The organism is Mycolicibacterium hodleri, assembly GCF_025822245.1.
In the GTDB taxonomy this organism is placed as follows: domain Bacteria; phylum Actinomycetota; class Actinomycetes; order Mycobacteriales; family Mycobacteriaceae; genus Mycobacterium; species Mycobacterium hodleri.
Window position 1 is genome coordinate 1 of the sequence record NZ_JACKTL010000041.1, and the last position, 55,676, is coordinate 55,676.

General features: G+C 65.9%; 55 protein-coding genes and 5 tRNA genes (1 of these 60 running past the window's edge). 35 read left to right on the forward strand and 25 right to left on the reverse strand.

Annotation, left to right across the window (positions count from 1 at the left end; translation table 11 throughout):
- Positions 1 to 185: 185 nt before the first annotated feature.
- Genes H7J06_RS17495 through H7J06_RS17510 form a run of 4 tightly spaced genes read right to left on the reverse strand, consistent with a single transcriptional unit; the run spans position 186 to position 1,766 of the window.
- The gene (locus H7J06_RS17495) at positions 186 to 614 is read right to left on the reverse strand and encodes a molybdenum cofactor biosynthesis protein MoaE (protein ID WP_264040280.1); all 429 of its coding nucleotides are present in this window, start codon (positions 612 to 614) and stop codon (positions 186 to 188) included.
- Complete coding sequence (locus H7J06_RS17500; RefSeq protein WP_264040281.1) at positions 611 to 1,093, reverse strand: MogA/MoaB family molybdenum cofactor biosynthesis protein; 483 nt, start codon at positions 1,091 to 1,093, stop codon at positions 611 to 613. The genes H7J06_RS17495 and H7J06_RS17500 overlap by 4 nt, the downstream gene beginning before the upstream one ends.
- Positions 1,090 to 1,572 carry a cyclic pyranopterin monophosphate synthase MoaC gene (gene moaC / locus H7J06_RS17505; protein WP_264040282.1) on the reverse strand — a complete coding sequence of 161 codons (483 nt, stop codon included), beginning with the start codon at positions 1,570 to 1,572 and terminating at the stop codon, positions 1,090 to 1,092. Before moaC ends, H7J06_RS17500 begins: the two co-directional genes overlap by 4 nt.
- Before the next feature lie 2 nt (positions 1,573 to 1,574).
- Positions 1,575 to 1,766: a hypothetical protein gene (locus H7J06_RS17510; RefSeq protein ID WP_264040283.1), complete on the reverse strand. Its 192-nt coding sequence runs from the start codon at positions 1,764 to 1,766 to the stop codon at positions 1,575 to 1,577.
- Positions 1,767 to 1,828: 62 nt separating this feature from the next.
- On the opposite strand from H7J06_RS17510, the gene H7J06_RS17515 reads away from it, so the two are divergent.
- Genes H7J06_RS17515 through H7J06_RS17525 form a run of 3 tightly spaced genes read left to right on the forward strand, consistent with a single transcriptional unit; the run spans position 1,829 to position 6,109 of the window.
- Positions 1,829 to 4,084 (forward strand): helicase-associated domain-containing protein, encoded by a 2,256-nt coding sequence (locus H7J06_RS17515; RefSeq protein ID WP_264040284.1) that lies wholly within the window; start codon positions 1,829 to 1,831, stop codon positions 4,082 to 4,084.
- A 34-nt stretch (positions 4,085 to 4,118) separates the two neighbouring features.
- Positions 4,119 to 5,768 (forward strand): DNA repair helicase XPB, encoded by a 1,650-nt coding sequence (locus tag H7J06_RS17520; RefSeq protein WP_264040285.1) that lies wholly within the window; start codon positions 4,119 to 4,121, stop codon positions 5,766 to 5,768.
- Positions 5,765 to 6,109, forward strand: coding sequence for a VOC family protein (locus tag H7J06_RS17525; protein WP_264040287.1), 345 nt, complete (start codon positions 5,765 to 5,767; stop codon positions 6,107 to 6,109). Before H7J06_RS17520 ends, H7J06_RS17525 begins: the two co-directional genes overlap by 4 nt.
- Here H7J06_RS17525 and H7J06_RS17530 read toward each other — a convergent pair.
- A complete protein-coding gene (locus H7J06_RS17530) occupies positions 6,106 to 7,095 on the reverse strand; it encodes an LLM class F420-dependent oxidoreductase (protein WP_264040288.1) in 990 nt (329 codons plus the stop codon). The two genes, H7J06_RS17525 and H7J06_RS17530, sit on opposite strands and share 4 nt — an antisense overlap.
- Before the next feature lie 83 nt (positions 7,096 to 7,178).
- On the opposite strand from H7J06_RS17530, the gene H7J06_RS17535 reads away from it, so the two are divergent.
- Positions 7,179 to 7,907, forward strand: coding sequence for a GAF and ANTAR domain-containing protein (locus tag H7J06_RS17535; protein ID WP_264040289.1), 729 nt, complete (start codon positions 7,179 to 7,181; stop codon positions 7,905 to 7,907).
- A gap of 50 nt (positions 7,908 to 7,957) precedes the next feature.
- A complete protein-coding gene (locus H7J06_RS17540) occupies positions 7,958 to 8,383 on the forward strand; it encodes a pyridoxamine 5'-phosphate oxidase family protein (RefSeq protein WP_264040290.1) in 426 nt (141 codons plus the stop codon).
- 60 nt (positions 8,384 to 8,443) lie between these two features.
- Here H7J06_RS17540 and H7J06_RS17545 read toward each other — a convergent pair whose 3' ends face one another.
- The 3 genes from H7J06_RS17545 to H7J06_RS17555 form a co-directional block, all read right to left on the reverse strand.
- A complete protein-coding gene (locus tag H7J06_RS17545; protein ID WP_264040291.1) occupies positions 8,444 to 10,591 on the reverse strand; it encodes a 3-hydroxyacyl-CoA dehydrogenase NAD-binding domain-containing protein in 2,148 nt (715 codons plus the stop codon).
- Between the two features lie 3 nt (positions 10,592 to 10,594).
- The gene (locus tag H7J06_RS17550; RefSeq protein ID WP_264040292.1) at positions 10,595 to 11,806 is read right to left on the reverse strand and encodes an acetyl-CoA C-acetyltransferase; all 1,212 of its coding nucleotides are present in this window, start codon (positions 11,804 to 11,806) and stop codon (positions 10,595 to 10,597) included.
- 150 nt (positions 11,807 to 11,956) lie between these two features.
- Positions 11,957 to 13,063, reverse strand: coding sequence for an alkene reductase (locus H7J06_RS17555; RefSeq protein WP_264040294.1), 1,107 nt, complete (start codon positions 13,061 to 13,063; stop codon positions 11,957 to 11,959).
- A 63-nt stretch (positions 13,064 to 13,126) separates the two neighbouring features.
- Here H7J06_RS17555 and H7J06_RS17560 point away from each other — a divergent pair, with 63 nt between their 5' ends.
- The gene (locus H7J06_RS17560; protein WP_264040295.1) at positions 13,127 to 14,326 is read left to right on the forward strand and encodes a pyridoxal phosphate-dependent aminotransferase; all 1,200 of its coding nucleotides are present in this window, start codon (positions 13,127 to 13,129) and stop codon (positions 14,324 to 14,326) included.
- Here the strand turns inward: H7J06_RS17560 and H7J06_RS17565 are convergent, their stop codons facing one another.
- Genes H7J06_RS17565 through H7J06_RS17585 form a run of 5 tightly spaced genes read right to left on the reverse strand, consistent with a single transcriptional unit; the run spans position 14,327 to position 19,537 of the window.
- Positions 14,327 to 16,333, reverse strand: a complete 2,007-nt coding sequence (locus H7J06_RS17565; protein ID WP_264040296.1) for a YhgE/Pip domain-containing protein — start codon at positions 16,331 to 16,333, stop codon at positions 14,327 to 14,329.
- A gap of 2 nt (positions 16,334 to 16,335) precedes the next feature.
- On the reverse strand, positions 16,336 to 17,034 hold the full coding sequence (locus H7J06_RS17570; RefSeq protein ID WP_264040297.1) for an ATP-binding cassette domain-containing protein: 699 nt from the start codon (positions 17,032 to 17,034) through the stop codon (positions 16,336 to 16,338).
- Between the two features lie 23 nt (positions 17,035 to 17,057).
- Positions 17,058 to 17,972, reverse strand: a complete 915-nt coding sequence (locus H7J06_RS17575) for an LLM class F420-dependent oxidoreductase (protein WP_264040298.1) — start codon at positions 17,970 to 17,972, stop codon at positions 17,058 to 17,060.
- Between the two features lie 48 nt (positions 17,973 to 18,020).
- Complete coding sequence (locus H7J06_RS17580) at positions 18,021 to 19,100, reverse strand: CaiB/BaiF CoA transferase family protein (protein ID WP_264040299.1); 1,080 nt, start codon at positions 19,098 to 19,100, stop codon at positions 18,021 to 18,023.
- Positions 19,097 to 19,537: an SRPBCC family protein gene (locus H7J06_RS17585; RefSeq protein ID WP_264040300.1), complete on the reverse strand. Its 441-nt coding sequence runs from the start codon at positions 19,535 to 19,537 to the stop codon at positions 19,097 to 19,099. Before H7J06_RS17585 ends, H7J06_RS17580 begins: the two co-directional genes overlap by 4 nt.
- A 61-nt stretch (positions 19,538 to 19,598) precedes the next feature.
- Here H7J06_RS17585 and zwf point away from each other — a divergent pair, with 61 nt between their 5' ends.
- Genes zwf through H7J06_RS17605 form a run of 4 tightly spaced genes read left to right on the forward strand, consistent with a single transcriptional unit; the run spans position 19,599 to position 22,561 of the window.
- A complete protein-coding gene (gene zwf / locus H7J06_RS17590) occupies positions 19,599 to 21,104 on the forward strand; it encodes a glucose-6-phosphate dehydrogenase (RefSeq protein WP_264040302.1) in 1,506 nt (501 codons plus the stop codon).
- 9 nt (positions 21,105 to 21,113) lie between these two features.
- On the forward strand, positions 21,114 to 21,467 hold the full coding sequence (locus tag H7J06_RS17595; protein ID WP_264040303.1) for a UBP-type zinc finger domain-containing protein: 354 nt from the start codon (positions 21,114 to 21,116) through the stop codon (positions 21,465 to 21,467).
- Between the two features lie 6 nt (positions 21,468 to 21,473).
- Positions 21,474 to 22,418, forward strand: a complete 945-nt coding sequence (locus tag H7J06_RS17600) for a cation diffusion facilitator family transporter (RefSeq protein ID WP_264040304.1) — start codon at positions 21,474 to 21,476, stop codon at positions 22,416 to 22,418.
- The gene (locus H7J06_RS17605; RefSeq protein ID WP_264040305.1) at positions 22,415 to 22,561 is read left to right on the forward strand and encodes a hypothetical protein; all 147 of its coding nucleotides are present in this window, start codon (positions 22,415 to 22,417) and stop codon (positions 22,559 to 22,561) included. Before H7J06_RS17600 ends, H7J06_RS17605 begins: the two co-directional genes overlap by 4 nt.
- On the opposite strand, the gene H7J06_RS17610 is transcribed toward H7J06_RS17605, so the two are convergent.
- Together H7J06_RS17610 and H7J06_RS17615 are read right to left on the reverse strand one after the other, a co-directional pair.
- On the reverse strand, positions 22,558 to 24,120 hold the full coding sequence (locus tag H7J06_RS17610) for a phytoene desaturase family protein (RefSeq protein ID WP_264040306.1): 1,563 nt from the start codon (positions 24,118 to 24,120) through the stop codon (positions 22,558 to 22,560). The two genes, H7J06_RS17605 and H7J06_RS17610, sit on opposite strands and share 4 nt — an antisense overlap.
- Before the next feature lie 54 nt (positions 24,121 to 24,174).
- A complete protein-coding gene (locus H7J06_RS17615; RefSeq protein ID WP_264040307.1) occupies positions 24,175 to 24,777 on the reverse strand; it encodes a TetR/AcrR family transcriptional regulator in 603 nt (200 codons plus the stop codon).
- 125 nt (positions 24,778 to 24,902) lie between these two features.
- On the opposite strand from H7J06_RS17615, the gene H7J06_RS17620 reads away from it, so the two are divergent.
- Together H7J06_RS17620 and H7J06_RS17625 are read left to right on the forward strand one after the other, a co-directional pair.
- A complete protein-coding gene (locus tag H7J06_RS17620) occupies positions 24,903 to 25,541 on the forward strand; it encodes a GAF domain-containing protein (protein WP_264040308.1) in 639 nt (212 codons plus the stop codon).
- Positions 25,542 to 25,715: 174 nt separating this feature from the next.
- Complete coding sequence (locus H7J06_RS17625) at positions 25,716 to 27,083, forward strand: sugar transferase (protein ID WP_264040310.1); 1,368 nt, start codon at positions 25,716 to 25,718, stop codon at positions 27,081 to 27,083.
- 30 nt (positions 27,084 to 27,113) lie between these two features.
- Here H7J06_RS17625 and H7J06_RS17630 read toward each other — a convergent pair whose 3' ends face one another.
- Positions 27,114 to 28,184, reverse strand: coding sequence for a sensor domain-containing diguanylate cyclase (locus tag H7J06_RS17630; protein WP_264040311.1), 1,071 nt, complete (start codon positions 28,182 to 28,184; stop codon positions 27,114 to 27,116).
- Positions 28,185 to 28,339: 155 nt separating this feature from the next.
- Positions 28,340 to 28,404: transfer RNA gene (locus H7J06_RS17635), tRNA-Phe, on the reverse strand.
- 423 nt (positions 28,405 to 28,827) lie between these two features.
- Between H7J06_RS17635 and H7J06_RS17640 the strand changes: the two genes are divergently transcribed.
- Positions 28,828 to 30,117 carry a rolling circle replication-associated protein gene (locus tag H7J06_RS17640; RefSeq protein WP_264040312.1) on the forward strand — a complete coding sequence of 430 codons (1,290 nt, stop codon included), beginning with the start codon at positions 28,828 to 28,830 and terminating at the stop codon, positions 30,115 to 30,117.
- Between the two features lie 66 nt (positions 30,118 to 30,183).
- Here H7J06_RS17640 and H7J06_RS17645 read toward each other — a convergent pair whose 3' ends face one another.
- On the reverse strand, positions 30,184 to 31,443 hold the full coding sequence (locus H7J06_RS17645) for a hypothetical protein (RefSeq protein WP_264040313.1): 1,260 nt from the start codon (positions 31,441 to 31,443) through the stop codon (positions 30,184 to 30,186).
- A gap of 218 nt (positions 31,444 to 31,661) precedes the next feature.
- On the opposite strand from H7J06_RS17645, the gene H7J06_RS17650 reads away from it, so the two are divergent.
- From H7J06_RS17650 to H7J06_RS17695, 10 genes are all read left to right on the forward strand, one after another.
- Positions 31,662 to 32,030, forward strand: a complete 369-nt coding sequence (locus H7J06_RS17650) for a hypothetical protein (protein ID WP_264040314.1) — start codon at positions 31,662 to 31,664, stop codon at positions 32,028 to 32,030.
- 225 nt (positions 32,031 to 32,255) lie between these two features.
- Complete coding sequence (locus H7J06_RS17655) at positions 32,256 to 32,759, forward strand: excisionase family DNA-binding protein (RefSeq protein WP_264040315.1); 504 nt, start codon at positions 32,256 to 32,258, stop codon at positions 32,757 to 32,759.
- Between the two features lie 367 nt (positions 32,760 to 33,126).
- A complete protein-coding gene (locus H7J06_RS17660) occupies positions 33,127 to 34,215 on the forward strand; it encodes a hypothetical protein (protein WP_264040316.1) in 1,089 nt (362 codons plus the stop codon).
- Positions 34,208 to 35,047, forward strand: a complete 840-nt coding sequence (locus H7J06_RS17665; RefSeq protein ID WP_308205805.1) for a hypothetical protein — start codon at positions 34,208 to 34,210, stop codon at positions 35,045 to 35,047. The genes H7J06_RS17660 and H7J06_RS17665 overlap by 8 nt, the downstream gene beginning before the upstream one ends.
- A gap of 51 nt (positions 35,048 to 35,098) precedes the next feature.
- Positions 35,099 to 35,767: a hypothetical protein gene (locus tag H7J06_RS17670; RefSeq protein WP_264040319.1), complete on the forward strand. Its 669-nt coding sequence runs from the start codon at positions 35,099 to 35,101 to the stop codon at positions 35,765 to 35,767.
- Positions 35,768 to 35,914: 147 nt separating this feature from the next.
- A complete protein-coding gene (locus tag H7J06_RS17675; RefSeq protein WP_264040320.1) occupies positions 35,915 to 36,295 on the forward strand; it encodes a TIR domain-containing protein in 381 nt (126 codons plus the stop codon).
- Entirely contained in the window at positions 36,292 to 36,771 is a 480-nt protein-coding gene (locus H7J06_RS17680; protein ID WP_264040321.1) for a RipA family octameric membrane protein, read from the forward strand. The genes H7J06_RS17675 and H7J06_RS17680 overlap by 4 nt, the downstream gene beginning before the upstream one ends.
- On the forward strand, positions 36,768 to 37,064 hold the full coding sequence (locus tag H7J06_RS17685) for a DUF7701 domain-containing protein (RefSeq protein ID WP_264040322.1): 297 nt from the start codon (positions 36,768 to 36,770) through the stop codon (positions 37,062 to 37,064). Before H7J06_RS17680 ends, H7J06_RS17685 begins: the two co-directional genes overlap by 4 nt.
- Positions 37,065 to 37,425: 361 nt before the next feature.
- Positions 37,426 to 39,339, forward strand: a complete 1,914-nt coding sequence (locus H7J06_RS17690) for a DNA methyltransferase (protein ID WP_264040323.1) — start codon at positions 37,426 to 37,428, stop codon at positions 39,337 to 39,339.
- Complete coding sequence (locus H7J06_RS17695; RefSeq protein WP_264040324.1) at positions 39,336 to 42,266, forward strand: DEAD/DEAH box helicase family protein; 2,931 nt, start codon at positions 39,336 to 39,338, stop codon at positions 42,264 to 42,266. Before H7J06_RS17690 ends, H7J06_RS17695 begins: the two co-directional genes overlap by 4 nt.
- Before the next feature lie 313 nt (positions 42,267 to 42,579).
- Here the strand turns inward: H7J06_RS17695 and H7J06_RS17700 are convergent, their stop codons facing one another.
- Complete coding sequence (locus tag H7J06_RS17700; RefSeq protein ID WP_264040325.1) at positions 42,580 to 43,008, reverse strand: NUDIX hydrolase; 429 nt, start codon at positions 43,006 to 43,008, stop codon at positions 42,580 to 42,582.
- Between the two features lie 93 nt (positions 43,009 to 43,101).
- On the opposite strand from H7J06_RS17700, the gene H7J06_RS17705 reads away from it, so the two are divergent.
- The 6 genes from H7J06_RS17705 (at position 43,102) to H7J06_RS17730 (ending at position 47,446) form a co-directional block, all read left to right on the forward strand.
- Complete coding sequence (locus H7J06_RS17705) at positions 43,102 to 43,881, forward strand: GntR family transcriptional regulator (protein WP_264040326.1); 780 nt, start codon at positions 43,102 to 43,104, stop codon at positions 43,879 to 43,881.
- 100 nt (positions 43,882 to 43,981) lie between these two features.
- Positions 43,982 to 44,404 carry a plasmid replication, integration and excision activator gene (locus tag H7J06_RS17710; protein ID WP_264040327.1) on the forward strand — a complete coding sequence of 141 codons (423 nt, stop codon included), beginning with the start codon at positions 43,982 to 43,984 and terminating at the stop codon, positions 44,402 to 44,404.
- Complete coding sequence (locus tag H7J06_RS17715) at positions 44,401 to 45,723, forward strand: FtsK/SpoIIIE domain-containing protein (protein ID WP_264040328.1); 1,323 nt, start codon at positions 44,401 to 44,403, stop codon at positions 45,721 to 45,723. Before H7J06_RS17710 ends, H7J06_RS17715 begins: the two co-directional genes overlap by 4 nt.
- Positions 45,716 to 46,051: a hypothetical protein gene (locus tag H7J06_RS17720; protein ID WP_264040329.1), complete on the forward strand. Its 336-nt coding sequence runs from the start codon at positions 45,716 to 45,718 to the stop codon at positions 46,049 to 46,051. The genes H7J06_RS17715 and H7J06_RS17720 overlap by 8 nt, the downstream gene beginning before the upstream one ends.
- 4 nt (positions 46,052 to 46,055) lie before the next feature.
- The gene (locus H7J06_RS17725) at positions 46,056 to 46,292 is read left to right on the forward strand and encodes a helix-turn-helix transcriptional regulator (protein ID WP_264040330.1); all 237 of its coding nucleotides are present in this window, start codon (positions 46,056 to 46,058) and stop codon (positions 46,290 to 46,292) included.
- The gene (locus H7J06_RS17730; RefSeq protein WP_264040331.1) at positions 46,292 to 47,446 is read left to right on the forward strand and encodes a tyrosine-type recombinase/integrase; all 1,155 of its coding nucleotides are present in this window, start codon (positions 46,292 to 46,294) and stop codon (positions 47,444 to 47,446) included. The genes H7J06_RS17725 and H7J06_RS17730 overlap by 1 nt, the downstream gene beginning before the upstream one ends.
- A gap of 38 nt (positions 47,447 to 47,484) precedes the next feature.
- Here the strand turns inward: H7J06_RS17730 and H7J06_RS17735 are convergent.
- The 3 genes from H7J06_RS17735 to H7J06_RS17745 form a co-directional block, all read right to left on the reverse strand.
- A tRNA-Phe gene (locus H7J06_RS17735) sits at positions 47,485 to 47,561 on the reverse strand.
- Between the two features lie 31 nt (positions 47,562 to 47,592).
- Positions 47,593 to 47,669, reverse strand: a tRNA-Asp gene (locus tag H7J06_RS17740).
- 40 nt (positions 47,670 to 47,709) lie between these two features.
- Positions 47,710 to 47,782: transfer RNA gene (locus tag H7J06_RS17745), tRNA-Glu, on the reverse strand.
- A 145-nt stretch (positions 47,783 to 47,927) separates the two neighbouring features.
- Between H7J06_RS17745 and H7J06_RS17750 the strand changes: the two genes are divergently transcribed.
- Positions 47,928 to 48,003, forward strand: a tRNA-Lys gene (locus tag H7J06_RS17750).
- Positions 48,004 to 48,075: 72 nt separating this feature from the next.
- Positions 48,076 to 48,582: a hypothetical protein gene (locus tag H7J06_RS17755; RefSeq protein WP_264040333.1), complete on the forward strand. Its 507-nt coding sequence runs from the start codon at positions 48,076 to 48,078 to the stop codon at positions 48,580 to 48,582.
- A gap of 24 nt (positions 48,583 to 48,606) precedes the next feature.
- Here the strand turns inward: H7J06_RS17755 and H7J06_RS17760 are convergent, their stop codons facing one another.
- Positions 48,607 to 49,605, reverse strand: a complete 999-nt coding sequence (locus H7J06_RS17760; protein ID WP_264040334.1) for an oxygenase MpaB family protein — start codon at positions 49,603 to 49,605, stop codon at positions 48,607 to 48,609.
- A gap of 67 nt (positions 49,606 to 49,672) precedes the next feature.
- On the opposite strand from H7J06_RS17760, the gene H7J06_RS17765 reads away from it, so the two are divergent.
- On the forward strand, positions 49,673 to 50,257 hold the full coding sequence (locus tag H7J06_RS17765) for a TetR/AcrR family transcriptional regulator (RefSeq protein ID WP_264040335.1): 585 nt from the start codon (positions 49,673 to 49,675) through the stop codon (positions 50,255 to 50,257).
- Here H7J06_RS17765 and H7J06_RS17770 read toward each other — a convergent pair whose 3' ends face one another.
- Together H7J06_RS17770 and H7J06_RS17775 are read right to left on the reverse strand one after the other, a co-directional pair.
- Positions 50,258 to 50,719 (reverse strand): hypothetical protein, encoded by a 462-nt coding sequence (locus H7J06_RS17770; RefSeq protein ID WP_264040336.1) that lies wholly within the window; start codon positions 50,717 to 50,719, stop codon positions 50,258 to 50,260.
- A gap of 124 nt (positions 50,720 to 50,843) precedes the next feature.
- Entirely contained in the window at positions 50,844 to 51,293 is a 450-nt protein-coding gene (locus H7J06_RS17775) for a hypothetical protein (protein WP_264040337.1), read from the reverse strand.
- Between the two features lie 223 nt (positions 51,294 to 51,516).
- Here H7J06_RS17775 and H7J06_RS17780 point away from each other — a divergent pair, with 223 nt between their 5' ends.
- From H7J06_RS17780 to H7J06_RS17790, 3 genes are all read left to right on the forward strand, one after another.
- On the forward strand, positions 51,517 to 52,524 hold the full coding sequence (locus H7J06_RS17780) for an acyl-ACP desaturase (protein WP_264040338.1): 1,008 nt from the start codon (positions 51,517 to 51,519) through the stop codon (positions 52,522 to 52,524).
- 29 nt (positions 52,525 to 52,553) lie between these two features.
- Entirely contained in the window at positions 52,554 to 53,687 is a 1,134-nt protein-coding gene (gene dusB, locus H7J06_RS17785; RefSeq protein WP_275079568.1) for a tRNA dihydrouridine synthase DusB, read from the forward strand.
- Positions 53,688 to 53,904: 217 nt separating this feature from the next.
- Positions 53,905 to 55,676: the 5' portion of an LCP family protein gene (locus H7J06_RS17790; RefSeq protein WP_264040339.1), read on the forward strand. It continues 262 nt past the right edge of the window; 1,772 of the gene's 2,034 nt are visible here — the first part of the coding sequence; the start codon lies at positions 53,905 to 53,907; the stop codon falls past the right edge of the window.

Below are 55,676 nucleotides of genomic sequence, written 5' to 3' on the forward strand. Positions count from 1 at the left end.
GGGGCTGTCTCGGCGCGGAAAAAACCCGCCGATCCCCGCCCGGGCCCGGGGACCGAACGTCCCGCCCGCCCCCGCGCCGGCGCCCGCCGATCCGGCCGTGCCCGCCCCCGCGCCTGCGCCCGGCGACCCGGCGTTGCTCGTGTCGGCACCCGCACCCGCCAACTAGGAACGGGAGGGGCTCGGTCCTAAGCCGAGCCCACCCATTCGTCGGATCCGTCGACGAAGAGTTGGTGCTTCCACACCGGTAGACGCTCCTTGACCGTGTCCACCAGCAGCGCGCAGGTCTCGAACGCGGCCTTGCGGTGATCGGCGGCGACGGCCGCGACCAGAGCCGCATCACCGATGTCGAGCGTGCCCACGCGATGGCTGACGGCGATCGCCCGCACCCCCTGGCAGTTCTCGGCGATCTCGGCGGCCACCTCGGCCAAGACCCGCTGCGCCGTCGGGTGGGCGGAGTATTCGAGTCGGGTAACCGACCGGCCGCCGTCGTGGTCGCGCACCGCGCCCACGAAGCCGACCACCGCCCCGGCCGCGCGATGCACCACCAGCGCCTCGTGCTCGGCGAGGTCGATCGTCTGCTCGCTCAGGTCGGCCCGCAGCACGATCGCGCTCATGGGGTGTGGTCTCCTCCGCCGAGTTGGTCCAGTGCGTGCTCGAGCACGTCGGCGAGTACGCCGAGGCCGTCCTTCACGCCGCCGGGCGATCCCGGCAGGTTCACGATGAGCGTGCCGTCGCGCACGCCGCAGACTCCGCGAGACAGCACCGAGGTGGGTACGTGCGGCAGGCCCGATCGTCGAATCGCGTCGGCCAGCCCGGGAATCTGGAAGTCCACGACGGCGGCCGTCGCGTCGGCGGTGCCGTCGGTCGGCGAGATGCCGGTCCCGCCGGAGGTCAGGATCAGGTCGACCTTCTCGTCGAGCGCGGTCGTCAGCCCGAGGCTCACCGCCACTCCGTCGGCCACCACGTCGGGCGGCGGGACGTCGTACCCGCGGGCGCTCAGCCACTCCACGATCACCGGCCCGGTGCGGTCGTCGTAGACCCCGTTGGCCGCGCGCGTCGACGCGATGATCACGCGTGCCGACCGTGTCCTCACGTTCGCTCCCAGGTACCCGTCTTGCCGCCGTCCTTGCGCACCACCGCGATGGCGTCGATGGTCGCCGCGGGGTCGACGGCCTTGAGCATGTCGTACAGCGTGAGTGCCGCGACGCTGACGGCGGTCAACGCCTCCATCTCCACGCCGGTGCGGTCGGTGGTTCGGACCGTCGCGGTGATCGCGACTTCCGTTGGGCCGACCTCGAATTCGACGTCGACGCCCGTCAGCGCCAACTGGTGGCACAGGGGGATCAGATCGCTGGTGCGCTTGGCGGCGAGGATCCCGGCGATCCGGGCGGTCGCCAGGGCGTCGCCCTTGGGCAGCCCGCCGGTGGCGATGAGGTCGACGACGTCGGCGCGCGTCCGCAGGACTCCGGTGGCGACGGCCGTGCGCTTGGTGGCGTCCTTGGCGGTCACGTCGACCATGTGCGCCGCGCCCGAGTCGTCCAGGTGCGACAGTCGACCGTGGCGGGCCGTCACGTCTACTTGTTGATGACGGTGACCGGGTGCGTGTACGGCAGATCCTCGACCGGCAACGGGAACGTGAGTTCGCCGAAGGGCGACAGTGCGCCGGTGCGGTCGGCGGCGAGCTCGCTGACCGGGTGATCGCCGTCTTCGCTCACAGGCCAGCCGTTGTCGACGTAGTGGTTCTTCTGCGGTTTCTTGTCAGCCACGCCTCACATTGTGGCAGGCGTGGAGTGCGGTGGCGAGACCGGCGGGCCTACGCTGGTAAGCAATGTCCGAATCAGCTCCCGTCGTGCCGTTGGGCGCGTGGCTGGCCGAGCTGACCGACGATCAGCTCGTCCGCCTGTTCGAGCTGCGTCCCGATCTCGCCCAACCCCCACCGGGGTCCATTTCCGCACTCGCCGCCAGAGCACAGGCCCGGCAGTCGGTGAAGGCTGCGACCGACGGCCTCGACTTCTTGGCGCTGGCGACGCTCGACGCGCTGCTCGTCCTGCACGCCGATGCCGGCGGGGTGCCCTTGGCCGCGCTGTCGGAGTTGCTCGGCGGCCGGGTCGACAGCGACGATCTGGCCACCGCGCTGGACGCGCTGCGAGCCCGCGCCCTGGCGTGGGGCGACGACGCGCTGCGGGTCGCCCAGGAGTCCGCGGCGGGTCTGCCGTGGCATCCGGGCCAGGTCACCCTCGAGGCCGACGGCCCCGATGCCGCACACGTCGCCGAATTGGTCGCTCGCGTGGACGGGCCGCAGCGCGAACTGTTGGAGCGACTGGTCGACGGGTCGCCGATCGGCCGCACGCGGGACGCGGCGACGGGCACCCCCGCCGACCGACCGGTCCAGCGTCTGCTGGCGGCCGGTCTGCTGCGACGGGTCGACGAGGACACCGTGATCCTGCCGCGCCTCGTCGGGCAGGTGATGCGCGGCGAGGCGCCGGGGCCCCTCGGGCTGGCCCCACCCGACCCGACGACGACGGCGACGTCGGTGGCCGACGTCGACGCGGCCGCGGCCGGCTCCGCGATGGATCTGCTCCGCGAGGTCGACGTGGTGCTCGACGCGCTGTCCAGTGCGCCGATCCCCGAGCTGCGAAGCGGCGGCCTCGGGGTTCGCGAACTGAAGCGCCTCAGCAAGGGCACCGGCATCGACGACGACCGTCTCGGCCTCATTCTCGAGGTGGCCTCGGCGGCGGGGCTGATCGCGGCGGGCATCCCCGAGCCGGATCCGCTCGACGGCGCCGGGCCGTACTGGGCGCCGACGCTGGCCGCCGATCGGTTCGTCGAATCCCCCAATGCGGTGCGGTGGCACCAGATCGCGTCTGCCTGGCTGGACCTCCCGGCCCGGCCAGGCCTCGTCGGCGAGCGCGGACCCGACGGCAAACCCTATGCGGTGCTGTCAGATTCGCTGTATTCGACCGCCGCGCCGCTGGACCGCCGACTGCTGCTGGCCACGCTCGCGGACCTGCCTCCCGGTACGGGAGTCGACGCCGCGGGGGCCTCGGCCGCGATGACGTGGCGGCGACCACGCTGGGCGGCCCGCCTTCAGGTCTCGCCGGTCGCCGACCTCCTTGCCGAAGCCCACGCCGTGGGTGCGATCGGACGGGGCGCGATCGCCACCCCCAGTCGCGGCATGCTCTCCTCCGAGCCGGAGGACGTCGTCGTCGCCGCGATGAACAAGGTACTGCCCGCGCCCATCGACCACTTCTTGCTACAGGCCGACCTGACCGTGGTGGTCCCCGGACCGCTGGATCGTGGCTTGGCCGAACAACTCTCGATGGTGGCCACCGTCGAGTCGGCCGGCGCGGCGATGGTGTACCGGATCAGCGAGCAGTCCGTTCGACGGGCCCTCGACACCGGACTCAGCGCCAGCGAGTTGCACGGGTTGTTCGCCAGGCACTCGAAAACCCCTGTGCCACAAGGGTTGACGTACCTGATCGACGACGTGGCGCGCCGCCACGGCCAGTTGAGGGTCGGCATGGCGGCGTCGTTCGTCCGGTGCGAGGATCCCGCGCTGCTGACGCAGGCCATCTCGGCGCCTGCGCTCGAGAAGCTGGACGTCCGGGCCCTGGCGCCGACCGTCGCCGTGTCGATGTCGCCCATCAACGAACTGCTCGCCGCGCTGCGCAGCGCCGGCTTCGCACCGGCCGCCGAGGACTCGTCAGGGACGATCGTCGACGTCAAGTCGCGTGGAGCGCGGGTGCCGACGCCCGGTCGCCGCCGCGGCTACCGCCCGCCGCAGGGCCCGACGGCTCAGACCCTGGGCGCCATCGTCGCGGTGCTGCGCAAGGTGACGGGCTCCCCCACCGACGGAACCCGCCTCGACCCGGCCGAGGCCATGGCGCAGCTGCACGGCGCGGCACACCGGCAGGAGTCGGTCGTCATCGGCTACGTCGACCCGGCGGGGGTGGCGACGCAGCGCGTCGTCGCCCCGATCAACGTCCGGGGCGGCCAGCTCACGGCCTACGATCCGGCTGCCGGGCGGGTTCGCGACTTCGCCATTCATCGCGTGACGTCGGTGGTGTCGGCGGAGCGGGGATAATGGGTCCGATGATGTCAGCTAAGCGGGATCGCGGATGACCGACGGCCCATTGATCGTCCAGTCCGACAAGACGGTGCTGCTGGAGGTCGACCACGAACTCGCGGGCGCGGCGCGCGCGGCGATTGCACCGTTCGCCGAGCTCGAACGGGCACCCGAGCACATCCACACCTACCGCATCACCCCGTTGGCGCTGTGGAATGCCCGCGCCGCCGGTCACGACGCCGAGCAGGTGGTCGACGCCCTGGTGTCCTTCTCGCGGTACTCGGTGCCGCAGCCGCTGCTGGTCGACATCGTCGACACGATGGCCCGCTACGGCCGTCTGCAGCTGGTGAAGAGCCCGGTGCACGGCCTGGTGCTGGTCAGCCTGGACCGCGCCGTGCTCGAGGAGGTGCTGCGCAACAAGAAGATTGCCCCCATGCTCGGCGCCCGCCTCGACGACGACACGATCGTCGTGCACGCCAGCGAGCGCGGTCACATCAAGCAGATGCTGCTCAAGATCGGCTGGCCCGCGGAGGATCTCGCGGGCTACGTCGACGGCGAGGCCCATCCCATCGAGCTGGCGCAGGACGGGTGGGTGTTGCGTGACTACCAGCAGATGGCCACCGACTCGTTCTGGGCGGGCGGCTCAGGCGTCGTCGTGCTGCCCTGCGGCGCGGGCAAGACGATCGTCGGCGCCGCGGCAATGGCCAAGGCCGGGGCGACGACGTTGATCCTGGTGACCAACACCGTCGCAGGCAGGCAGTGGAAGCGCGAGCTGATCGCCCGCACCTCGCTGACCGAGGAGGAGATCGGCGAGTACTCCGGCGAACGCAAGGAGGTGCGCCCCGTCACGATCGCGACCTACCAGGTGATCACGCGCCGAACCAAGGGCGAATACAAGCACCTCGAGCTGTTCGACAGCCGCGACTGGGGCCTGATCATCTACGACGAGGTGCACCTGCTGCCCGCCCCGGTGTTCCGGATGACGGCCGATCTGCAGTCGCGCCGCCGGCTCGGGCTGACCGCCACCCTGATCCGCGAGGACGGCCGCGAGGGTGACGTGTTCAGCCTGATCGGCCCCAAGCGGTACGACGCGCCGTGGAAGGACATCGAGGCCCAGGGCTGGATCGCGCCGGCCGAGTGCATCGAAGTCCGGGTCACGATGACCGAGAACGAGCGGATGATCTACGCCACGGCCGAGCCGGAGGAGCGCTACAAGCTCTGTTCGACGGCGCACACCAAGGTGGCGGTCGTGAAGTCGATCCTGGCGCGCCATCCCGGTGAGCCGACGCTGGTGATCGGTGCGTACCTCGACCAGTTGGAGGAGCTGGGCCGCGAACTCGACGCACCGGTGATCCAGGGGTCGACGAAGAACGCCGAACGCGAAGTCCTCTTCGAGGCCTTCCGCACCGGTGAGATCCAGACGCTGGTGGTGTCCAAGGTCGCCAACTTCTCCATCGATCTACCCGAAGCCAGTGTCGCGGTACAGGTTTCGGGCACGTTCGGGTCGCGACAAGAGGAGGCGCAGCGATTGGGCAGGCTCCTGCGGCCCAAGGCCGACGGCGGCGGCGCGGTGTTCTACTCCGTGGTGTCACGCGACAGCCTCGACGCCGAGTACGCCGCGCACCGCCAACGATTCCTCGCCGAACAGGGCTACGGGTACGTCATCAAGGACGCGGACGATCTGCTCGGTCCGGCGATATGACGGTGCGGCGGGTGGTGCCGAACCTGACCGTCGCCGACGTCGAGGCCGCCCGCACCGCGTACGTCGAGACCCTGGGCCTCGCCGAGGTGATGAACCACGGCTGGATCCTCACGCTGGCCGATGACGCCGGCCACCAGATCAGCCTCGTGACAAGGGATCTCACCGCACCCGTCAACCCCGACCTGTCCGTGGAGGTCGACGACGTCGACGGTGCCCACGCCGCGGCGGTGTCCGCCGGCCTGACCATCGTGCACCCGCTAACCGACGAGGAGTGGGGCGTGCGGCGGTTCTTCTTCGAAGATCCGTCGGGCAACGTCGTCAACGTGCTGAGCCACCGCTAGCTCAGCGCCGGGATGACCTCCCGCTCGAACAACTCGATGCCCGAACGGTCGTAGGCCGCCTCGGGGAAGTAGAGGATCGCGTACTCGCAACCCAGGTCCCGCAACCGACTCAGCCGCTCGACCACCTGCTCGGGCGTTCCGGAGGCCGCGTCGGGGGACGTGGCGTTGGCGAGCATGGCGTCGACGGCCTCGGGATTGGCCTTGGCGACCTGACGGGCCCGGATCCGCTCGACCCGCTCGGCCACGTCGGCCTCGGAGGTACCGACGACGGCGTTGAAGTTGGCCGACCGCACGATGGCGCCGTAGTCGGTCCCGACGTTCGCGCAGTGCTCCTCGAGCACCTTCGACTTGTGTGCGAATCCGTCGGGCTCGGAGGTGAAGTTGGTGTACTGCGCGTACTTGGCGGCGATCTTCAGCGTCACCTTCTCGCCGCCGCCGGCGATCCAGAGCGGAATACCAGCCTCCTGCAACGGCTTTGGCGCGACGATGGCGTCGTCCACCTGGTAGTGCTTGCCGTCGAGGGTCACCCGGCCGTCGCGCCACGCGTCGCGCATGATCTGGACGCCCTCGTCGAGCCGGCCCAACCGCACCCCCGCCGAGGGGAAACCGTATCCGTAAGCGCGCCACTCGTGTTCGTACCAGCCACCACCGATGCCCATCTGCACCCGGCCGCCCGAGATGACGTCCACCGTGGCGGCCACCTTGGCCAGGTAGACCGGGTTGCGGTAGCTCATCGCCGTGCACATCTGCCCGAGCTTGATGCGCGTGGTCGTCGCCGCGTACGCCGACATCAGGGACCACGCCTCGTGGGTCGCCTCACCGGTGGGCACCGGCACGGTGTGGAAGTGGTCGTAGACCCACAGGGAATCCCACGCTCCGCCGTCGGCGTAGGTGGCGAGGTCGCGCATCACCTCCCAGTGCCGTGCGGTGGGGATGTCCACCAGATCGAGTCGCCAACCCTGCGGGATGAAGAGTCCGAAGCGCATGCGTCCGACTCTAAGCGGTGTCACCGGTCGGCGGTGCGCCGTAGTGTCGACGCGGGACGTCCGGATGGAAGGAACGAAGTGCGATGGATCGTTACGAGCGGCTGGCGAATGCGTTCGTCGGCCTGGCGGACACCCTTGTCGCCGACTACGACGTCATCGAGCTAGCTCAGCAGCTCATCGACAACACCATGGAGCTGCTGCCGATCACCGCGGCGGGCATCCTGCTCGGTGACGCCAAGGGGGCGTTGCACGTGTTCGCCTCGAGCAGCGAGCAGAGCCGGCTGCTCGAGCTTCTTCAGGTCGAGGCCGACGTCGGTCCGTGCCTGGACGCCTACCGATCCGGCGAGGCCGTCCACGTGGAGGACCTTGCCGCCAGCGCGGCGCGGTGGCCCGCCTTCGCCCAGCGCGCCGCGGAGTACGGCTTCCAGGCGGTCCTGGCGTTGCCGTTGCGGTTGCGCACCGAACGGATCGGCGCCCTCAATCTCTTCCTCGGCAACACGGGTCCGGTACAACCCGCCGACGTGTCCGTCGGCCAGGCCCTCGCCGACGTTGCCACGATCGGCATCGTCCACCAACGGATTCTGAGCCACTCCGAACTGGTCAACCAGCAACTGCAGACGGCGCTCAACACCCGCTTGATCATCGAACAGGCCAAGGGCGTACTGGCCGAACGCGGCAACCTCGACATGGATCGCGCCTTCAATCTTCTCCGGCAACATGCCCGTCGCACCAATCGCCGTCTGGCCGACCTCGCCCACGAGGTCGTCAACGGGGGGCCGACGCGCGAGATCATCGGCACCCCGACGAACTGACCGGTCCAGCCGGGAGGTTTGCGTCCACTGTCCCGCGGCTAGCCTCACCCATGGCGCTTTCGCAGGACGAACGGGAACTCTTCCTTGCCGAGCCTCGCGTCGCGGCGTTGTCCGCCTACGCAGGCGACACACGCGGCCCGCTGGTAGTCCCCATCTGGTACCAGTACACCCCGGGCGGTGAGCCGTGGATCCTGACCGCCCCGGCCTCGCGCAAGGCCCGCCTCATCGAGGCCAACGGCTTCTTCTCACTCATGGTGGAACGATCTGAGCCCACCACCCGCTACGTCGCCGTCGACGGGGCCGTCAGCCGCATCGAGCCGGCCACCGAGGCGCAGCTCGAAGAGATGACGCGGCGTTATCTCAGTGGCGAGGCGGCCGACCGGTATCTCGAGTTCGCCCGCACGGAGCTGGGTGAGCACGTGGCGATCTGGATGGCGCCGGAGCACTGGCTCTCGGCCGACCTGGGTTCGTTCTGAGCGACGCAAAGGTCCCCGAAGCGCCATTGCTTCGGGGACCTTCGCTGGAACTGGGGCTGGCTAGCTGGTGAGCGACGCCGGCGGTTCGAACCGCTCGCCGTAGCGTTCCGCCAGCTCCTTGGCGCGGGCCACGAAGGCGGCCTTGCCGACGCCGTGGGGGCCCTCGTAGCCGACGATGAACTGCGCCGACCCACCGGTCCACGGCGGGAAGCCGATGCCCATGATGGACCCGATGTTGGCGTCCGCGGTGGTCATCAGGACGTTCTCGTCGATGCACTTCTGCGTCTCGAGCGCCTCGGCAAAGAGCATCCGGTCGATCATGTCCTGCAGCGGAAGCTCCGTGGTGCCGGAGTTGAAGGTGTCCTTCAGGCCCGACCACAGACCGACGCGCTTGCCGTCGGCGTAGGAGTAGAAGCCGGCGCCCTTGAGCCGCGACGGACGACCGATCTCGATCATCTTCTCCACGACCGCCTCGGCCGGGTGCGCCTCGTACGTGCCGCCGGCTTCCTCGACGCCCTTGCGCGAGGCAACGGCGATCTTGTGCATCAGTTCGAGGTTGAGCTCGTCGGACAGCTGCAACGGCGGCGCCGGGTAGCCGGCTTGGGAACCCGCCTGCTCGATGCTCGCCGGAACCACGCCCTCGCCCAGCATCGCCAGCGCCTCGTTGACGAAGGTGCCGATGACGCGGCTGGTGAAGAAGCCGCGGCTGTCGTTGACCACGATCGGGGTCTTCCCGATGGCCAGCGTGTAGTCGAACACCCGGGCCAGTGCCTCGTCAGAGGTCTTCTCGCCCTTGATGATCTCGACCAGCGGCATCTTGTCGACCGGGGAGAAGAAGTGGATGCCGATGAAGTCCTCTTGGCGCTTCACCCCAGCCGCGAGACCGGTGATGGGCAGGGTCGACGTGTTCGACCCCAGCAGCGCGTTGGGCTCGACGATGTCCTCGATCTCCTGGAACACCTTGTGCTTCAACTCAACCGACTCGAAGACGGCCTCGATGACGAAGTCGACGCCGGCGAAGTCTGCCGCGTCGGCGGTCGGGGTGATCCTGGCCAGCAGTGCGTCGCTGCGCTCCTGGGTGGTCTTGCCTCGCTCGAGCGCCTTGGCCTCGATCTTCTCCGAGTAGCCCTTGCCGCGTTGGGCCGCTTCGATTTCGACGTCCTTGAGCACGACCTCGAAGCCGGCCTTCGCCGAGACGTAGGCGATGCCCGCGCCCATCATGCCGGCGCCGAGCACGCCGATCTTGCGGATCTCCTGCTTGGCGATGCCGTCGGGGCGCGATCCGCCGCCGTTGATGGACTGCAGATCCAGGAAGAACGCCTGAATCATGTTCTTCGAGACCTGGCCGGTGACCAGGTGGGTGAAGTAGCGGCTCTCGATGCGGGTGGCGCTGTCGAAGTCGACCTGCGCACCTTCCACGGCCGCGTCCAGGATGGCCCGCGGGGCGGGCATCGGGGCACCCTTCAGCTGCTTCTTGAGCAGCGCCGGGAACGACGGCAGGATGGCTGCCAGCGCGGGGTGCGACGGCGTACCGCCGGGCATCTTGTAGCCCTTGGCGTCCCACGGCTGGGTGTGCGATTCGGGATTGGCCTTGATCCACGCCTTGGCGGCAGGCACCAATTCGTCGACGCTGGAGACCAATTCGTCGACCAGTCCGATTTCCTTGGCCTTGCCGGGCTTGAAGCGCGTGCCCTGGCTCAGGATCTCCATGAAGGCCTTCTGGATGCCGAACATGCGGACGGTGCGGGCGACGCCACCTCCGCCGGGCAGCAGGCCCAGGGTGACCTCGGGCAGGCCGATCGCCACACCCTTGACGTCGGCGGCGATGCGGTGGTGGGTGGCCAGTGCGATCTCAAGGCCACCGCCGAGGGCGGCGCCGTTGATGGCCGCGACCACCGGCTTGCCGAGGGTCTCCAGCGTGCGCAGGTCGGCCTTGATGAACTCGACCTCTTCGAACGCCTGGGCGGCGTCGTCCGGACCGATCTTCAACATGCCCTTGAGGTCACCACCAGCGAAGAAGGTCTTCTTCGCGCTGGCGATCACCACGCCGGTGATCGAATCCTTCTCCGCGACAAGCCGTTCCACGGCGTTGTGCATGGATTCCTTGTAGTGCTCGTTCATCACGTTGGCGGACCCGGTCGGGTCGTCCAGCGTCAGCGTGACGATGCCGTCGGCATCCTTGTCCCACTGAATGGTGTTCTCTGCCATTGCCTACACCCTCTCGATGATGGTCGCGACACCCATGCCGCCGCCGATGCACAGCGTGATCAACGCACGCCGGGCGCCGCGGCGCTCCAGCTCGTCGACCATGGTTCCGGTGATCATGGCGCCGGTGGCACCCAGCGGGTGGCCCATCGCGATGGCGCCACCGTTGACGTTGAGCTTCTCGTCGGGGATGTTGAGGTCCTTCTGGAACTTCAGCACCACCGAGGCGAACGCCTCGTTCAGCTCGAACAGGTCGATGTCCTCGGTCGACAGGCCGGCGCGGTCGAGCACCTTGCGGGTGGCAGGCGTGGGGCCGGTGAGCATGATGACCGGATCGGCGCCGCTGGTGGCGGTCGCGACGATGCGGGCGCGCGGGGTCAGACCCTGTGACTGTCCGGCCTTCTCGGAGCCGACGAGCACCAGGGCGGCGCCGTCGACGATCCCGGAGCTGTTGCCACCGGTGTGGACGTGGTTGATCTTCTCGACGTAGTGGTACTTCTGCAGCGCGACGTCGTCGAAGCCGCCCATGGCGCCGAGGCCCTCGAAGGCGGACTTCAGCTTGCCGAGGCTCTCCAGCGTGGTGCCGGGTCGCATGTGCTCGTCCTGGTCGAGGATGACCAGACCGTTCTGATCCTTGACCGGGATGACGGACTTGGCGAAGTAGCCGCCCGACCATGCGGCGGCGGCCTTCTCCTGCGAGCGCACCGCGTAGGCGTCGACGTCCTCGCGGGAGAATCCCTCGATGGTGGCGATCAGATCGGCGCCGATGCCCTGCGGCACGAAGCCGATGCGGTAGTTGGTCTCGGGGTCGCTGGCCCAGGCTCCGCCGTCGGAGCCCATGGGGACGCGGCTCATCGACTCGACACCGCCAGCGAGCACCAGGTCGTCCCAGCCGGAACGCACCTTCTGCGCGGCGGTGTTGACGGCCTCGAGGCCCGACGCGCAGAACCGGTTGAGCTGGAATCCGCCGGTGGTCTCGGGCAACTTGGCCACGAGCGCGGCGGTGCGGGCGATGTCGCCGCCCTGGTCGCCGACGGGCGAGACGACACCGAGGATCAGGTCGCTGATCAGGTTCTCGTCGAGGTCGGGGTGGCGGGTGCGCAGCTCGTCGATCAGTCCGACGACGAGGTTGACCGGCTTGACCTCGTTGAGAGCGCCGTTGCGTTGTTTGCCACGCGGCGTGCGGATCGCCTCGTAGATGAAGGCTTCTTCGGACATGTGGTGATTCTCCAGGTCCATGTTGAGGTGGGGGATCGCGTTCCGATGTAGAACAGACGCGTACCCGCGTGGAGGTTAGTCCTCGCGGCGCCAGCGTAGCAGCCTCGCCCAACCCGTTGGTTGGGTGGTTGCTGCGAGCCCCCTCCTCCGTCAGGCCGTTTCGAGTCGGGCGTCCTGCCCCAGCGTCGGATAGTCCACGTAGCCAACGGGTCCCGGCGAATAGAACGTCGTGACGTCGGGTTCGTTCAGCTCCGCACCAAGAACCAAGCGGTCGATCAGATCGGGGTTGGCGAGGAACGCGCGACCCACCGCGGCGGCGCTGATGACACCCCACTCCGCCAGCTCCTCGAGCTGGCAGAACCGGGTGTCGACCTCGCGGCCGGTGTTCAGCACCATCGGCCCGGCCCACAGCCCGCGCAGCGCTCCGAAGGCGGGTACGTCGGGATCGATCAGGACGTGCAGATAGGCGATGTCCAGCGGCGCGAGCCGAGTGACGAGCGCTTCGTAGGCGGCAACCTCGTCGACCTCGCGCATGTCGCCGGCACCGTTCCCCGGCGAGATGCGCAGCCCGACCCGGTCGGCACCGATCTCCGCGGCGACGGCCTCGACGATCTCGGCGGCCAGCCGGGCGCGGTTCTCGGGCGAACCGCCGTAACGGTCGGTGCGCCGGTTCGTGACGTCGGAGAGGAACTCGTGCAGGAGGTAGCCGTTGGCCCCGTGGATCTCGACGCCGTCCATCCCGGCGTCGACGGCCCGGCGGGCGGCCACCCTGAAGTCCTCGACGATGGGCGCGATCTCGTCGGTCCGCAGGGTGCGCGGTACCGGAAGGGGCTGCTTGCCCGTCGGCGTGTGGGTGGTCACGTCCGCGGCGATGGCAGACGGCGCGACGGGGTGAACGCCGCTGATGTCCGGGTGCCCCATCCGCCCGACGTGCCACAGCTGGACGAACATGTGGCCGCCGGCTTCGTGGACCTCGTCCGCGATCTCCGCCCACTTCGACTCGTGCCGCTCGGTGTAGAGGCCAGGCGTGTTCAGGTAGGCGCCGTTGGCGGCTGCCGACACCGCGGTGGCCTCGGAGATGATGAGCCCTGCCGCCGCCCGCTGGGAGTAGTACTGCGCGGCCAGGTCCGACGGGGTTCCGTCGGCCTGCGCGCGGGACCGGGTGAGCGGTGCCATGAAGAGCCGGTTGCGCATGTCGGTGTAGCCGATCCGAACGGGTTGCAGAAGGGCGGCATCGGCCGGGAGCGCGTAGGTCATGCCGCCGTCAGCGTCGCGCGGGCAAAATTCATTCCCCACCCGCGTGGACCTAGGCTCGTTTCCATGGCTATTCCCCATGTCGCCGGCCGCCCGGCTCCGGTCGCCAGACTCCAGCCCTACGCCGTGACGATCTTCGCCGAGATGTCCGCGCTCGCCGCGCGCATCGGCGCGGTCAACCTGGGCCAAGGGTTTCCCGACGAGGACGGCCCGGCGGCGATGCTGAAGACCGCCGAGAACGCCATCGCCGAGGGCGTCAACCAGTACCCACCCGGGCCGGGCATTCCCGCCCTGCGGCAGGCAATCGCGGCGCAGCGGCAACGGCACTACGGCATCACCTACGACCCCGACACCGAGGTGCTCGTCACCGTCGGGGCCACCGAGGCCATCGCGGCGTCGGTCATCGGGCTGGTGGAGCCGGGCTCCGAGGTGCTGCTGATCGAGCCCTTCTACGACTCGTACTCTCCCGTGATCGCCATGGCCGGCTGCCACCGGGTCGCCGTCCCGCTGGTCACCGACGGCCGCGGCTTCGCGATCGACGTGGACGCGCTGCGCGCCGCCGTCACGCCGCGCACCCGTGCGCTGATCGTGAACTCTCCGCACAACCCGACCGGCATGGTCGCCACCGACGCGGAACTCTCGGCGATCGCCCAGCTCGCAGTGGAGCACGACCTGCTGGTCATCACCGACGAGGTGTACGAGCAGTTGGTGTTCGACGGCCACCGGCATCTTCCGCTTGCCGGCTATCCCGGGATGGCCGAACGCACGATCACCATCTCGAGTGCGGCGAAGATGTTCAACGTCACCGGCTGGAAGATCGGCTGGGCCTGCGGGCCTGCGGACCTCATTGCCGGCGTCCGGGCGGCCAAGCAGTTCCTCACCTACGTCGGCGGCGCACCGTTCCAGCCCGCCGTGGCCCAGGCTCTGGACGACGAGGACGCCTGGAGCCTGTCTCTGCGAGAGTCCTTTCAGGCCAGACGGACTCGGCTCTCGGGTGCCCTGACCGACATCGGGTTCGACGTCCTGGACAGCTTCGGCACCTACTTCCTCTGCGCCGACCCGCGCCCTCTGGGCTACACCGACAGCGCCACGTTCTGCGCCGAGCTGCCGGAGCGGGCAGGCGTCGCGGCCATCCCGATGTCGGCGTTCTGCGACCCCCACTCCAGCCACGTCGGTCAGTGGAACCACCTGGTGCGCTTCGCGTTCTGCAAACGCGACGACACCATGGAGGAAGCCATCAGGCGGCTTCAGGTCCTCAAGGCCTGATCAGACCTCGATGGGCGGGTGCAGCCGCTCCATCGTGTATTGCCGGTTGCGCCTGGCCGCCAGCGCGCTCGCGGTCAGCGACGCGGCGAGCACTCCGAGGAGCACGGCGATCGCGACCCACAGCCGGGATTCGACGCCGCCCACCGTCAGCTCCCGTAAACCGTTGACCGCGTAGGTCATCGGATCGAACGGGTGGATGATCTGGAACGGCTTGGCGGTGGTCTCCACCGGGTAGATGCCGCCCGAGGACACCAGTTGGAACATCAGGAACGCCAGTGTGACGACCCTGCCGACGGCCACGCCGAACACCGCGTTGAACGCCTGGATCATCGCCAGGAAGGTCGCGGCGACGAGGAACAGGAAGGCGATGGTGGCGGGCGCGTACTTGGCGTGCAGGCCCACCCCGAAGTGCACGACGGCATACATGATCGCGACCTGGCAGGCCACCACGGCCAGCGCCGGCCAATAGGACGCCAGCACCACGCGCACGGAGCCGAGCCCGGCGACGATCGGCCGAGCCTGCAACGGCGTCAACAACATCCAGACGATCAACGTGCCGATGAACAGCGCCAGGGGCAGGAAGAAGGGTGCGAATCCGGTGCCGAAGGTCGGCGCCTCGTTGGCGACGTGCTGCTGCACGCCCACCGGGCTCGCCACCGTGCGGGCGACGGCGTCGCGTTGCTGGGGGCTCCACGTGGGAACCTGTGCCGCACCCTTGTCGAGTCCGTCCGCAAGTTGCCGGGAACCGTCGCTCAACTTCTGGGTGCCGGCCGCCAATTGGTTTGCACCGCGGGCCAATTGGCCTCCGCCGTCGGCCAGCTTCACCAAACCCGAGTCGAGCTTCGCCGCGCCGCTGTCGAGTTGGGCGGCTCCGTCGCGAAGCCGGATCACGTCCGACTTCAGCTGGCCGTTCAGGGTCTGGGTGAGCAACTGCCGGGCTTGGCTGTGAGGATCACCGAACTCGTTCTGCAGCCGTTGGGCTCCGTCGCGGAGCCGGATCAGGCCGTCGTCCGTCGTCGGGTCGAGGCCCTGGGAGTTCAGCAGTTTCTGCGCTCCGCCCAGCACCTCGCCGAGGCCGCGCGCCGACGGGTCCGGGTTGGCCTGCAACCCGCCGACCACCTGGTCGACGATCCCGGCAGCCAACTGGTGGTCCACGTTCAGCGCGGCGATGCGATCACTCGCCGTGGCGACGCCCCCGCTGATTTGGGCGGCCAGCGCCGCGACGTCGTCGGGGTTCAGCCCGAGGCGCTGCACCCTGTCCAAGGTGTCGATCAACGGCGTGGTGGCCTGGCCGATGCCCGCAGACAGCTGGTGGGCGCCCGCCGCGAGAGCGGCCGAGCCGTTGCGTGCCGTCACCAGACCGCCCGCGAGAGTGTCTGCCCCACTTGCCAGTTGGTGCGCCCCGTCATTGGCGCTGGTCAGTCCGGCCGACAGCTGGTCGGCGCCGGCGGCTGCCTTCTTGATGCCCTCACCGGCGTCGGTCAGACCGATCAGCACCTTGCCGACCACCTGTTCGCCGATGGCCGCGCTCACCTGGTTGAGGATCTCCCGCGACGCGTTCTGCCCGATGACCGAGGCCAGGTAGTTGTTGGCGTCGTTGAAGTCGAACCGCAGCTCGGCCTGGCGCGGGTTGGGAGTGGCCGCCGACGCGATTGCCTCGCTGAAGTCGGCGGGCAGGGTGATCGAGAAGTAGGACGTCCCGTCCTTGACCGCCTTGGCCGCACTCTCCGCCGACATCACGTGCAGGTCGAGCTGGCCGGACTTGAGCAGGGCCTCGCTCACCTGGTCGCCCGCCCTCAGCTCCTGTCCCTGGACCACGGCACCGCGATCGGAGTTCACCAAGGCCACCGGAACGTGGTCCACGGCGTTGAACGGGTTCCAAAACGCCCACAGGTACATCGCACCGTAGAGCAGCGGCAGCAGGATGATGGTGACCAACGCCACCCGCGGCATCACGCCCCGCGAATAGCGCCTGAGGTCGGTACCCAACGACAGTCCGGCAAGCATCCTCACACCCCGTCCTCGTGAACGTCCTTCTCGAGCGCCGGCAGCTGGAGGCCGACACCCAGCCCGGCGGGCACTGGATTCGCCGAGGCCGTGACGACGGTCTGGCGTTCGCCCAGCTCGACGAGACGACGCACCAACTCCACGCGGCTCGCGTCCTCGGCCACCTGGTCGAGGGCACCCACCACCAACAGCGGTGGCGCGGTCGTGTTGGCCAGTGCGACGCGCAGCAGCAGCGCGTCCAACTCGCTGAGTTCGTCGACGTAGGAAGGCAATTCAGGCAGCGGCAGCGTACCGAACACGGGCGCGCACACACGGGCCAGATCCGCGTCGTCGGCACGTCGCACCACCCGATACCACGGTGCGTCCCAGCGCAACTTCTCGGTGAGGAGGTCGCGCACGGTGACCGACTCGTAGACCGCGTCGAGTTCCTCGACCCCGGCCAGCACGCTGCCGCGGAAAATGGTGCGCACGTTGGTCTCCCCCATCACCTCCAGCGACCCGCCCATCGGCTTCATCCGGCCGGCAAGGGTCATCAGCAGGGCGGTTCGTCCCGCGCCAGGGGGCGCCAGCAGCACGGTGAGGCCACCCCGTGGGATCTCCAACGTCACCGGACCGTAGACCGGGCCCCATGGACCGGCCACCGAAATGGCCTTCGCCACGATCGCTGGCGGCTGTTCGTCGACGGTGTCCGGCTCAACCACCGTGTCATCCAAACACGCGAGGCTCAGATCGACGCAGCGAGCTCCCAAAGGCGTTCGGGATCAGCGGAGTCCGACCGCAGCGGGCTGAGCACCAGATCGGTGGCGCCCGCGTCGAGGTAGCGGTGCAGGTGTGTGCGCACCGCCGCCGGGGTCCCGACGGCCGCGACGTCTGCCGCACGGGAGACTCCCTCCCGCTCGATCACCCTGGCATACGACGGGATCGACTCGTAGAACGCGAGTTCGGTAGCCGCCAGTTCGTAGGCGGCGCCGGCGTCGTCGGACACCACCACCGGAACGGCGGCGATGATCTTCGGCGCGGGACGGCCCGCCGCAGTCGCCGCCTCGGAGATGGTGGGCACGATGAACTCAGACAGGGTTCGCGGGCCCGCCAGGTAGGGCAGCGTGCCGTCGGCCAACTCGCCGGTGACCCGAAGTGCCCTGGGGCCCATGGCCGCAACGTACAGCGGCACCGGCGCACCGCCGGGAGTTGCGACCGGCCACTCGGGTGCGGCGGTCAACTCCTCGCCGTGAAAGTCCACGGCGCCGGTGGTGAAGATCGACTGCAACACCTGCAGGTGCTCGCGGAGCCGGCCCGCAGGGTTGGACCACGCCGTGCCGAACGCCTGCTGCTCGACTGCCTTGGCACCGAGCCCGAGACCGAGGCTGAAGTTGCCGTGCGACGCCGCCTGCGCGGTCTGCGCCAGCATCGCGACGATCAGCGGGTGACGCGGGTTGACGGGGACGACGAAGGTGCCGACCCCGAGTCCGGGCACCGCAGCGCCAACGTGGCCGGCGAGCGAGATCGCGTCGTAGTCGAAGCGCTGCGGAAGCCAGATGCGGCGCACGCCGATCTCGAAGGCACGTCGCGCCTGCTCGACGACGTCGTCGACGGCGTTGGTGGCGGTCGGTCGGGGGTTGAGCACGACTCCTGTGGGCATGCCCGGCACAACCTGCAGCGAGACCGCGCGCATTCCCTTGCGCTCAGCTCACCACCCGAGGTCCTCGAGCGCAGTGGTGCCCTGCGGGAATCTGCCCACCGGGCCCGACGGGGTTCGGGAGAACCGCGGCGCCGGTGCGGCCTGCTCGACGCCGTGGGCCGTGACGATCGTCGACCGCGCCACCAGGTGCTCGTCGACCGCGGCTTCGGCCCAGGTCAGCACCGGCGTCGCACAGGCGTCGGAGCCGGCGAAGATCGCCGTCCACTCGTCGCGGGTCCGGGTGGCGAAACGCTCGGCGAAGATCGCGCGCATCCGCTCGTAGCCGGCGCGGTCGGATTGGCCCGGCACATCGTCGGCGGTGAGCCCGAGACCGACGAGGAGTTGGGCGAAGAACTGTGGCTCGATCGCACCGACCGCCACGTGCTTGCCGTCGGACGTCTCGTAGACCCGGTAGAACGGCGCGCCGCCGTCGAGCAGGAACGACTCTCGTTCGTCCTTCAGCGAGCCGGTCGCCTTCATCGTCCACATCATCTGGGCGAGCACGCTGACGCCGTCGACCATGGCGGCGTCGACCACCTGCCCCACGCCGGAGCGCTCCCGCTCGTAGAGGGCGGCGACGATGCCGACGAGCACGAACATCGATCCGCCTCCGAAGTCCGCGACCAGGTTGAGCGGCGCCACGGGCGGCCGGTCACGGTAGCCGATCGCACTCAGCGCACCGGTCCGAGACAGATAGTTGACGTCGTGTCCGGCGGTCGCGGCCAACGGTCCGTCCTGACCCCAGCCGGTGATGCGCGCGAAGATCAATCGCGGGTTGACCGCGGCACAGTCATCGGGACCGATCCCCAGGCGCTCACACGTCCCCGGCCGAAAGCAGTCCAGCAGCACGTCGGCCTTCGCGGCCAGGTCGAGCAGCCGGTCGGACTCGTTCTTCACGTCCAGGTCGACGATGCGCTTGCCGCGGTGCAGCAGGTCGGAACCCTCCGCCGGCATCGCCAACCCGCCGCGTGGCCGTCGCACCCGGACCACGTCGGCGCCCATGTCGGCCAACATCATCCCCGCGTGCGGTCCCGGCCCGATGCCGCCGAGCTCGATGACCCGTACCCCGGCCAGCGGCCCGGCGCTCACCCCTTCTTGACCTTCAGCACCTGCTTGCGCAGGCCGTCCGTCGCCGTCTCCATGCCGCCCTTCAGCGTGCGCTTGAGCAGGAAGCCCGGCATCGGGATCGACAGGTCGATCGCCATGTCGAACCTGACCTTCGTCTTGTCTCCGTCGGGCGTCAGCGTGTAGCCGGCGTCCTGCGCCTTGAGCTGGCTCGACGACACCAGGGTCCACGTGACACTGCTGTCGGTCCAGGTGTATTCGATGACCTGCTTGTCGGTCAGGCCCGCGGCCTTCACCGTCATCTCCACCTGCTTGGGCCGCCCGTCCGGGTGGCTCTCGAGGATGACGGCCTTCTGGTACTGCGGCGACCACGTGGGCGTCGACTCGACGTCGGCGATGACGTCCAGAATTTCGCCGGGGGTTGCTTCGATGACCACTTCGCGGGAATCACTGGTTGTCATGCCCGCGACCTTAACCAGCAGTGTCCTGCGCTGTTCACGTATGGGTGGAAACATCGTCGCCGTGGCCACCCCGACACCAGAGATCCCGCAGTCCATCGCCTACCCGGCGACCGGTGCACGCCCCTACCGCCGGGACGAGGACGCCCTGCTCCCCCACGTCATCGTCCTCTTCGGCGCGACCGGCGACCTCGCCAAGCGCAAGCTGTTGCCGGGCATGGCGTATCTGGTCCAGTCCTCCCTGGCGCCCAAGATCCGGGTGGTCGGGACGTCGTTGGAGGAGCTGACCGACGACCAGTTTCGTGCCCTGACGAAGGAAGCCGTCGACGCGTTCGGCACCCACAAGCTCACCACGGAGCAGTGGGACCACTTCGCCAGCCGCATCACCTACGTGCCCCAGGGCGCCGGACCGGAGGCCCTGGCCGCCGCCGTCGCCGCCGCAGAGGCGGAGCTCGGGCCGGAACCCCGTCGGCTGCACTACCTTTCGGTCCCACCCAAGGCTGCGCGTGCGGTCATCACGATGTTGAAGGACGCGAACCTGGTCGAGCGGTCCCGGGTGGTGATGGAGAAGCCGTTCGGCACCGACCTGGCCAGCGCCATCGAACTCAACGACTTCGTCCACGAAACGTTCCGCGAGCGGCAGATCTTCCGCATCGACCACTTCCTCGGCAAGGAAGCAGCCCAGAACATCCTGGCGTTCCGCTTCGCCAACGGGCTCTTCGAACCGATCTGGAACCGCAACTTCATCGACCACATCCAGATCGACATTCCCGAGACCCTCGGCCTGGACCAGCGCGCCAACTTCTACGAGAGCACCGGCGCCTACAAGGACATGGTGGTGACGCACCTGCTCCAGGTGATGGCGTTCGTGGTGATGGAGCCGCCGACGGCGCTGGAGCCACGCGCCATCAGCGAGGAGAAGAACAAGGTGTTCCGGTCGATGCTGCCGATTCGGACCACCGACGTGGTGCGCGGGCAGTACACCGGTTACCGCAACGAGAAGGGCGTGGCCCGCGACTCCGACACCGAGACGTTCATCGCACTGAAGGTCGGCATCGACAACTGGCGGTGGGCTGGGGTGCCGATCTACCTGCGCACCGGCAAGAAGATGGCCGAGGGCATGCGCATCATCTCGATCGCCTTCAAGGAGGCGCCACGCACCATGTTCCCCGCCGGCTCCGGGGTCGGTTCCCAGGGGCCCGACCACCTGACGTTCGACCTCGCCGACGCATCCAAGGTGTCGCTGTCGTTCTACGGCAAGCGGCCCGGCCCCGGGATGAAGCTCGACAAGATGTCGATGCAGTTCTCCACCCAGGAGACTGATTCGCTGGGCGACGTCCTCGAGGCCTACGAGCGGTTGATCCTCGACGCCATGCGCGGCGACCACACGCTGTTCACCACCGCCGAGGGCATCGAATCACTATGGGAGCGTTCGGAACAACTACTGCAGGACCCGCCGCCGGTGAAGTCGTACCAGCCGGGTACCTGGGGCCCGAACGCAATCCACCAGCTCATCGCGCCCAACGCGTGGCGGTTGCCGTTCGAGCGTGCGTGGCGCGAGAAGAAGTAGGGTGAGCCCATGACCGATGCGGTGAATCCCACGATCCCTCCCAGCGGTACGGGCTGCGTCGAATGCACGGCCGTCGACGGATGGTGGGTGCACCTGCGCCGGTGCACCGCGTGCGGACACATCGGCTGCTGTGATGATTCGCTGGCCCGGCACGCGTCGGCGCATTGGCGCGAGACGGGCCACCCGATCATCCGGTCGTTCGAGCCGGGCGAGGACTGGTTCTGGAACTTCGACACCAATGAGTACTACGACGGGCCGGAACTGGCTCCGCCGGAGAGTCATCCGGTCGACCAGACGGCACCCGGCCCCAGCGAGCGCGTCCCGGAGGACTGGATGATGCAGCTGCAGCGTCGTGGTGACTGACCGCCGGTGGTGAAGGCCGAAGGCGACAGCACCCTTACCGTCGTCGTCGCGTTCGGCGCGAACCTCGTGGTCGCACTGGCGAAGTCGTTCGCCGCGGTGGTGTCCGGGTCGGCGTCGATGACGGCGGAAGCCGCGCACTCGTGGGCCGACACCGGCAACGAGGTGTTCCTCCTCATCGCCAATCGACGTAGTGTCCGCGAGCGCGACGACCGGCGACCGCTCGGGTACGGGCGCGAGGCGTACGTGTGGTCCCTGCTGGCCGCGGTCGGCCTCTTCGTCGTCGGTGCAGCCGTGTCGATCTGGCGGGGAGTCACCGAGCTCCTGCACGGTGACGGCGCCGGTGAGGACTACCGGTTGGCCTATCTGGTGTTGGCGATCGCGTTCGTGCTGGAGGGCACGTCGTTGTTGCAGTCGCTGCGCCAATTGCGAAGGGATGCACACACGTTCGAAAGCGACGTGCTGCAGTACGCCTTCGAGACGTCGGACCCCACGGTGCGGGCCGTCTTCGCCGAGGACAGCGCCGCGCTGGTCGGCATCGTCATCGCCTTCCTCGGCATCCTGTTGCATCAGGTCACCGGCGACGTCGTATGGGACGCGATCGGCTCCATGCTGGTCGGCGGCGTGCTGGGCGTGGTGGCCGTGATCCTGATCAACCGCAACAGGGTGTTCCTCACAGGCGAGGCCGGTCCGCCCCGGCTGCAGCAGGCGCTGCGCGACAAGCTGGCCAGCTTCCCCGAAGTCGCCTCCGTCCGGTTCCTGCGCCCCGAATTCATCGGGCCCAAGCAAATTTTCGTGATCGCAAGCGTCGACCTGGTCGGCGACGCCGTGGAGTCGTCGATCGCGCGTACGCTGCGCGAGCTCGAGCATCGGTTCGAAGACGACGTGCCCTACGTGGTGGAGGCCGTGCTCACCGTTTCCGAGCCCGACGACGCGGGTATCTCCGGTACGTGAACACAGAACCCCAGACCAGCGACTCCGATTCCGGCCCCGAAGCCGCCAAGGACGTCCAGAGTGACCCCGCCAAGGGCGCCGAGGACCGAACGGACTGGTCCGACGAGGGTGGCGCCACTCCGACGGGACCCGCCGACGACTAACTGGCGTCGGCGAGTGCCTGCGCGGCGGCGTTGTATCCGGGGATGAAGGTGATTCCGGGACCGCCGTGGCAACCGGCGCTGCCGAGGTACAGCCCCTCGACCGGGATCGGCAGGTCGACGAAGCCGCGCGGCCCAGGCCGGTTGGGCCCCATCTGCTCCGGATGGATCAGGCCGTGACAGTAGTCCCCACCCGGTGCACCGAACATGGTCCCCATGTGGCGTGGTGTGAAGGTGGTGTGGCGGATGATCTTGGACTCGAAGTCGGGTGCGACGCGGGTGATCTTCTCGATGACTCGCCGACCCATCTCCCCCTTGAGGTCACCGTAGGACGCGTGTTCGTAGTCGAGCGGGAACCACATCGAGAACGCCGACATGGCGTGCTTGCCCTCGGGGGCCAAGCCGCTGTCGTGCACCGACGGGAATTGCATTGCGACGGCCGGGTCTGGGGGAACGATCCCGCGACGGCTGTCCTCCCACTGCCGCTGAAGTTCCTCGGGTGTGCTGAAAAGACCGATCGCCGACTGCATCTCGGGGTCGTTGAGTGTCTCGTACGGCGCCGCGAAGGTGGGCATGCCGTCGAGCGCAAAGTGCATCTGTAGGTAGCTGCCGCGGTGGTCGACGCGGGCGAAGCGGCTGCGGACGTCCGGCGGCACGAGGTTCGAGTCGAGCAACGTGGTGATGGAGAGGTCGGGCGCGACGGCCGAGACCACGATGTGGGCGTCGACCGTCGACCCGTCCTCGAGACGGACGCCGGTCACCCGGCCGTCGACGACGACGATCTCCTCGACCTTGCTGCGCAGCCGGAGTTCGCCACCGTGCTCGTGAAGCCCGTCGACGAGATGCGCCGTGAGAGCGCCAATTCCGCCGCGGAACTTCTTCATCAGCTTGGCGTTCTCGTCGGGCATGGCCAGTCCGAACGCCAGGGCCGCGGCACTGCCGGGGGTGGCGGGCCCGCGATAGGTGGTGTTGACGGCGAGGAACGACAGCATTCCGCGCAGGGCGCCGTGCTTCTCCGCGTCGGGAAGATAGCGGTCCAGCACGTCGAGCACCGAGCCGAACAGCATGTCGCTGATCGCGGCGCGCTCGAATTCGTTCTCGGCACAGGCGAACATCTCGTCGATCGTTTTGGGGGCGACACCTGCGTCGAACCGCCCCAGGGCGCGGGTGGGTCCCTGGCTCCACGCCATCAGGCCCGCCATGCCGTTGACAGCCTCGGCGCCGTGCACGTCGTCGAGGTGGGTCAGTAGTTTGAGTGGGTCGGTGTAGTAGACGACGGGTTCGTCGCCGATGCCCCGCAGTGACACCGACATGACGTCGAGGTCGACGGTTGGCAGCGCGTCGAGGCCCAGTTCGTCGCTGACCTTCGCCGACGTCGGGAACTGCAGCGAGCCGGCGATCTCGAATCGATAGCCGTCGAAAAGCTCTACGGTGGAGGCCATTCCACCGGCGTAACGCTTGGCGTCCAGGCACAGGGTGCGGACGCCGGCCTTCTGCAGAAGCACCGCCGCAGCCAGACCGTTGTGCCCCGCCCCGATGACCACCGCGTCGAACTGCGCCATCGTCCGAGGCTGACACGGCGGTGGTGTTTTGTCAATTATGACAAAACATCGGTATCACTGTCCGCCGATGCCCGCCGCCACGGTCTCGAGCGCCGTCCGGGACAGCCGCGCCAACTCCGGCAGCGACCGGTCCTCGCTCAGCATCCACACCTCCATCGCCCCGAACACCCCTGCGGCGATGCAACGAGCGGTCACGGTGATCCGCAACCGGTCGTCGGTAGTGAGCGCCGGCTGCACGTCGCGCAGCAGATACTCCTCGACGGCCCCGGCGAAGTCGGACTCCACCTGACGGATGTGCCGCACGATGCGGGCCGGATCCAGTTCACGGGTTCGCAACTCGGCGATCTTTGGCATCGCGGCGGTGTCGTACGGCGCCGCCATCACCGCGGAATGCACTGCGTCGACCAGTGATTCAGCCGGCCCGCGACTGGCCAGCGCCGCCCGGAACCATTCGAGCCCGGCGTCGTAGTCGGCGAACAGCAGGTCGTGCTTGGAGGTGAAGTGGCGGTAGAAGGTGCGCAGCGAGACACCGGCGTCCGCGGCGATCTGCTCGGCGGAGGTGTCCTCCACCCCCTGCGCCAGGAACCTCACCAGCGCGGCTTGTCGCAGCGCCTCGCGAGTGCGTTCGCTGCGCGCGGTCTGCGCGGGTCGGACCATCTGGCTAAATTACCTCGACACCTTTGCGTGCTCCTCGGCGCGGCTTGCCACCACCACCGGTTGAAGTTGCCGTCAATTTTTGCTGGCTAACGCGCTTAGGCCACCTGGGCGCCTATCATCAACGGGTGAGTGACCCGACACCGGAGGCGGACGTCGACGACGGCCGCTACCTCGACCGCGAGGCCGCCCGGCGATTGATCGCGGGCACCGTCTCGTTCAATCCCGTGGTCCGGGAGTTGATGGGTCGCATCACCGAGGACAACGGCGGGCTGGCTCGGCTACTGGGACTCGTCCTCGCCGACCCCGACCGGCTAACCGCGCTCGACAACGCGGGCCTCCTGGACGGTGCGCCACGGGTTGCCCTCGACCAGTTCGCGGAGCTCACCGCGGAGGCCCTGGGCGTGCCGTACGCCGCGGTGTCGATCCTCGCCGAGGACAGGCAAATCCGCCTGGGTTGCAACGACCCCACCGTCGGCGACGACAGGTCGATCCCTCTGGAGGAGTCGATCTGCAAGTACGCCGTGGCCAGCGGCCAACCGTTGATCGTCGACGACATCACCCAACACCCGTTGTTGGCCGACCATCCCATGGCGCTCAGCGGAGCCATCCGCGCCTACGCCGCCTTCCCTCTGCACGACGACGGCGGCAACGCGGCCGGCACGCTGTGCGCGTGGGACGACCACCCGAGGCGGTGGACGGGCGGGCAAATTCAGATTCTCGAGGATCTGACGGCGGCCGCGCGCGCAAAGGTGTTCGGCGCGTGAAGCCATGACGCGAATGGGCAGCATCGGACGGGACCGGGGGGAACGATGATCACACTGCAGGGCCGCACGTCGTCGTCACCGCCTGCGCCAAAGCACCCACGGGCCCAGCCCCGTCGACGACGGCGGAGCCTCAACGAGCTGGCGAGGACCGACCCGCTCAGCACGATCATCACGGTGACGATCGACGTGGTCGCCGGCTCGTCCGGCGTCGCCCTGGGCGCGTGGTGGGGTTTCTCCACTGAACCGACCAGCCCCCCGGTGTGGCTGTGCGCCCTCTACACCCCGCTGGTCGTCGCCACCCTGGCGTTCCGCAAGGCATACGCGCGCAGGCTGAACCGACGGTTCCTCGACGAGATCGGGCCCGTCCTCACCGCAACGGCGCTTGCGGCCATCTTGCTGCTCACCCTGATGGTGTTCGTCAACGCCCCCGGGCACATCGGCGGAGTGATCGCCAAGATGTGGGTGTGCGTCGTCGTCCTGATGCTGCTGTTCCGACTGATCCGCGCGGAATACCAACGGAGCCTGCGACGGCGCGACCTCCTGCTCTCCCCCGTCATCGTGGTGGGCAACGGGCGTGTCGCCTATCAGATCGTCGAACGGCTGCGCTCCAGCCCACAACACGGGCTGAAGGTCGTCGGGATGATGGACGCCGAACCGCCCTGGGCGGGAATGGATTCCGACGGAGTCACGCCCCCGGTTCCCTACCTCGGCTCACCCGACGACGTCGACCGGATCATCCGAGACACCGGTGCCGAGGGCATCGTCATCGCGTTCTCCCTCACCCAGGACCAGCTCCTCACTCCCGTCGTGCGCATCGCCCACCGGCACGGACTTCGAGTATGGGTCGTGCCACGGATGTTCGACTCGGTCGGCGAGAACGTTCGGGTCGAGCACGTCGGCGGCCTGCCGTTGCTCGCCGTCCCCCACACGAATCCTCAAGGCTGGCAGTTCACCTTGGGCAAGCACGTCGGAGATCGCGTCATCGCCGCGGTGGGGCTGCTGCTGATCTCACCCGTTTTCTTGACGCTGATGCTCCTGGTGCGGCTCAGTTCGCCGGGACCGATCCTGTTTCGGCAACCCCGCGTCGGGCGCGACGGGCAGGTGTTCGACTGCCTGAAGTTCCGGTCGATGCGCGCACCGCTGCCCACCGACGCCGACTTCGAAGTCGCGTCCGGCAGTGCGCCCGGTGGCGTCGAAGGTGTGGACCGACGCACGGCGATCGGCAAGATCATGCGCCGCACGTCGCTGGACGAGTTGCCCCAGCTGCTCAACGTCGTCAAGGGCGACATGAGCCTGGTGGGCCCGCGACCCGAGCGACCGGAGTTCGTCGCGCTGTTCGACGCGCAGATTCGCCGTTACGGCGAGAGGCATCGGGTCAAGGCCGGCGTGACGGGGTGGGCGCAAGTCCACGGGCTGCGCGGCCAGACCTCGATCGCCGACCGCGCGGAATGGGACAACTACTACATCGAGAACTGGTCGTGGGCACTCGACATGAAGATCCTGATGCTCACGGTGCTCGCCGTGATGCGCCGGGCGGAGTGAGCCAGACCGCCCTTGCGGAGGTTGGCGCCGTCAGATCGCAAGCCGTGGCTGCGGTTTGCCCTTCTTCTCGGCGTACATCAACCCGTCGGCCTCGGTGACCAGTTGCTGCAGCGTCTTGGTGTCGTCCGCGGCGACATGCACCAGTCCGACGCTGACCGACAGGTGATACCGCCGATCCGCCGCCTCGTTGAGGGCGAGGAAGGACTCCAGCAACCGCGCCTTGAGCAGGTGTGAATCAGCGTCGGTCTCGGTGACGAGGACGCAGAATTCGTCACCGCCGGTTCGTGCCAGCACGTCGGCCGGAGCGAGCACCGATCGAAGCGTCCGGGCGACGTCGGCGATCAGCGCGTCACCCGCGTCGTGCCCTTCGTCGTCGTTGACCTGCTTGAGACCGTCGACGTCGAGGAACGCCAACAGACATTCCTGGCCGCGGTCGCGGGCGGCGCTCAGAGCGGCCTGCCCTAGAGCGTTGAAACCCCGCAGATTGTGCAACCCGGTCAACTCGTCGGTCAGAGACAGTCGACGAATCTCGGCGTTGGCCTGAGACAGCTCGGCCGTGCGGTCACGGACCCGCTGCTCCAATTCGGAGATCATCTGGACGTGGGCCATCGCGACCGAGGTCGAGTCGGCCAGTCCTTGCAGCAGCGCCACTTCCTGGGCCGACGGCAACCGTTCGCGGGCCCAGTAGGCCCCGATCGCGCCGACCGGCTCCAGGCGGCGGATCGGGACCATCACCAAACTCTTGACGAACGTCGTGCGGTAGGCGTCGTGTGGAATCCGGTCGTCTTCGTAGACGTCGGGGATCACCACGGCTTGCCGATGCAGCATCGCCCATCCGCCGATGCAGGATTCCATGGGAAACCTGCTGCCCTTCCACAGCCGAGCGACGGCGTCCTCGTCGACGTAGACGCACGTGCCATCGTCCCGCAACACGAAGGTGGCGCCGTCGCAACCGAGGATCTCGCGCGCCGCCGACCGCACGATGCGTTGGACGTCGGCCAACTCCTGGGCGAGGGAGAGTTCCTGGACCGCCACCAACAGTCGTTCCATGCCGTGGACGTAGTCGACGCTCGACGGATCCGAGGTGAGCGATCCGCCCATGCCTACCTCCGTCGGGCCAGATCGCAGCGGTGAGACGAGTCGTGAAAATCAGCGGAAGCGTAGCACCGCCGTTTACTCTTGGCCGGGCCGTCGCGAAGGCCGTAAGACGTCGACGCCACGAGGGCGGACGCTCGAATCGACCGGTGATGATGAAGTGGCCAGGGCCGGGATCGAACCGGCGACCTTCCGCTTTTCAGGCGGACGGGATAGCCACTGACCTGCGGTTTATCTGAGTCTATGCGTCGTATGCGCCGCATTGAGCTGCGCTGACGCATTCAGTCTGTCCGGCGAACGGACATAAACCGGACACGGTGCTTGCACTCCTGACCAGGAGCTTCCGTGCTGCCGCTTGCGTTGTGGGCGGCGTCGAGGCCTCCGGGGAGCAGGCACCCCGATGCCGAGCATCGCATCATCAACAACCGGCGCGACACCATCGGCGGGCGGCTCATCGGCACCTGATGGACCGCCATCCGGACGCGGTTCCGCGGGTGCCTCGGTGGACGGGAGGTCGCGAGAGCCCGAGGCCGCCAGGCCGCAGGGCGGGAGAGCGACAGCGGTCGGCCGTACGTCGACCGAGGCACCCGGCCTCAACCCGGCCTCGGCCGACGGGCTTGTTATATGTGCCGAAAATGTCCGCGACTCGGTGGACGACGGGACCGCGACCGGCGAGCTGCGGGCGATCGACGCTTTGGGGCTGCGGTTCCCTACGCCCGAGATGGTCACCGAGGCCGCGGCCCTGTTCAAACCGGCGGCACCGTGGGCCTCTGGTCCTGGTCGTCGCGGCGTCGAACCTGAATCCGGACGGTTTCGGATTTCTATCGGTCCTGGTGTCGTGCGGCTCGGGTGGACCAATCCTGTCCGGGCCGAAAAGACCGCCGAACGGTCGGCCAGCCATCACCAACGGGATGTTGACGAAGCGAAGTTCCGTGTCAGAAGAGACCTCGAAGGCAACGTCGGGCACGGTGATCGGGCCGTCGGGTCTTCGATCCGACGGAGTCTTACGGGAAGCGACCAGTCCGGTTCCGGCGGTGTCATCACCGAGTGGTCCCGGAAATCACGGTCTTCGATGTGCCGTACCTTCGCCGAGCTTGATTACAGCCCGCTGGTCGAGTCTGGCCGTGTCCCGGCGATGGTCACACTCACCTACCCCGGCGACTGGGAAGCCGTCGCTCCAGATGGAGCCAGCGTAAAACGGCATATGGTTTTGTGGCGCAAACGCTTTCAACGCGAGTACGGCGAACCGGCCCGCTACATCTGGAAGCTGGAGTTCCAGCGTCGCGGTGCCCCACATATTCACCTGTGGTTGACACCTCCGACCTCACCAGGACGATCAGGTCGGGGCTTCGCGCAATGGTTATCCGAGACGTGGGCGCAGATCGTCGACCATCCTGATGCCGAGCAGAAGGCGCGGCACCGGCTGGCCGGGACTGCCATCGATGTGCGGAACGGGCTGAAGGCCTGCGACCCCAAACGGTTGGCGATCTACTTCACCAAGCACTCGTCGCCGAACCTGCACGGCGACAAGGAATATCAGCACATTGTGCCCGAGCTGTGGCGGCAACCCGGACGCGGACCCGGTCGGTTCTGGGGTGTGTACGGACTCAAGAAGGCGATTGCGGTCGTCGAGGTCGGCCAGGACGCGTACCTGGCCGCTCGGCGGATCGTGCGGCGGTGGTCACGTAGCCAAGCGGTGTACGGCGACTCGGGCAGCCGCTTCCCCACAGCCGTGGTGCCGCGCACGGCCACAGTGATGGTTCCACGCGTTGACTGTGAGACCGGTGTTGTGGCCTATCGACGGGCTCGACGACGACGACCTCTCTGCAACCAAGGTGGGCTGGCCGGTGGATACGCACTCGTGAATGACGCTCCAGCGTTCGCCGCCCAGCTTGCGTGCGCGATACACGATTTCGAGAAACTAGGTATGTCGTCTTGATCGTGGCCCCGACGTTTCGCCGAATTCGGCCTTAGGCAATATCGACGCGCTGCGCTGGACTCAGCTTTACTTGCGCCGTAACCGTGTTCGGACGGAGTCTCTGAGGTCAGCGGTTTTGTCTCTGGCTGCATCAGTCAAATCGATTGCTCTGGCCTTTGCCGAGTCCGCCAGATCCGTGGCCTTGTCTTTGGCTACGGTGGCGCCGTTTGACCCGGTCGCCAGCGCTTTATCCACCACCTCGCTCGCGGCCTGGCTCCATCGCTTCGCATCGCTGGTCGCGTCGCCGGACTCGATGCCGAAGCGGTCGCGAAATGTCACCACATCCGTCGCGATCTCTTTGCTCGACCGAACGGCCGCTGGCGCGTCGCGCGGATTGAGCAACACTTTGGAGTTCGCCTTGCGGATCGTCTCATTCATCTGGGTCAGTAGGCGGGCGGTGCTGTTCGAGATGAGGTCCAGCCGCTTTTGACGAGCCTTGGCGAGGCCCAGACGGTGACTGTCGAGATCCTGGGGCGCGGAGTCGAGCACACGGTCAAGTTCCAGCATGGCCATGCCGTCCTGGAGATGGAAACAGCGCGCTAGCACCGCTAGCCACTCACGCACCGCGGGTTCTGCCTCCTTCGTGGCCTTCGCGATCTTGCCCGGGTTGCCTTGCGTCTCCAAGGTCCCGGCGATGCCGTCGAGCTGACGTATCGCGTACGCCTGAGTTTCCACGAGCACCGAGGCACTTGACTGGATCTTTGACCAAGTGATCTCCGAGACGCGCCCGACCTGGTTACGGACAGTCAGTGCTTCCTCGATAAGGAGGTCGACGGCGATGATCTTGGCGAGAACCGCATCTTTCTGATTGCGCAGGATGTTGTCGACCTTCGCGTTGATCTCCTGGAGATACTCAACGATCTGATCCATCTGCTGCTGCATTGCCTGCTGCTGCATCATCGCCGACAGCGCGGACAGCGCCATGGGTCCGCTAAGTAATGCCGTCGGCGCCTGCGCGATCTGAAGCCACTGCTTGACCTCACCAGGCTTCCCGATCATCGCGTGACTAACGCCCGGGGTTTTGGTCGCCATCAGGCCGTACTGCTTTACGGCCTGGGCAGACTCCGCGGTCAGCTTGACCCAGCGGCCCGAGTTTGCGGCAACGTCCGAGCCGACTCGCACTGCCGTCCCACTGGTACCGGCGAATGACGAGAGACGGCGGACATCCAGCTCCTTCGAGGGAGCCGTGCTGAGGCCTTGGTCGAGTAGGAAGCGCTCGACATCGGCTGAGTCACCGATCACGGCCAAACCGTCGCCGTCGGTGACCAGTTCGATCTGGTTACTCATCTTTCTCCGCTGAGTGGAGCCAATGGGTGGTCTTAGGTTTGCCTCGCCGCCACACGGTACCCGTGGGCGCCGACACCACTGGGGCAATTGAGATTGCCTGCGGCATCGGTGCACGGCGTTCCGGATCGACGGTGTCCATACGACCAGCACGGCGCTATGCGAACTCTGATCGGTTGGGGCGTAGCTGTACTGCAAGTCCGGACCTTAGGGTTCCGAACATGGCTGCTTCTCCACCACAATTCCGTTCACCGGCACGACGGCCACCAGCCTGGCAACGCTGGGTGCTCAACGCGCTGCACAACTTTGACCTATACACGATCGACGACTGGGCGGTGCTCATGAAGAGCCACCTCGAACGATCCGGCGGCGCCACCCCAATGCAGACTGCTCGCTATACCGTCGACGCACTGCACTACGTGCAGAGCCTCAGGCGTGCAACCGGAATCCTTGCCGCGCAGGGGAACCCGGCGGCTCGCTACCAGCTGGCCGATGCCGCTCTCGACCTAAGGTCCGCTCTCGACAGGCTTCATGAAGCACGCGACGAGCTGCTGAAAGCCGCTGGCTCCGACCGCGTTACTTACGATTAACGGTGGGCAACTGTCCGTGTGACGAAGCAGATTCGCGCCATGTTGACCTGCCCGTTGAACGAGAACGGCAAAGCGAGTCGTCGTTGATGCCGGGTGCGGCACCAGTTCACATACGGCCCGACGTTTACCCTATTTTCGTAACTTTCGTAACTCCGCTACACTTGGTCGCGTTCTTGCGGTGGGATTAGTCGCGTTCCTGCGGTGGGATTAAAGGAAGTGAGACCCATGAGCAGCGCGTCCGCGGACATTCTTAACCCGATTCCGGCCGACGCCAATGGGCTTGCCGATGTCCTCAGCTTCATCGAGGCGCACGAGGCCCGTCACGGGACCTCTCCTGAGCCTGCCTTCTTCCTGTCCGGAGCGAGCGAACACGACCGCGTCGAACTGACCGAACAGCTTCACGAGGTCCTCAAACGTGCCGCCCACGCACTCAGCCACGGCCAGTCGATCAGCATCCTGACCCGCGACCAGGAAATCTCCACCCAGCAGGCCGCCGAGATCCTCGGCCTGAGCCGCCCCACGGTGGTTCGCCTTATCGATGACGGCGAGTTAGACGCCCACGTGCCCGGCACGGTCCGACGCAAGCTGCGGCTTGCCGATGTCCTCGCCTACCGCGAGGAGCTTCACGCCCGGCGCAACCGATTCATCGCCGAGAGCTCGGAGGAGTTCGCGGACGCCGACGCCGACGAGGTCGCTGAATCACTCGCCGAACCGAAACGTAAGCGTTGACCGTCAGCGGCGTCTGAAAGACTCGCCCACGTGTATAGCGGCGCGCAGGACCTCGCTCTGACAAGTTCCTAGAGGCCGAGGTTCGGGTGTTCAGTTTCTGAACACCCGAGGTCGGATCTACCGACATCCATGCACGGCAAACGATGTCACAGCTTCCACGGCATCACGTTGCCAGCGCAGGCTTATGCAACTGAACTGTTCGGGTTAAGAGTCGGTTCCGGTGGCAACGGAATACCGTCATACCGCGAACACGCGCGAAGTTCACTCAGCCTGCATGCCGTATGACATGGGCAGATTCACCTCGTTCGGGTAAATCCCTTGTTCCGCAACCATCGGAACAGGTATGTTTTCCGAACAGGAGATACTCATGACTGAACCAATCACTGCACCGCCGGGCACGGAGGCGGAGATCTTGACCGAGTGCACCGAACTACTCCGCGATCGTCTACCTGACGACTGGCGAGTCGACATTCAGAGACCTCCGATGGACGCCGCCATAGACGCGATCCTGGCACTCACCGCGCCCTCGGGTGAGCAGGTTCGATTCCTCGTAGAGGCGAAGAGGCTACTCGTCGGCCGCGACATTCCCAGGGTCTCGGAACAGTTGCAGTGGGCAGCAGATCGCGAGCTCATCGACACCAAGACCATGGTCATGTCCCGATACCTCGCGCCCCCAGTTCGCGAGCGGCTGTCGCAGGGGAACATGTCGTTCATCGACGCCACCGGCAACATCTTGATCCAGTCGTCACGTCCCGCGCTATTCGTTCGCGACCGAGGCGCCGATAAAGATCCATGGCGAAGCCCAGGCCGGCCGCGCGGATCGCTGGCAGGTGAGCCCGCCGCTCGTGTAGTCCGGACACTCATCGCAAAGCGGGGGCCCTGGTCGGCACGTGATCTCATCGGCGCGTCCGGCGCATCCACCGGCGCAACGTACCGGGTGTTGGAGTTCCTTCAAGAAGAGGGGCTGGTGCAGAAGATGGGAACGGACTACGTCCTGAAGGGCTGGCCAACCCTCCTACGCCGATGGAGTCGTGACTACAGCTTCTTCCGCACCAACCGCACATCGAGCTACATCGAGCCTCGCGGCCTAGAAGCGCTGCAGAGCAAAGCTGCCAACTCTCAGTACTCGCAGTACGCAATAACCGGAACGATCGCGGCGGCCCAGTGGGCGCCTTACGCTCCCGCCCGCGCGGCGATGGTCTACGTCGATGATGCGGCGCGCGCAGCAAAGGAATGGGGCCTACGGCCAGCGGATAAGGGCGCAAATGTGATTCTCGCCGAACCTAAGTACGACGTCGTGTTCACCGGAACCGGTACCAATCGCGACGGTGCGGTCATTGTCGCGATTGAACAGGCGGCAGTAGACCTACTCACGGGTCCGGGCCGAAACCCCTCCGAGGGAGAGGAACTCATCTCATGGATGGAGCGCAACGAAAGTGATTGGCGCCGTGGATGATTTACTCATCAAAGCCCGTTCAGCCCTGCTGGACGCCCTCGAAGCCCTGACGGAACAACACGATTCGATCGTCGTGGTCGGCGCGCAGGCCATCTATCTGCACAGTGGTCAGGCGGATGTTGCGATAGCCGAGGCAACGAAGGACAGCGATCTGGCAGTGGACCCGCGGGAACTCCCCGACGACCCATTGCTTGAGAACGCGATGAAACGAGCAGGCTTTTATCCCAATGTGAACGGCCAGCCTGGCGCGTGGGTGAACCCCGCAGGCATCCCGGTTGATTTGATGGTTCCTGATGCGTTGTCGCAAGGCGGTAGGTCTCACCGCGGCGCCCGAATCCCACCCCACTCCAACCAAGCAACAAGGCGGACTGTCGGCTTGGAAGCCGCCGTGGTCGACAATGAGCTCCGCACGATATCTGCGCTCGACCCTGACGACACAAGGACTTTCGAAGCACAAGTTGCCGGTCCAGCAGCTCTCCTGATTGCGAAAGTCCACAAAATCCACGAACGGCGTGACCAACCCGACCGCCTCAACGATAAGGACGCTCACGACGTCTACCGCTTGCTCGTGGCAACGACCGACATGGCTGCGCTCGGCTCAAGCTTTCAGCGCCTACTGTTCGACCCGGTCTCCAAGAGGGTGACCGAGCGGGCTCTCGATTGGCTGCTCGTTCTTTTCGCTGACGGCCCCGATGCACTCGGCTCGGTCATGGCAGGTCGCGCCGAGGAAGGGATCGGGGACCCCGACCTGGTGGCAGCCTCCGTTGCCGCGATCGCCGCTGACGTGCTCGCAGCCGTTGCAGACGTATCCGGCGGTGGATCGTCGGCCTAACCGGTTGGCGTCTCAACCGGGCTCAGTTGACAAGCAGGAGGATCACACTCGATGACGTGGCTGTCAGCCGCTCTACCGTACGTCGGCGGGGGCGTTCTTGGCGCCGCGGTGATGTTTGGGCTGACCTGGGTTCGTGAACGGCGACGCACCCTCGACGCTTACCGCGCTCCACAGCGGCAAGCTATCGGCGATATCGTCGCCGCGACGCACGAGCTCATGCTGCGCGAGCTCGAATCGCGGACCGCCCAGACCGAGATGATCCAACACATTCGCCAGGGCGCACTTCCCACCGGGCAGCTCGTAGGGCAGCTTTGGGCCACCGCCGCAGCGCTCGGTCGAGCGACTCTCGACGCCGAACGGGCGCTCCAGATTGGAAGATTGACCATTGTCGACGCGCCGTGTTGGGAAGCGATGGGCGCCGCCTACGTCGCGCTCAACAAGCTGCGTCGCGCCATGGCTGCGAGGGTTGACGCGCCCGATATGCAAAGCCCTGACGAGATAGCCCGCTACGTCGAGGACATCAGGGTGCTCGCGAATGAATACAACGAAGGCGTCCTGGCGCTGGTAATCGCCGCAGCTGACCGACTATCGCCAGCGGAGACCATGCACAACCGCCGACTACGACGCGCCGCCCGGCGCCGGTTGGGCGAGCGCTTCGGTAGTGCAACTGGTGAACTGCAGTCCACAGACGAACCGCAGCAGCCGCAAGACACCGAATGAGCAGACGTTCGCGTCGAACTGCGCAACCCATGGTCCGCCGGGACGGGCCGCGAAACGCGACCGCAACTTGTCGGGGGCCTCTGGCAGTGTCATTCGGTAAGCCGGCCGCGATGCCCGGGACGACTTCCAACCCAAGGAGAGCGCAGCGTGGTGCAACGAGCCTTCATCAGCTTCGACTACGACAACGACGCACGGTTGAAGGACCTGCTTATCGGCCAGTCGAAGAATCCCGACTCACCGTTCGAGGTGCACGACTGGTCGATCAAGACGGCCTCGCCGACCTGGCGTGACGAGGCTCGGCGCCGCATCCGTGCGAGCGGGTTGGTGATCGTCCTATGTGGCAAGTCCACCCATCTTGCGACTGGTGTTGGCGTAGAGCTCGGCATCGCCCAGGAGGAGGGCGTGGACTACTTCCTCCTCGCTGGATACAAGGAAGGGTCGACCCGCCCGACGACGGCGAGGGCGACCGACAAGATATACGACTGGACCTGGGAGAACCTCAAGAAGCTGGTGAGCGGCGGGCGATGAGCGAGCCACGCGAAACTCCACTGGACCCGCAGGTACTGGACATCTACAAGCTGGCCGTCGAGATGGCGGACCGCGTTTCCGCGCGGCGTGCGGTGGCCAATGCCTTCTTTCTCACGGTAAACACCACGCTGGTCGCGGTGGTAGGCCTGTCGACGACTCAACCTGACTCCACACTGCGGTTCGCCGCCGTGTGCCTAGCCGGCGTCGCCGTGTCCGTCTGCTGGTGGCTCCTGCTCCGTGTCTACCGAAGGCTCAACTCCGCCAAGTTCGCGGTGATCAACCAGATCGAGGCCGAGCACCTGCCGGTCAAGCCGTACACCGACGAGTGGGCGGAGTTAACGCCTGGCGACCAGGCGACCTCCCGTCGCAATCGGCTCGGCAAGGCATTCCGGGAACTGGGCGACGTCGAGCGCATCGTGCCGATAGTCTTCGGATTGCTGTACATAGTTCTGCTGGTCGGCAGACTGGTGGCATGAGCTACCTCGACACCGACGCTGAGCTGATCCGGAGCTGCTTACCCACTGGGACCGGCGTACCCGAGGACTCTGACGACCTGTTCGTCCTCTACGCCGTGCTCATGCGCGCCAAGGGTGAAAGCACGCAGGCATCCGATGTGCACGACGCCTGGTCGGCGTGGATGTCGCGCAGCGAGCCAGAACATGAGTCGATCCGCCCCTACGACGAGCTGTCGCCGTCGGTCAAGAAAGAAGACGCACCGTTCCTCGCAGCGATACAACGCGCCGCACGAAACCGGGCCGGGCGTAGCTGACTCCCGCGCGGTTGCCTTGGGCGATCGGGGCAGACCCCCGACCTGCGTCGTGGTTTGCCACTTCCCGTGGCTCGAATCATTAGGCTCGCGCTGTGAACTTGGTGAAGTGGACGGCGCGCACGGCTGACCACGGTGAGATGTTCACGCCGCCGTGGATGGTCGACGCGGTGCTCCATCTTGTGAACGGCGAGGCGGAACGAGTCGACTCAGGCTTCCTTGCGCCCGCCTTTGTGCGAAATTCCGATGGCTCACGAGACATCCGATTTCCTAAACAGCGCTATGGTGCTTCGCGAGGCAGACGACAGAGGACAGAATCCCGAAGGCAACTGCTCGCTGTGCGGGCCATCGAAGGGGCACATTGATGAGCAAGTCTCTGTTGGAGCAAATGCCAGGCATCGTGTCCGCTGGGAAACGCCAAGCGCAGCAGATCCTAGAACAGTTAGAGGGTCGGAACCGCGTAACGCTTCAGACGCGAGAACTTGTCATTCCAACGAAAGACACTGCGAGCGTCGATCTGTTCCGGAATTTTCACGACAGCGAGGCCAGCGGCGGCGATATTGCTGCTGACCAAGCGCAACCCAACAGGCTGATCTACGGCGACAACCTTCTCGCGATGGCCGCGCTGCTAGCGGGAGATACGGACACCCCAAGCATGAGGGGCAAAGTCGACCTCATCTACATCGACCCACCGTTCGATTCAAAGGCCGACTACCGCACCAAGATCACTCTGCCCGGTGTGACTATCGACCAAAAGCCCACAGTGCTCGAACAATTCGCCTATTCGGACACCTGGTCCGACGGGACTGCGTCCTACTTGGCGATGATCACGCCAAGGCTGGTGCTCATGCGAGAATTGCTATCTGAACGAGGATCGATCTACGTTCACCTAGATTGGCATGTCGGTCACTACGTGAAGCTCTTGCTCGACGAGGTGTTTGGCAAGCAGAACCTTCGCAACGAGATCGTTTGGGCCTATTACGGTCCCGGCAGCCCGGGGATGCGACAGTACAACCGAAAACACGACGTTGTGTTCTGGTACTCAAAGACTGACGAGTGGATCTTCAACGACGATGCGATCAGGGAAGCGCACAGCGAGAAGACGAAGGGCAACTTCAAGACTGGCCTCGCCGGATCGGGCTTCGTGGTCGAAGGGTACGAGCTTGCCACCGGCAAGATTCCAGAGGACTGGTGGACCATGGCGATTGCGGGTCGCTACCCGATTGACGGCAAGAAGCGGGTGGGATACGCAACTGAGAAACCTTGGCCGCTGATCGAGCGCATTATCAGCGGTAGTTCGGATAGCGATTCGATCGTAGCCGACTTCTTCGGCGGTTCCGGCGTGTTCGCCGCAGTTGCTGAATCCCTCGGAAGGCGTTGGCTTACAACCGATTTGGGAAAACCATCGACTATGGTCATGCGCAAACGGCTGATCGACATAGATGCAAAGCCATTTCTCTACCAGGCGATTGGCGACTACCAAGTCGAGCAGGCGAGATCAACGCTAGGCCGTTCATTCCGCGTCGGGGACCTTGCAAAGGTTGTCCTCGATCTGTATGGCGCACTTCCGCTTCCGCCAGAGGAGAACGTGAATGGAAGTCTTGGTCAGTTGCCGAACACGCGGTCGCTCGTGTTCGTAGACAGTCCTTCGAAGCTCACGACAGCCTCAACTCTCCGACGGGCGCAAGGCTATCGCGATAGCAAGCTCGGAGGCTTCGACCGGGTCGTTGTGCTCGGTTGGAACTTCTCAGCTGGCATTGGCCAGGACATTGCGGCCCTGCAGGATCCGAACCTCGAGGTGTTGGTAATTCCACCAGATCTGCTCGACCGCCTAAAGAAGAAAGGTGCTGACAAGTTAGCGAGTGAAGTGCGATTCGCGAGCCTGCAGTACCTTCAGGCCGGGTCTGCCTCCCGAAAGGTAACGAAGGACGGTGAAGAGCTCCGCGTAGAGCTCGAAAACTACGTGTTGCTGTCACCTGAAGCGATCAATCTCGATGAGAAGAATCGTGCCGCTCTGCGCGAGGTGATGAACGCTGAACCCCTTGCACTGATTGAATACTGGGCTGTTGACCCAGACTACGACGGTGAAGTTTTCCGGTCAGTCTGGCAGGACTACCGCGGCAACACGGACAACGACGATGATCCGCTGCGCGTCGTAACGTCTGCTCAGCTGCTCTTGCCGCGGAGGGATGGTCCTCGGAGGGTTTGCATACGTGCGGTTGATGTTTTTGGCTTCGAATCGGAGGCCGTCATCGACAAGTTGGACATCGACCGATGACTGAGCGCCTTGATCCCTTTCCGCTGGCCACAGGGCTTGCCGCTCGCGTGGGTGATCAGATCGCTGACTTGGTCGCCGGCGGTCGGCCGGAGCTGCTTGAGAAGGTCACGCCCACAACGGCTGAGCTGCTCAAATTCTGGTTTCAACAGGACTACTGCGACGTTCGCGCACTCAACTTCCATGAAGGGCAACGCGCTGCAATCCTGCACGTCATCTACGCCCACGAGGTGATCGCCGCGCGAACTCTGCGCCAACTGTATGAGGCTGTCGCGGGCGAAGCAATGCTGGAAAGCGGCGTACTTGGCGAAGTCACCCGAGAACGCCATGCGCACCCGAAGTATGCGGCGAAAATGGCTACCGGCACTGGGAAGACTTGGGTGCTGAACGCTCTGCTCGTCTGGCAGTACCTCAACAAACTCACGAATCCCCGTGATGAACGGTTTACCGCCAACTTCTTGGTCGTCGCTCCTGGATTGATCGTCTATGACCGACTGCTGGATTCGTTCCAGGGCAAGACCATTGACGGCGATCGTGACTTCACGACCAGTGACATATACCAGCAACGAGATCTATTCATCCCCGACAACTTCCGGACTCCGGTATTCGGATTTCTGCAGTCTTCCGTCGTTACCAAGGCCGAGATCGGTCGGAAAGTAACGGGGTCTGGGCTTATTGCAATCACGAATTGGCATCTGCTGGCAGGACAGGAGGACCCGGACTTCGTAACGGAAGTCGGAGACGTCGATGCTCCTGGGCAGGACATCGATCCCAAGGCAGCAGTGGAGAGCTTCTTCCCGCTGACACCGGGCACCAACGCAGGCAACTCGCTGGACACCCTAGATCGGCGATTCCTCCGTGGCGGCCCGCTACAAGCACTCAAAGACCTACCAGATCTGTTGGTATTCAACGACGAAGCACATCACATCCATGAGATTCGCAAGGATGACGAAGTCACAGATGTCGAATGGCAGAAGTCTCTGTCTGAGATCGCCTCCACGAAGGGGTCACAGTTCATTCAGATCGACTTCTCAGCCACGCCGTTCAACGAAGTTGGTTCGGCGAAGAAAAGGAGCCGCCAGTACTTCCCCCACATCGTGGTCGATTTCGACCTCACCTCTGCCATGCGTGCAGGGCTAGTCAAAGCACTCGCGCTGGACAAGCGCAAGGACGTCGCCTCATTGCCCCTGGATTTCAGGGCTGAACGCGACGAACAGAACCGCGTAACCGGGCTATCGAACGGGCAACGGGTGATGCTTCGGGCGGGATTGAAGAAACTGCAAATCCTCGAAGGCCAGTTCGTCGACACCGACCCAGACAAGCATCCGAAGTTGCTTGTGATTTGCGAGGACACCACGGTCACACCGTATGTCGAGGAGTTTCTGCGCACTACGGGCTTGGCAGCGGACGACGTCCTCAGGGTCGACTCTGGGCGTAAACAGGAGCTTGGCGTGAAGGATTGGGAACCGCTCCGTGAAAGGCTCTTCGATGTAGATCGGCATCAGCATCCCAAGGTGATCGTCTCAGTGTTGATGCTCCGGGAGGGCTTCGACGTCAATAACATTTGTGTGATCGTGCCCCTTCGGTCCTCGGAGGCATCAATCCTTCTTGAGCAGACAATTGGGCGCGGCCTTCGACTCATGTGGCGCGGCAACGATGCAATCGACGAACTGAAGCGCGAAACGCGTGAGCGGATCGCACGGCGGGAAGAGCCGACCAACTACTTCGATGTGTTGTTCATCGTTGAGCATCCAGCGTTTTCGCAGTTCTACGAAGACTTGCTTGGCGGAGACCTCGTCGGCGAGGTCGGCGATGATGCTGACTCCACCTCGGCAACAGGGGATCTTGAGCACGTCGACCTCCGCGCGGGATACCAGGCCTACGACTTCGAAGTACCCATCATCGTTCGTGATGCCGACGAGGAACTCAGACAGCCGAGCGTCGATCCGATGGCATTGCCGTCGAGCAAGTACCAGGTGGACTGGCTCGTCCAGCAGATTGGCAAAGGCGACAGATTCGTTTCTCAGGACGCTCAGACAGGTACGCAGTATGGGGACTACCGGGTCGACGGCGGAATCCTGACAGCCACCGGTTACAACGATTACCTATCGCGGATGACCAACCGGATCGCGGAGGCACTCGGGCGGAACCTGACCAGTAGCGCAGGCAAGTACAAAGAGATCAGCCAGTTTCCGATCATGCAGGCTTACAAGCCGCTCCTGACGGGATGGCTAGATACTTACATCAAGCACCGGCTGTTCGGGAAGGACTTCGACCCACTCGCGGAGGAGCACTGGCGAGTCCTCCTTCTCGACGATGTTGCTCATGATATCGCTGGCGTGTTCGCAACCAAACTCACTGAGCTGCAAGCGAATCAGCCAACAGCGGATGCCGTCGTCCAGTACCGGATGTTGTCGGAAGTCAAGACGATTCCCGTCCGCGCCAGCGCGAGTGTCGACGTGAAGAAGTGCATCTACCCCAAGCTTCCGATCCCCTCAAAGAGTGGTGGGTTGGAGCGACTGTTCCTGGAGTGGGCCGACCAAGACACCCAAGTTGAAGCGCTTGCCAAGATCCATGAGTACCGGCACGACTTTCTCCGACGGCCCTACTTGAAGGCAGACGGGATGCCAGCGCAGTACTCGCCAGACTTCCTGGTGCGAACGGACACTGATGTCTACGTGGTAGAGACGAAGGCGCAGTCAGCTCTGAGCGACGAGAACGTCAAGCGCAAGCAGCGCGCTGCGCTGGCCTGGTGTGAACAAATAAACTCGCTACCTGGGCACCAACGCGCAGACGTTGCGTGGAACTATGTGCTGCTCGGAGAGTCGATTGTCCATGATTGGCATGGAAAGAGCGCGCGCGCAACAGATCTCCTAGATTACGCGAGGCTGCGAAGGAGCGGCGATCCAGCGCAGGAAACACTCCTCTAAAATTGGCGTCACGAGCGCGCAAGGGTAGCGGCGCGCGTTAGCCGCTGAGTTCGGTCTTCTGCATCAGTCCCGATCCACTGCGATCCTCGGTGGGGTGCCAGCTGATGGTGATTGTGTAGTCGATCGTCTGCGCGAACGTGAGTTTGAGTTCGTCGATCGAGACCTGGGTCCGTTTCCGTCGGTCTCGGGGAAGTAGTCCTCGCCACCAGCGTTGGGAACCGGATTGGCGGACAGCGCCACGTAGTACTTTGGAGTGACCGTCAGGTTGACGAGACAGTAGTCGAGGTCGACCCGAAGAGGACGACGGCAAGGGTTACACCCGGAGGAGATTGACGCCGTCATGCGCCCGTGACTGCGGCGACTCCTCGAACGCGTCCAAGACACGCACTCCGAACGCCGGCACCATTACCGACTGCACTTCTTCCTTTGCCATCCAACGGATTTCACGCGCTTCCTCGGTGGCGTGAGGTTCGCCACCGGTTGGCCGGCACCGGTAGACAAGTGCGACGATTCCATGCGTGAGATTCTTATAGACACCAGTGAGGCGTTCGACTGACACGACGAGTCCAGTTTCTTCGAGCACCTCACGCTGGACGCCAGCCTCGAATGATTCATCGAGTTCCAGGACTCCACCGGGGGCTTCCCAATGGCCGTTGTCGTCGCGCTTGATGACTAGGACCCGGCCGTCGTCGCGGATCACAATGCCGGCGACGCTGACCGAGTGTTTCGGCGTGGTGCCCATGCGAAACTCCATGCTTGAGGGGTTCCCGGTAGTGACAGGGGACGTGTCGTTTCCCTAGACTAGTCGCCTAGACAAGCAATGGAAGGCTTTCAGGTGCTGCAACTTGGCCAGATCGACCGGGCGGACGACAAACCGCCATATCGGCAGATCGCCGGCATGTTGCGCGAGGCGATCAGCTCTGGCCAGCTGGCTTCTGGGGAACGCCTGCCGTCCGAGGCCGAGTTGATCAACCACTTCGGCGTGGCACGCATGACCGTCAGGCAGGCAATGCAAGTGCTCGGCGGCGAAGGGCTCGTAGTCACGCAGCACGGTCGCGGCGTGTTCGTCCGATCCGCTCCGCCAATTCGGCGGCTCGCATCAGATCGCTTCGCACGGCGACACCGCGCCAGCGGCAAGGCCGCATTCACCGTCGAAGCCGAGAAGTCTGGTTACACGCCACAGGTCGACAACATCACCGTCACGCGCGAGAAGCCGAATCCTACCGTCGCCGAACGTCTTCGATTGACCTCCGAGGACGACGTTGTCGTGCGATCACGGCGTTACCTCGCAGATGACCGACCGGTCGAAACCGCGATCTCCTACATTCCTGCCGCGTTCGCCGAGGGCACCAAGATCGAACAGACCGATACCGGACCTGGCGGAATCTATGCGCGCCTCGAAGAGGCCGGCCACACACTCGCGCGATTCACCGAGGAAGTCGGCGGCCGGATGCCCACTCCCGAAGAGCGCCGCGTCTTGCAAATCCCGGCAGGTGTACCCGTCCTGACCGTGGTCCGGACGGCATACGACGTCAACGACGTGGCCGTCGAGGTGTGCGACACCGTGAAGGTCGCATCCGCCTACCTGCTCGAATACGACTTCTCCGCGCGCTAAATCGTCGCAAAACGACCAAACGGCCGCTGGCGCTTGACTTACTCCTCTAGACGACTAGGTTGGTTAGTCATCTAGTCGGACTCACTCGAAAGGTTCAGCAATGTCCATTCCCAAATGGCTCCAGATCGGGCACGACCAGGTGTTCTCATGCGGCGCGTTCGTCGTGTCGGAGGTGACGCCGATGATCGACTTCGACAAGTCCTCGGGCGAGAACCGCGTACAAGCGAGGGACCGCGACACGGGTGTACCGATGTGGCAGGTCGAAGTGCTCGACGGAGATCCGACAGCACCGAAGCGCAGCCGCACGGTGACGGTGAAGTTCGCCGCACCAGTGCAACCCATTGCGCCCACCAATTCCAGCGGAACACCCTTCACTCCTGTGGTTTTCGAGGGACTGACGGCCCTGCCATACGTCGAACGATCGGGCGACTTCTCGCGGATCGCGTGGTCGTTCCGAGCAACGGATATGAAGGCGCCGGGAAAACCGTCCACGGCGTCCAACTCAGGTCGGGAGTCGGCATGAATCCCGATCCGGTCGCGCCGGTCGATCTCGATAGTCCGTTCCGATTCGACCACGTGCTGGACTTCCTCACCAACGTCGCGCTGTGCGTGGCGGTCGTCGTCGGCGTCACCGGCGCGGCCCTCATCTACTGGCGACTGCGATCACCAGAAATCTACGAGGAACGCGTCGCGACGCCTGCCCGGCTCCTGCGCTGGCGGCTATGGGCACACATTTCATGGCAGCGCCTGTGTAAGCGCTGCGGCTTGTCGGCCTCCGAGCAGATCACCCGCCGCGACAAGGAAGGACGGCACGTGACGTCGACGCGGTGGTTTCATCCAAAGCTGTCGGGAGCAAGAGTGTCCCGCACCAGTCTGTATCTGACGGTGCGGACAAGGATGGGACAGACCATCGACGACTTGGAGCGCGCGGTTCCCGCGATCCGCGACGCCGCGGGCGCACACTCGGCGCGGTCGGTTGTCATCTCACCTGGGACGCTTCGTATCGAACTGGTCATGCGGGAACAGTTGTCGACAGTAGGTAACGCCACTCCCCCGACAGCTGTTGCGACGACGCGAGTCACTCTCGGCCGATCCGAAAGCGGGTCAGCCTGGACCCTCCCGGTGAGCGGCCGCCACACCCTGACTGTGGGCTGCTCAGGCGCAGGCAAAGGCTCCGTCTTCTGGGGCATCGCCGGTGGCCTCGGACCCGCTGTTGCCGCCGGCGTGGTTCGTCTGGTGGGAATCGACCTCAAATATGGCATCGAGGTGGCGGCCGGGTCAGCCCTGTTCACGAAGGTCGCCACAACGGAAGCTGATGCCGTGGAAACCCTTGCTGCGCTGGAGAAGTTGATGAACAAGCGGGGCACTAGGATGGCCGGTCGTGCGCGCGAACACACCCCCACCGTGTCCGCTCCCCTTGTGGTGCTGCTGATCGACGAACTGGCCGGAATGACCGCGTACATGAGCGACGCCGCGCTGCGTAAGGAAGCTGCCGCCTCGTTGTCGCGGATCCTCACCAAGGGCCGTGCCCTGGGGATCGTGGTGGCCGCGTTTCTCCAAGACCCCCGCAAGGAAGTCCTCCCGATGCGAGGGCTGTTTACCCAGACCATCGCGCTCCGGCTACGTTCCCGCGACGAGGTGACGATGGTTCTCGGCGACGGCATGGCCGATGCCGCACCCGCACACCGAATTAGCCCAGACAGACCGGGCACCGGCTACGTCATCGCCGAGGACGGCCAAGTGACCAAGGTGCGATCCGACTACTGGAGTGATGTCCAAATCCGCTCCACTGCGAAGCAATACGGACGGGCGCACACCATGGGAGGAAAGCGCGATGAGTGACAACCGGGCCATCTTCGAGTCACCCGACAAGGATCAGCTGGCGCGATATGCCGATAATCTGATGCACCGCGCCAACCTCGTCCGCACAGACGGATGGGATCAGTATCGGCACGTCTGGTCTTGCGGCGAAGTCATTGGCACCGCCCTGATCTTGGATGACGACGCCGAGCTCCAGCGCTGCGGTGAGACAACGATCTCCGCGCTGGAGCGGTGGGCATTCGATCTTTGGGGAATCACCGACGGCCAAGCCGACACCGATGCCGGATTGCCGCGGACGCGAGCATGGTTCGACTCCCTCCTTGCCGACATCCCACCCGCAGCGAGGTGAAGCGATGGTCACTCACGGTCTCCGAGAAGCCCTGCTCACCACAGGCACGTTCCCGGAGCTGCTGACCGCAGAACAGGTGTCAGCACTGCTCGGCGTCTCGGCCGCGACGCTCAACCGCTGGGCGGCAATCCGCGAAACGACCGGCGAACCGATCGGCCCGCCCTGCTACACCCTGTCAGAGCGGGTACGCCGCTGGGATGCAGCCGAAGTCCGGTCCTGGCTCAAGCAGGTGCGCCGGTAATGGCCGGCAACACACCGCGCGGTATTCGGAAACGCCTCAACGCCACCGGGGAGCCCCGCTACCAAGTCCGCTACCTGATCCGCGACCCCGACGCCCCATCTGGCTGGGTCGAAACGTCAGCCACCTTTCCCACCCTGCGCGAAGCCAAGGTGTTCAAGTCCGAACGTGACAACGAAGCGGCCCTCGGCGCACGCCGGTTCGACCCTCGCCTGGGCCGCACACCGCTGCAACGGGTCTGGACGCAATTCTCGGAGTCCAAGAAGCCGGCAGTGTCGCCGAAGACCTGGAGCGGTTACGCCCAACACTGGGAACTGCGGATCGCACCACGGTTCGGGCACGTCCCCGTTGACGAAATCACTCGCGCCGACGTTCAGGCGTTCGTTGACGGCCTGACCGTCGGGCCGTGGGCGAAGGTTTCGACGCTGCGACTCCTTCGGTCGATTCTCGACGTTGCTCACCAGGACGGCCGAATCCACCGGAACCCCGCTACCGGCGTCTCGGCAGGCCGGATCCCCGAGCGGGAACGGCACCGATACCTCACCGCTCAGGAAGTCCAGACGCTTGCCACCGCGTGCGGCGACCAGGGCGATGTCGTGACCATCCTCGCTTACACCGGCCTGCGCTGGTCCGAACTCGTCGGCCTCCGGGTCAAGGACATCGACCTCGTCGCCCGCCGCCTCTACGTCCGGCGGGCAGCACCCGAAGTCGAAGGCTACATCGTCATCGGACCGCCCAAGACCCGCGCCGGCATCAGAACCGTGCCGCTCCCCCAAGTCGTCGTCGACATCCTCAAAACGCGGATCGGCGGGCGGGAACCCGACGACCCCGCCATCACCTCACCCAACGGCGCGATGCTGAGGTCGAACAACTGGCGCAGGCACACGCACTGGAACAAGGCCCTGAAGAAAACCGACTTGGCTCCGCTGACCATCCACGATCTGCGCCATACCTATGCCAGCCTGGCCCGAAAATCCGGCGCAGACCTCAGATACGTCCAAAAGACAATGGGCCACTCCACACCGACCGTCACCGCGAACATCTACAGCGACCTCTATGCCGACGAACTCGACCAGGTTGCAACCAACCTCGATCAGCTCCACGCGAACGAGATTCACACACCGAAGACCGGACAAGAACCGGACAAAGAAAACTGACAACCGAGTGCAAGACCCGTGTCGATGCAGGTAAAGAATGGTGGCCAGGGCCGGGATCGAACCGGCGACCTTCCGCTTTTCAGGCGGACGCTCGTACCAACTGAGCTACCTGGCCGGGACGGCACTGACTACCTTGCGTCGCCGTTTGGCGACCCTGACGGGACTCGAACCCGCGACCTCCGCCGTGACAGGGCGGCGCGCTAACCAACTGCGCCACAGGGCCTTGCTCTTCCTGCTGCTCCGACGTTACCGCCGTTGCGTCGTACCCCCAACGGGATTCGAACCCGTGCTACCGCCGTGAAAGGGCGGCGTCCTAGGCCGCTAAACGATGGGGGCCAAAGCCGAATCTCTTCGGGGACTCTCAACGCCGGAGCGTTGGGAGCTTCGATAGCTTAGGGCACCGACCGCCAATTCCTCAAACGGGGTCACCGTCGCGCCCGCGGCGACCGCCTCGAGGCCGACAAGTATCCTGTGTCTCCACGCCCCTATAGCTCAGTTGGTAGAGCTACGGACTTTTAATCCGCAGGTCCCAGGTTCGAGCCCTGGTGGGGGCACCACCTATTCATTCGGTGCCAGGCAACCCGTCCTAAGGTCCCCGCCGACGGCCCAATCCGGTTACCCTTTCCGCCATGAAGTCGGTGGCGACGTACGCGGCGGCGGTGATCGTTCTGATCTCCTGCGCGGCGTGCGGCCCCGCCCACGGCGCCTCCGGATCGTCGGTCGTCCGGCCCGCCACGTCCGCCTCGAACGTGCAGGACACCGACGTTCCCGAGACACTGAGCGCCGCCACCGCCGCAGCTCAGGCCAACATCGACCGCTTCACCTCCGGGGATTACGCCGCCGTCTGGGAGCACATGGAGTCCGACGTCCGGGCTGGAATCACCCAGCGAGACTTCGTCACGTTCTACGAAACGTGCAAGAAACCCGGCGCGCCCATCAGCGTCCGCGGGCTGCGCCTGGAGGCCGGCGTGGCAATAGTCGTCATGAAGATTCAAGGTGTGGAGAAGTCGCGCACCATGGTCTACGAGAACGGCACCTGGAACATGCAGGCGACCGACGACTTCGCCTCGCGGCTCGGCGAGCCGCTCCCCCAACTCATCGCCGAGGAGACCGCCGCGGGGCTCTGCTCTCGGTGAGCGGCGCCCCTGGGAGAGATCGGTTCACACCACCGGGCAGTAGTGCATCGGGTTGTCCCGCTCGTCGAGCGGCGGCAGGTTGCGCGCCGGCGTCTCCGGCAACGGCGCGTCGGCGGCACTGCGGCCCGTGACGCGATCCCAGCCCGCCCGCGCCCGTGGATGCATGCGAGTCCGCTTGGGCAACACCGAGAATGCGACGTGGACCAACTGGCCGAGGCGACGATGGAGCCATTCGTCCCGGTCTGACCAGGTGTATCCCATCAGGTCCCTGACCGGTGGGTCGTACAGGCCGACGGTGAACCACACGAAGAACGGTGCCACCAGCCTTCGCTGCTGACGCCACATCCAGTCGGGCATCTTCTCGGCCCACGGCGGCTTGGGCAGGTCGCTGAGGTCGAGCACGGCCCGTGCGGCGTAGTTGTTCTCCAACACGTTGTGGCACATGTGATCCCAGTACGTCTGGAAGTCCTCCCACGACGTGGGTACCGGACGCATGCTCATTCCGTACATCCGGTACCACTCGACGTGCTCGTCGAAGAGTTGGCGCTTCTCGGCCTCGGTGATGCCACCGCAGAGCCGCTCCGCGACGATCAGCGTCCCCACGAAGAAGGTGGAGTGCGCCCAGTAGAAGACCTCGGGATTCAGCGCGTGGTACCGACGCCCTTGGGCGTCAACGCCTTTGATGTCGGTGTGATACTCGCGCACCTCGGCACCCGTGCGGGGTGCCCGGTCGGTGTCGAAGACGACGCCGCCGATCGGGTACAGCGACCTCAGCAGCCGGGGCCAGCGTTCGCGGAAGAACGTCGAGTGCTCCTCGACGGCGGCGCCGAGCTGGGGGTGCATGTTCTGCATCGACCCGGCCCACGGCCCCTGCAGCAGTCCCCGCCAGTCGCCGAAGTACTTCCACGTCAACGAGTCGGGGCCGAGCGGCACCGGTGGGGCGTCGTACCCGCCGGGCGACACCGGACAACCCGTGGCCTGTCCGCTGGTCACTGGACACGTCTCAGACGTATCTTGAGTCACTGGTGACCTTTCCTGGCGCCGGCGGAAATCTGACTACAAGCGTTGTCATAGTGAGTTTAGGAGCGATGTGCCTTCCGGTCAACGACGGGGCCGCTGGTCCGGTGTCCCCCTGCAGGACCGGCAGTCACTCCGGCGCGACGAACTCATCGCCGCCGGCGTGGGCGTCCTCGGCGGCGAGGGTGGCGGTGCGCTCACCGTGCGCGGCGTGTGCCGCGCCGCCGGCCTTACCGAGCGTTACTTCTACGAGAGCTTCGACGACCGTGACGACTTCGTCCGCGCGGTCTACGACTACGTGTGCAGCACCGCGATGACGGCGCTCACGTCGTCGACCACGCCGCGCGACGCCGTCGAGAGGTTCGTCGCGTTGATGGTCGACGACCCGATCCGGGGACGGGTGCTGCTGATCGCACCCGAACGCGAACCCGTGTTGGCCAAGTCCGGTGCGGAGTGGATGCCGAGCTTCATCGAATTGCTCCAGCACAAGCTGACGCGAATCACCGACTCGGCGGTGCAGGCCATGGTCGCCACCGGACTGGTCGGCGCACTCACCGCACTGTTCACGGCCTATTTGAACGGCCGCCTCGAGGCCACCCGGGAGCAGTTCATCGACTATTGCGTCGACATGCTGCTCAGCCGGGCGTCAACCCACTAGCTACTCGCCGGGCGTGCCGGGTGACTGGCCGTCGCCGGCGAGCTCGTCGGTCGCGTCCTGCGCCGCCTGAGCCTGCGCCTGGGCCTTGGCCTCTTCCGCGTCCGCTGCCGACTTGGCCGCGCGACCCTCTTCACTGCCCAGCGACGAGCCGGGCGTCGTGGCGGTGGCGTAGCCGCCGTTGCAGTTCAAGTAGAACTGCACGGTGTTCGACACGTGGGCGCCGTCGTTCGCGCTGGCGAATGGCGCGGTCTGCGACCGGTCGACGATGCAGTCGTCCTGGGCCAGGTGGTCACCGGTTCGGGCGGCCACGACGACCGTCTGGCCCGCATCGCTGGCGGCGGAGGACGCGTCCGAGTACGTCTGGCCCGCATAGGAGTCGGCCGAGGCAACCCCACCGCCGAGCAGCGCCGATACAGCCAGCGCACCGATGGCGCCTGAACCAACAACGAGGAGCTTATTCACTTCTGGCCCTATCTGTCCGCGGAATCACAGCCTGCTCGCGGGGATATTACAGCTGCACGTGCTCCAGCGCAGCGTCTCCCGCGACCAAGGGGGGAGGTCGCAAATCCCTAGCTAGAAGGGGTGTTTACTCGCCGCCCGCGACGGCCAGTTGATCGTCCTCGGACTGCTGCGCCGCGGCCGCCTCTTGGGCCTCGCGCTGCTTCTTTGCTGCCAGGTCGGCCTGGTAGATCTTCTGCCCCTCCGGGCTCTGGAGCGAGAATCCGGGCCACTGGCCGGTGGAGTACTTGGCATAGCAGTTCAGGTTGACGTTCATCTTGCGGCTGGCCTGGTTGCCGAACCCGTCAATTCCCGAGGCTGGGGTCGCACTGGTGACGATGCAGTTGTCCCAATCCTTGCGATCCCCAACGGTCGACGCCACGACGGGCGACATGCCCTGCTGACTGAGAGCCGCCTTCGCGTCCGCATAGGTTTGCCCGACGACTCCGTCATCGGCCGAGGCAATGCCTCCGCCGAGCGTGAACGCCACGGCGGCCGTGCCCAATGCGCCAACACCGGCAACCAAGATCTTGTTCACGTCGGGTGACCTTTCGTCGTCAAGCGGGCGTGCAGCGGCCGATGTGGCGTTTGCCAGGGGGGATCGTTCTTCCGCGGATACTACCCTTGCCATCGGATTGCCTGTGAGTCCTCGGTGAGTCCTTGATAACGACGCGATGACACCTCGGACGGAGAACTTGATGTCACCGGAGGACACAGATATATTGAGTGCAACCAACGGGTACAGATAACTGGGAGGGTTCATGTCGACCGAGTTGACCGACCTGCAGCTGCTGCACGAACTCGAGCCTGTGGTGGAGCAGAACATCAACCGCCACATGCGCATGCGCAAGGACTGGAACCCGCACGACTACATTCCGTGGTCCGACGGCAAGAACTTCTACGCACTCGGCGGCCAGGACTGGGATCCCGATCAGTCGAAGCTCTCAGAGGTCGCGCAGGTGTCGATGCTGCAGAACCTGCTGACCGAGGACAATCTGCCGTCCTACCACCGCGAGATCGCGATGAACTTCAGCATGGACGGCCCGTGGGGCTACTGGGTCAACCGGTGGACCGCCGAGGAGAACCGCCACGGCATCGCGCTGCGCGACTACCTCGTCGTCACCCGCGCGATCGACCCGTTGGAGCTCGAAGAGCTGCGCGTCGAGCAGGTCACGCGTGGCTTCAGCCCCGGCCAGGGACCCCAGGGCGAGATGTTCGCCGAGAGCCTCTTCGACTCGGTCATCTACGTCACGTTCCAGGAATTGGCCACCCGCGTGTCGCACCGCAACACCGGCAAGGCGTGCAACGAGACGGTGGCCGACCAACTGCTGCAACGTGTTTCGGCCGACGAGAACCTGCACATGATCTTCTACCGCGACGTCAGCGCGGCGGGTCTGGACTTCGCCCCCAATCAGGCGATGAAGTCGCTGCACCGGGTGCTGCGCAACTTCAAGATGCCCGGATACACGGTGCCCGAGTTTCGCCGCAAGGCCGTCGTCATCGCCGTCGGCGGCGTCTACGACCCACGCATCCACCTCGACGACGTGGTGATGCCCGTCCTGAAGAAGTGGCGCATCTTCGAGCGCGAGGACTTCACCGGCGAGGCCGCCGAGATGCGGGACGACCTTGGCAAGCTCGTCGAAGAACTCGAGGAGACCTGCCAGAAGTTCGAGGTCGCCAAGGAACGCCGCCTCGAACGCGAACGCAAGATGGCGGAGAAGAAGGAAATGAAGAACTTGTTGGTGACGTCATCATCAGCGGCGTCCTAGCTCCAGCCCAGCCGTCGGCCCGACCTGCCTTGCAGATCGGGCCGATCGCGTTGCGCAGTCCCGTGGTCCTGGCGCCCATGGCCGGGGTCACCAACGTCGCGTTCCGCACGCTGTGCCGCGAACTCGAACTTGCCAGGGCCGGCACCGTCAGCGGCCTCTACGTCTGCGAGATGGTGACGGCACGGGCCCTGGTCGAACGCAACGCCAGCACGCTGCACATGACGACGTTCGGACCCGAGGAGTCGCCGCGGTCGCTGCAGCTCTACACCGTCGACCCCGCCACGACCTACGCCGCGGCCAAGATGATCGTCGACGAGGACATGGCCGACCACATCGACATGAACTTCGGTTGCCCGGTCCCCAAGGTCACCCGCCGCGGCGGTGGCGCGGCGCTGCCCTACAAGCGCAAGCTGTTCGGCCAGATCGTCGCCGCGGCGGTACGGGCGACGGCGGGCACCGGGATCCCCGTCACCGTGAAGTTCCGGATTGGCATCGACGACGACCACCACACGCACCTCGACGCGGGCCGCATCGCCGCCGAGGAGGGCGCGGCTGCCGTCGCGCTGCACGCCCGCACCGCGGCGCAGCGCTACTCCGGCACCGCCGACTGGAATCAGATCGCCGAGCTCAAGCAACACGTCACCGGCATTCCGGTGCTGGGGAACGGCGACATCTTCGTCGCCGACGACGCCCTGAAGATGATGGCCGAGACCGGATGTGACGGAGTCGTCATCGGCCGAGGCTGCCTCGGCAGGCCATGGCTGTTCGCCGAGCTGTCGGCGGCCTTCAACGGCGTCGACGCCCCCGTACCCCCGACCCTCGGCGAGGTCGCCGACATCGCCCGGCGCCACGGTCACCTGCTCGCCGCCCACTTCGGCGAGGACAAGGGCATGCGCGACATCCGCAAGCACGTCGCCTGGTACCTGCACGGATTCCCCGCCGGCGCCGATCTTCGGCGCGCGCTGGCGTTGGTCAAGACGCTCCCCGAGCTCGACGACCTGCTGGCTCAGCTGGACCCCGACGTGCCGTTCCCGCCCGTGGCCGAGGGCCCGCGTGGGCGGCAGGGTTCACCAGGGTCGGTGTCGCTGCCGGAGGGCTGGCTCGGCGATCCGGACGACTGCACGGTGCCGGCGGGAGCCGACGTCATGCATTCTGGAGGCTGAACCGACTCCTGAGCGAGACGTCTTCGAGACGCCACCGACGCCGTCTCGGACTGGCTCAAGATCGGGTTGTCTCAGTACGATGGGGAACCACCATGACGGGTTCCGACTGGCTTCGATTCGCCAAGCCCCTGTCGTGCTGCTAGAAGACTAGAAGCAGACGAGTTCGATCGGTGCGCCCGCGGCGCACCGAATCCACACGGTCGGAGGCCGACAGGACATGAGTGACGGCGACAACGCCGCTCCCGGTCGTCGGCAACGGAGCGAGCCAGACGACGCCCCGTCGGGTGCGGAGAAACCCGTCAACGACTGGATTACCCGATCGTCGCGTCCGGCGCCAGGCGCCGCGCCGTGGGAGCGCCACCCGACGGCCGCCGCCAGCCCGGCGGGCAATCACACCGATGGCGTGACCGTCGCCGACCTGATTGCGAAGATCACCGGCAGGGCGCCCGACCCCAAGCCCGAACCCGAACCCGAACCTCAGCCCGACCCCGAGCCCGACGAGCCGCCCGCCCTCGAGAGCGGCGGGCCCGACGACGTCGTCCACGGCGTCGTCCGAGACCCCGACACCACCGTCATTCCCGTCGTCCCCGCCCACGCCTCGGAACTACCCGACCTGACCGACCTCGCCAGGGACCCCGCGACGCCCGAGCGAATCGACGGCGTCACCCCCGCACCGGTCACGGCGTCGTCGCATCGCGGCCGCCACACCGCGATGGTGATGGGCCGGGTCGCGGCAGCGCTCATCGCGGTCCTCGCGTTGGCCATGACCGGCGCGGCATGGCAATGGCAGGCCTCGAAGAACCACAACCTCAACAAGGTGGCAGCGCTCGATCCGAACTCGCGCGACATCGTCGACCCCGGCGCTCAGTACGGCGACGAGAACTTCCTCATCGTCGGCACCGACAGCCGGATCGGCACGAACAGCGACATGGGGGCGGGCACCACCGACGACGCGGCCGGCGCCCGGTCGGACACGATCATGCTGGTCAACATCCCGGCCAATCGCAAACGCGTGGTGGCGGTGTCCTTTCCGCGCGACCTGTCGATCACTCCCATGCAGTGCGAGCACTGGGACCCCACGACCAGTGCCTACGGCCCTGCCACCGATCCGGACTCCCCCGTCTACGGAATGGACAAGGTCTACACCGAGACCAAGCTGAACTCCGCATACGCCGTCGGCGGGCCGAAGTGCCTGGTGAAGGTGATCCAGAAGCTCTCTGGGCTGTCGGTCAACCGGTTCATGGCCGTCGACTTCGCCGGGTTCGCCAAGATGGTCGACGCACTCGGCGGCGTCGAGGTCTGCTCCACCACTCCGCTGGAGGACTACGAACTGGGCACGGTGCTGGCCAACGCCGGGCGGCAGATCGTCGACGGACACACCGCGCTGCAGTACGTCCGCGCGCGGCAGGTCACCACCGAGACCAACGGCGACTACGGCCGCATCAAGCGCCAGCAGCTGTTCCTGTCGTCACTGCTGCGGTCGCTGATCTCCAAGGACACGTTCTTCTCGCTCAGCAAGCTCAACAACGTGGTCAACCTCTTCATCAACGACAGCTACGTCGACAACATCCAGACCAAGGACCTCGTCGACCTCGGACAATCCGTCCAGGGCGTCAACGTCGGACGCATCACGTTCGTGACGGTGCCGACGGTGGGCTACGCCGACGAGTACGGCAACGAGGTGCCCCGCACCGACGACATGCGCAACCTGTTCGACGCGATCATCAACGACGACCCCCTGCCCGAGGAGAAGAACGTCGGGCCCACCCCGCTGTCGGACAAGCCGGAGGCCGCCGTCCCCCCGCCCGACGACGCCAACGGTGAACTCGTCGACGCCGTCACCACCAGCCCCGGCGACATCACCGTTCGGGTGTCGAACTCGACCGGTGAGGACGGATTGGCGTCCACGGCGGCCAGCGACTTGCAGCAGCACGGGTTCAACGTCGACACCCCGGACGACTATCCGGGCCCGCTGGACTCCACCACGGT

What these genes read in the sequence shown, in the direction of transcription:
- H7J06_RS17495 (WP_264040280.1), bottom strand. Translation starts at nt 614, where the DNA reads ATGAGCGCGATCGTGCTGCGGGCCGACCTGAGCGAGCAGACGATCGAC.
- H7J06_RS17515 (WP_264040284.1), top strand. Translation starts at nt 1,829, where the DNA reads ATGTCCGAATCAGCTCCCGTCGTGCCGTTGGGCGCGTGGCTGGCCGAG.
- H7J06_RS17520 (WP_264040285.1), top strand. Translation starts at nt 4,119, where the DNA reads ATGACCGACGGCCCATTGATCGTCCAGTCCGACAAGACGGTGCTGCTG.
- H7J06_RS17525 (WP_264040287.1), top strand. Translation starts at nt 5,765, where the DNA reads ATGACGGTGCGGCGGGTGGTGCCGAACCTGACCGTCGCCGACGTCGAG.
- H7J06_RS17530 (WP_264040288.1), bottom strand. Translation starts at nt 7,095, where the DNA reads ATGCGCTTCGGACTCTTCATCCCGCAGGGTTGGCGACTCGATCTGGTG.
- H7J06_RS17535 (WP_264040289.1), top strand. Translation starts at nt 7,179, where the DNA reads ATGGATCGTTACGAGCGGCTGGCGAATGCGTTCGTCGGCCTGGCGGAC.
- H7J06_RS17540 (WP_264040290.1), top strand. Translation starts at nt 7,958, where the DNA reads ATGGCGCTTTCGCAGGACGAACGGGAACTCTTCCTTGCCGAGCCTCGC.
- H7J06_RS17545 (WP_264040291.1), bottom strand. Translation starts at nt 10,591, where the DNA reads ATGGCAGAGAACACCATTCAGTGGGACAAGGATGCCGACGGCATCGTC.
- H7J06_RS17550 (WP_264040292.1), bottom strand. Translation starts at nt 11,806, where the DNA reads ATGTCCGAAGAAGCCTTCATCTACGAGGCGATCCGCACGCCGCGTGGC.
- H7J06_RS17555 (WP_264040294.1), bottom strand. Translation starts at nt 13,063, where the DNA reads ATGACCTACGCGCTCCCGGCCGATGCCGCCCTTCTGCAACCCGTTCGG.
- H7J06_RS17560 (WP_264040295.1), top strand. Translation starts at nt 13,127, where the DNA reads ATGGCTATTCCCCATGTCGCCGGCCGCCCGGCTCCGGTCGCCAGACTC.
- H7J06_RS17565 (WP_264040296.1), bottom strand. Translation starts at nt 16,333, where the DNA reads ATGCTTGCCGGACTGTCGTTGGGTACCGACCTCAGGCGCTATTCGCGG.
- H7J06_RS17575 (WP_264040298.1), bottom strand. Translation starts at nt 17,972, where the DNA reads ATGCCCACAGGAGTCGTGCTCAACCCCCGACCGACCGCCACCAACGCC.
- H7J06_RS17585 (WP_264040300.1), bottom strand. Translation starts at nt 19,537, where the DNA reads ATGACAACCAGTGATTCCCGCGAAGTGGTCATCGAAGCAACCCCCGGC.
- H7J06_RS17595 (WP_264040303.1), top strand. Translation starts at nt 21,114, where the DNA reads ATGACCGATGCGGTGAATCCCACGATCCCTCCCAGCGGTACGGGCTGC.
- H7J06_RS17610 (WP_264040306.1), bottom strand. Translation starts at nt 24,120, where the DNA reads ATGGCGCAGTTCGACGCGGTGGTCATCGGGGCGGGGCACAACGGTCTG.
- H7J06_RS17615 (WP_264040307.1), bottom strand. Translation starts at nt 24,777, where the DNA reads ATGGTCCGACCCGCGCAGACCGCGCGCAGCGAACGCACTCGCGAGGCG.
- H7J06_RS17630 (WP_264040311.1), bottom strand. Translation starts at nt 28,184, where the DNA reads ATGGGCGGATCGCTCACCTCGGATCCGTCGAGCGTCGACTACGTCCAC.
- H7J06_RS17645 (WP_264040313.1), bottom strand. Translation starts at nt 31,443, where the DNA reads ATGAGTAACCAGATCGAACTGGTCACCGACGGCGACGGTTTGGCCGTG.
- H7J06_RS17650 (WP_264040314.1), top strand. Translation starts at nt 31,662, where the DNA reads ATGGCTGCTTCTCCACCACAATTCCGTTCACCGGCACGACGGCCACCA.
- H7J06_RS17655 (WP_264040315.1), top strand. Translation starts at nt 32,256, where the DNA reads ATGAGCAGCGCGTCCGCGGACATTCTTAACCCGATTCCGGCCGACGCC.
- H7J06_RS17660 (WP_264040316.1), top strand. Translation starts at nt 33,127, where the DNA reads ATGACTGAACCAATCACTGCACCGCCGGGCACGGAGGCGGAGATCTTG.
- H7J06_RS17670 (WP_264040319.1), top strand. Translation starts at nt 35,099, where the DNA reads ATGACGTGGCTGTCAGCCGCTCTACCGTACGTCGGCGGGGGCGTTCTT.
- H7J06_RS17680 (WP_264040321.1), top strand. Translation starts at nt 36,292, where the DNA reads ATGAGCGAGCCACGCGAAACTCCACTGGACCCGCAGGTACTGGACATC.
- H7J06_RS17685 (WP_264040322.1), top strand. Translation starts at nt 36,768, where the DNA reads ATGAGCTACCTCGACACCGACGCTGAGCTGATCCGGAGCTGCTTACCC.
- H7J06_RS17690 (WP_264040323.1), top strand. Translation starts at nt 37,426, where the DNA reads ATGAGCAAGTCTCTGTTGGAGCAAATGCCAGGCATCGTGTCCGCTGGG.
- H7J06_RS17695 (WP_264040324.1), top strand. Translation starts at nt 39,336, where the DNA reads ATGACTGAGCGCCTTGATCCCTTTCCGCTGGCCACAGGGCTTGCCGCT.
- H7J06_RS17700 (WP_264040325.1), bottom strand. Translation starts at nt 43,008, where the DNA reads ATGGGCACCACGCCGAAACACTCGGTCAGCGTCGCCGGCATTGTGATC.
- H7J06_RS17710 (WP_264040327.1), top strand. Translation starts at nt 43,982, where the DNA reads ATGTCCATTCCCAAATGGCTCCAGATCGGGCACGACCAGGTGTTCTCA.
- H7J06_RS17715 (WP_264040328.1), top strand. Translation starts at nt 44,401, where the DNA reads ATGAATCCCGATCCGGTCGCGCCGGTCGATCTCGATAGTCCGTTCCGA.
- H7J06_RS17720 (WP_264040329.1), top strand. Translation starts at nt 45,716, where the DNA reads ATGAGTGACAACCGGGCCATCTTCGAGTCACCCGACAAGGATCAGCTG.
- H7J06_RS17725 (WP_264040330.1), top strand. Translation starts at nt 46,056, where the DNA reads ATGGTCACTCACGGTCTCCGAGAAGCCCTGCTCACCACAGGCACGTTC.
- H7J06_RS17730 (WP_264040331.1), top strand. Translation starts at nt 46,292, where the DNA reads ATGGCCGGCAACACACCGCGCGGTATTCGGAAACGCCTCAACGCCACC.
- H7J06_RS17755 (WP_264040333.1), top strand. Translation starts at nt 48,076, where the DNA reads ATGAAGTCGGTGGCGACGTACGCGGCGGCGGTGATCGTTCTGATCTCC.
- H7J06_RS17780 (WP_264040338.1), top strand. Translation starts at nt 51,517, where the DNA reads ATGTCGACCGAGTTGACCGACCTGCAGCTGCTGCACGAACTCGAGCCT.